Origin of the sequence: Streptosporangium heterodermiicola (genome assembly GCF_051390675.1) — a bacterium.
In the GTDB taxonomy this organism is placed as follows: domain Bacteria; phylum Actinomycetota; class Actinomycetes; order Streptosporangiales; family Streptosporangiaceae; genus Streptosporangium.
This window is the reverse complement of sequence record NZ_JBPJSR010000004.1, coordinates 115,344-171,072: the sequence shown is the minus strand read 5'-3', so window position 1 is coordinate 171,072 and position 55,729 is coordinate 115,344. Positions and strand designations below refer to the sequence as shown.

Below are 55,729 nucleotides of genomic sequence, written 5' to 3'. Positions count from 1 at the left end.
CTCGACAGTCCGAACCGTCCGACCGCGGCGATCGTGGCGATCGCCACCGCGGCCGTGCTGGTCACCGTCGTCGTCGACGGCTTCCGCATGGCCTACGTCCCGCTTGAGCCCGGTGGCGGCTCGGCCGGAGAGCTCGGTGCCAGCATCTTCCGTAACTGGGTGCTCCCGTTCGAGGCGCTCTCGGTCCTGCTGCTGGCGGCCCTGATCGGCGCCATCGTCCTGTCCCGCACGGACATCCGCGGGAGGGACTGACGTGCACGTCGTCTATCCCGCGGTCGTCTCGGCGCTGCTGTTCTCCATCGGCGTGTACGGAGTGCTCGCCCGCCGCAACACGATCCTCGTGCTGATGTCCGTCGAGCTCATGCTCAACGCCGTCAACCTCAACCTGGTCGCCTTCGACGTGTGGTTGCGCGACCGGCTGCACGGCGGGCAGGTCCTCACGCTGTTCGTCATCGTGATCGCCGCCGCCGAGGTCGGCCTCGGTCTCGCGATCATCCTCGCGCTCTACCGCAACCGCCAGACCGTCGACCTCGACCGCCTCCGCTCCCTGTCCGACCTCACCGACACGTCCGGCCCCACCGCCCCTGGCACCGACTCAACCGACACCGGCCCCACCGACACTGGCACCGGCCTCACCGACGCCGATCCCGGCGACACCGGTTCCCCCTCCCCACCTCGGAACCAGCCCCCGGCCGAGTCCCGGAGCCTGCCGCAGACGCTCACCCGGACCCAGTCACCTCCTCAGACCGAGACCGACACGCGCCGGTCCCGGCCCGAGACCGGCCCCGAGGCGGACACCAGGCCGGGTGACGCGCCATGATCACTATCGCCTCGCTCGTGATCCTGCTGCCCTTCCTCGCGGCGGCCACCGGCCTTCTCGGCTCCCGCTTCCCCCGGCGCCTCCACGGAGTGACGCCCCCGAAGACCGGTGACGGCGCCCCCCTCCAAGCCGACGCTCCCAAGGCCGGCGCTTTCAGGGCTGGTGCTCTCAAGGCCGACGCTCCAACGACTGGCGCTCTCAAGGCCGACATCTCCGACACCTCCAACACCGACGTCTCCAAGATCGACGTCTCCAAGGTCAAAGCCGACACCGCCGCCGGCCGCCGGGCCGCCTGGATCGCCGTGGTGCCCACCGCGATCTCCGCCGCCCTGGCGATCTGGCTGGCCTACGCCACCTGGGCCGCTACCGGCGGGGGCGGGGTCGAGCCGTCCGCCCCGGCCGGGCCAGGGGGGCAGGGGGCGATCGACGGTGTCACCGCGACGTTCACCGTCATCGAGACGGGTTCGGTGCCGATCTCGGTCGGGCTGCTGGTCGACGGCCTCGCCGCGTCGATCGCCGTGCTGGTCGTCGTGGTCGCGCTGGCGGTGCAGATCTACTCCGTCGGCTACATGCGCGGTGACCGGCGCTACCCGTCCTACAGCTCCTTCATCAGCCTGTTCACCAGTGCCATGCTGCTGGTCGTCTACGCGGCCGACCTCCTGGTCCTCTACGTGGGCTGGGAGATCATGGGCCTGTGCTCCTACCTGCTGGTCGGGCACTGGTGGGAAGACAGGGCCAACTCGCGGGCGGCGATCAAGGCGTTCCTCGTCACCCGGATCGGCGACGTCGGATTCCTGTTCGGCATCTTCGTCCTCGGCACGGCGGCGGGCAGCTTCAGGATCGCCGACGTCATCGCCGGGGTCCCCGAGATGTCGTCCGGCACGCTCATCGCCGCGACCATGCTGCTGCTGGCCGGGGTCGCGGGGAAGAGCGCCCAGGTGCCGCTGCACGTCTGGCTCCCCGACGCGATGGCCGGACCGACACCGATCAGCGCCCTCATCCACGCGGCCACCATGGTCGCAGCGGGCATCTTCGTCGTCGCCCGGCTCTACCCGGTCTTCCTCGGTGCCCGTCCCACCCTGGACGTCCTCGCGGTCCTGGCCGCCATCGGCATGCTCGGCGCGGCCCTCGCCGCCCTGGCCCAGGACGACCTCAAACGCGTCCTCGCGTACTCCACGATCAGCCAGCTCGCCTACATGGCCGGTGCCCTCGCCGCCGGGTCCCGGAGCGCCGCGGTCTTCCACCTGATCACCCACGGCGCTTTCAAGGCGCTCCTCTTCCTCTGCGCCGGAGCGGTGATCCACGCGGTCGGCTCCAACCTGATGAGCACGATGGGAGGCCTCAGGAAGGAGCTTCCCGTCACCTTCGCCGCGATGACGATCGGCTTCGCCGCGCTGATGGGCCTGCCCCCGGCCAGCGGCTTCTTCAGCAAGGACGAGGTGCTGGTGGCCATCGAGCACTCGCTGTCCTCGGGGCCGTTGACGGGCGCCTCGGCCCTGCTGCTCTACGGCTGCGCCCTCGCCACGGTCGCGGTGACCGGCGCCTACGCCACCCGCGCGTGGCTGCGGACCTTCTTCGGACAGCGCGCCCCCCAGCCCCAGTTCGAGCCCCAGCCCCAGTCCGAGCCTGAGCCCCAGTCCCTGCCGGGGCCTCATTCCCAGCCCGCGTCCGGTGCGTCGCACGCCGTCCGCACCGCTCACACCACCCACACCGCCGTTCACGAGGCTCCGGCCACCATGCGCTGGCCCATTCTCGTCCTGGCCGTTCCAGCCCTGCTCCTCGGCTTCGCCCGCGTCGGCGACGTCCACTGGGACGCCGCCCTCCTCAGCCTCGCGGTGGCGCTGCTGGGGGCGGGAGCGGTCTACGCCGCGTGGCGCTCCGACCCCCTGGCCGACCCGGCTCGCCTGCTCGGTCCTTTCAGGGGCCCCTGCGAGCGGGCCTTCCACGTCGACTCCGTCTACACCGGGCTTTTCGTCCGGCCCGTGCTGCTCATCGCACGCATCGTCGTCCGCGCCGACGGTCGCGTGGTGGACGGTGCCGTACGCGGCTCGGGCCGGGCGACCCTAGGCCTGGCGGGGCTGCTTCGCCTGGTACAGAACGGCAACGCCCAGCTCTACGTCACCGGCCTGTTGGCCGGAGTCCTCCTGATCGCGGCCGGGGCGGTGATCTTTAGATGATCTCTCTGCTGTTCTGGGGCATCGTGGCACTCGTCGTGCTGCTCCTCATCCGCCTGGCGGTGACACGCCGTTGACCTCCTCTCCGCGACCGAACACAGGACCAGACCCGTACCCGGACTCGGGCCTGGACCCGTACCCGACGCCGGACCCGAACCCGAGCCTTGCCCCGACGCCGGACCCGAACCCGACATCGAACCTGGACCTGGACCTGGACCTGACATCGAACCCGGACCAGGACTCGGCGTCGCATGCGAAGCCGGCCCCAGGGTCGGGCGCCGAGGCGAACTCAAGGCTGAAGCCGGGGCCGAACCTTGGTGAGGTGGTCACACCATGAGCTGGGTGCTGATCGCGCTTCTCGGCGTGCCACTCGCCGGAGCCGCCGCGCTGCTCGCACCGTTCGGGGCGGACGCCGCGGCCAGGGGGCGGCTGCTCAGGGTGCACGGCCTGGTCGTCTCCGGCCTCACGTTCGCGCTATCGGTGGTGCTGGTCGCCGCGTTCGACCACGGTGACGCCGCTCGAACGCAGTTCGTGACCGACCTCGCCTGGATCCCCGGTCTCGACCTCAGATTCCACCTCGGCGTGGACGGGATCTCGCTGCCGCTGGTCGCGCTGACCACGCTGCTGACCTTCCTCTGCTTCGTCTACCTGTGCCGGGGGCGCGCCGACGGCCCCGGACAGCTGCTGAGTCCCCGGCCCGGCGGCAACCGGCCGCGGGCGCTGGTGTTCACGCTGCTCGTCCTCGAAGTGGGCATGATCGGCACCTTCCTCGCGCTCGATCTGCTGCTGTTCTTCGTGTTCTTCGAGGTCGTCCTCATCCCGATGTACTTCGTGATCGCCATCTGGGGCGGGCGCGCCCGCCGGGCGGCGGCGATCAAGTTCATCCTCTACACCCTGCTCGGCTCGGTGGTCCTCCTGCTCGGCCTGCTGCTCATCTGGTCGCAGACCGGCACCCTGGACATGACCGCCCTCGCGCGGGCACGCGGAACGGGCATGTCCCCCGCGGTGCAGACCATCGCCTTCCTGGCCGTCGGCATCGGTTTCGCGGTGAAGACCCCGATGTGGCCGCTGCACACCTGGCTGCCCGACGCCCACACCGAGGCGCCGACCGTCGGCTCGGTGCTCCTGGCAGGGGTGCTGCTCAAGATGGGCACGTACGGCTTCGCCCGCGTCGCGATCCCGATCCTGCCCGACGGCGCCGCCGCGACGGCCCCGTGGCTCGGCGCCTTCGCGGTGGTCGGCATCGTCTACGGCTCGCTGGCCTGTCTCGCTCAGCGCGACCTCAAAAGGATGATCGCCTACTCCTCGGTCGGCCACATGGGGTTCGTGCTCCTGGGCTTCGCCACGCTCACTCCGGCCGGGATCAACGGCGCCCTGTTCGGCAACATCGCCCACGGTCTCATAACCGCCCTGCTGTTCTTCGTCGCCGGAGCGATCAAGGAGCGTTACGGCACCTCCGACATGCCGGCCCTCGGCGGTGGCATGCTGACCCGCCTTCCCCACCTCGCCTCCCTGCTCACCTTCGCCTGCGTAGCCTCGCTCGGGCTGCCGGGACTGGCGGGCTTCTGGGGCGAGATGCTGGCCCTCCTCGGTGCCTTCGAACCGGCCGCGGGTCTGTCCCGCCCCCTCTACCTGGTCTTCATGGCCCTCGGAGGTCTCGGTACGGTGCTGACCGCCGCCTACTTCCTGCTCATGCTCTCCCGCGTCACCCACGGCCGGGGCACCGAGACCATCCATGTCCCGCTCCTCGCCGCGGCCACCGCGGGCGGCCTTCCCTCCACGGGCCCGACCGAGGAGGAGAGCGACCACGAGGACGGCGCCCCTGCCGCCGAGGCGACGGAGAAGGAGGGGCCCTTCATGGCAACCGTCGGCGGGGGAGACGCTTCCCCTCCGGCGACTCCGGCGACTCCGGCGACTCCGGCGACTCCGGCGACTCCGGCGACTCCGGCGACTCCGGCGACTCCGGCGACTCCGGCGGCGTCGGGCACTTCGGGGGCCTCAGGGACGACTACACGAGTGGTTGTGGGAGCGACGAGTGCGGGCAGCACGGCCAGGTCGCGCATGCCCGACGTCACAGGCTACGAGCTGGCCGCCTGGGTGCCGCTGATCGCGCTGATCCTGCTGTTCGGGCTCTGGCCCAAGGCGCTCCTCCTCCTCACCGATCCGGTGGTCCGGACCCTGGTGGGCGCGCCGTGATCCAGTCGATCGACTACTACGCTGTCGCGCCGCCGCTGATCCTCGCCCTCACCGCCGGGCTCGTGCTGCTCCTGGACGCCTTCCTGCCTCACCGGCCGTACGTCCGGACGGCACTCGGCGCGGTCACGCTGGCCGGGGTGATCGGCGCCCTGGCGGTGGTGATCTCCCAGGCCGTACGCACCGGAGACCCGCTGAGAACCTTCTGCGTGCCCGAGGGGCTGCTCGGCTCCTCCCGCGCGGTGATCGGCGCCATCGTCCCCCCGGTCACCGAGCCGACCGCGTCCACGACCGCCGTGGCGCCGTGCTCGTTCGTGGTCGACGACTTCACACTCGTCTTCGCGGGGCTCGCGCTGGCCGCCGGGATCGTCGTGGTGCTGCTGTCGGCGGCCGAGCTCTCCTCCGGGGACATCCCCGTCGGAGAGTGGTACTTCCTGCTGCTCTGCACGCTGGCGGGTGCCGTCGCCCTGCCCGCCTCCCGCGACCTGATCATGCTGGTGGTCGCGCTGGAGCTCGTCTCGCTGCCGGTGTTCGCGCTCACCGCGCTCAAGCGTTACGACGGCCGCAGCTCCGAGGCGGCGGTCAAGCTCTTCCTGGTCTCCGTGGTCTCCACGGCGGTGATGCTCTTCGGGGTCTCCCTGCTGTACGGGACGACCGGCACCGTCTACCTCGACCGAATCGCCCACGTCCTGCGACAGGACGGCGCCGCCGGTCGGGGGTTGACCCCGGGCGGCGACGGCACCGCCTACAGCTCCTCGCTGCAGATCGGCTACGACCTGCCCGCCGTGGTCACCGTGGCCGTGGTCCTGGTCCTCGCCGGGTTCGCCTTCAAGATCGCGGTGGTGCCGTTCCACGCGTGGGCGGGCGACGTCTACCAGGGCGCGCCCATCCCCGTCGCGGCATTGCTCTCCGTCATCTCCAAGGCGGCGGGGTTCGCGGGGCTGATCCTCATCCTGGTCGTCGCCCTGGGCGGGCAGGGGGCCACCTGGGTCCCGTTGGTCGCGATCCTCGCCGCGCTGACCATGACCGTCGGCAACCTCCTGGCCATGCGCCAGCGCCACGCCGTACGGTTGCTCGCCTGGTCGTCCGTCGCCCAGTCGGGCTACATCCTCGCGCCCCTCGGCATCAGGAGCGACGAGGCGATGAACGCCTCGATCGCCTACCTGGTCTTCTACGCGGCGATGAACCTCGGGGCGTTCGCCGTTGTCACCCTGGTGTCGAGGAGGGCGGGCAGGGGAGAGCTGGACGACTACCGGGGCCTGGCGTTCCGGAGCCCGGCGGCCGGGCTGGCGATGGCCTTCTTCCTGATCTGCCTGGCGGGCCTGCCCCCGGGGCTGGCCGGGCTCTTCGCCAAGATCGTGGTGTTCCGGGAGCTCCTCGGCGGAGGTGAAGGCGGAGGCGGTGGCTGGCTCGCCGCCGTGATGGCGGTCAACACGGTCGTCGGTCTCTACTACTACGTCGCCTGGGTTGTGCGGATCTTCACTCCGGCCGCGGTGACCGGGGGCGCGGTGACCGGTGGCGCCATGGTGGGCAGCCCGGTGACCGGGAGCGTCGTGACCGGGACCCCTGCGACCGGGAGTGCCACGACGGGCGGTGCCGTGACCGGGAGTGCTGTGACAGGAAGCGCCACGACGGGCAGGGCTTTGCCCGGAAGCGTCACGACAGGCGGCGTCGTAACGGGAAGCGCGGAGACGGGCGGTCGCGGTGCCGGGTGGATACCCGCGAGTGTGGCGGTCGCGGCGGCCGGGATCGTCGCGATCGCGTTCTCGGTCGCCCCCCAGCTGGTCCTCGATCTCGTCCCCGCGGCACTCATCGCCGCGGGCTGAACCATCCGGACCATCCGGGAACGTTCGGCCTGGCCGGAGACGTTGTCACAGGTGAATCGGCATCAACCGAGAGGGGGGTGTAGTGCACCACAACGGTCTGCGTACCGCGGTCCTTCTCGGCGCGCTGTCCGCGGTGATCATCGTGGTGGGGGCGTGGTTCGGAGGCGGCGCGGGCGTGCAGATCGCGGTCCTGGTCGCGCTGGCGACCAGCGGCGTCGCCTACTTCTTCTCCGACCGCATCGCGCTGTCCGCCATGCGCGCCCGGCCGGTGGGCGAGGTCGAGCAGCCACTCCTCTACCGGATCGTGCGCGAGCTCTCCACCGAGGCCCGTCAGCCCATGCCCCGGCTCTACGTCTCGCCGACCATGCAGCCCAACGCCTTCGCGACGGGGCGCAACCCCCGCAACGCCGCGGTCTGCGTGACGTACGGGATCACCCAGCTCCTCGACGAGCGCGAGCTGCGCGGGGTCATCGGGCACGAGCTCTCCCACGTCTACAACCGTGACATCCTGATCTCCTCGGTGGCGGGCGCGCTCGCCACGATGATCACCTACCTCGGCTACGTCGGCCTGTTCTTCGGCGGCGGGGACGAGGACGAGGGACCCGGGTTCATCGGCGCGATCCTCATGATCGTGCTCGGCCCGGTCGCGGCCGGAATGATCCAGATGGCCATCTCCCGCTCCCGTGAATACCAGGCGGACGAGTCCGGTGCCCGGCTGACGGGCGATCCGCTCGCCCTCGCCTCGGCGCTGAGGAAGATCGAGATGGGCACCCGCCAGCTGCCCCTCCCGGAGAACGGCCGGATCGCCTCCGCCTCCCACCTGATGATCGCCAACCCCTTCCGCGGTGCCGGGATCGGCCGGATGTTCTCCACCCACCCGCCCACCGCCGAGCGCGTCGCCCGCCTGGAGCGCATGGCCGGCTACCGCCGCTGACCTCGGGCTCCGACAACCATCGCGCCCGTGGCGGGTCAGGGAGTCAGACCGGTGACGATCGGGTTGTGGACGGATCCGGGCACGACGAAGCCGCCCACCCGTTCCGTGCCGCCCCACTCCTGGTCGACCCGATACCAGGTGTAGCGGGTGCCGCCCCCCTTCCTGAGCCTGCGCGGGACGACCGTCTGCAGGTCGAGGTGGCCCACGCTGTTCCAGCGCATCCGGGTCGGGGTCCTGTCGACGGGCACGGCGATGGGGTCGCGCCGGGGAATGCCGCCGGTGGGCACATCCCACAGGCGGATCCCCGCGTCGCGCGCGGTGAAGTGGGCGACGACCTCGCCGTCCGGGCCGAGCGCGCCCCCCACCGGGACGCGCCCCCGCTCGGCGAAGGGCGATATCGAGTAGATCCCCGCCTGGAACGCGTCGTCCACCACGAGTACGAATCTCGCGTCAGGGCTGAAACTCCACGGTCGCAGGCCAAGGGGCACCGGGATGCTCTCCCCGCTGTACGTGTCCAGGATCCGATGCTCCCCGCCGACGCCCAGCACCGCGTACCGCCCGCCGGGAGAGAGTTCGACCCGCGCCGCGCGCATGGCGTTCGACCACGTCACTCCCGGCACCGCGCGCACCTCGCCGGTCGCCACCTCCAGCACCACCAGCGCCCCGTCCCCCAGCTGGAAGTACGCGACATGCCTGCCGTTCGGCGACAGGGCCAGCGGTGCTCGTCGCCTGCCCACGGAGAACACCCGGGCGTCGGGGAGGGCGACCACCCCGCCGCCGCGTATCCAGAGTTTCCACGGGGCGCAGACGCACCCGTCGAGTCCCGCGTACCGGACCGGAGGTCTCGCGCCCCCGGCCTCCGCGGGAACGCCCGCGCCCATGACCACGGCGACCGCGCCGACGCAAACGCTCACGCGGCAGAACAACTCCACTGAGGCCCCCCGTCTTCCGGACATACGGGGGGTGTCCGTCGAGTACGGGCTCACTGTACGCCTCGGGGAAGGCCGGTCGGCGGTGTCGCCGTGAGTGTCATCCGACCCGGGCACCTCCCTGGTACGGCCGTCCCAGGACCGGCCTCCCGTGGAGGCCGGTCCTGGGGAGGACGCGGGCCGGTCGGCTCAGGAGTGCTGCGTGACCGGGTCGGTCTCCTCCGCGGAAAGGCCGGGGACGCCGTCGATGCTCTCGCGGTTCTTCCGCGCCCGGTGAGTACGACGCTGCTGGACGTCCTTGCGTCCCGCCCACTCGTCCAGCAGCGTCCGGTCCTTGTCGAAGGACATGAACGGCACCGAGAAGCCGCAGGAGTCGGCGATGCGGTCGCAGTCGACGACGATGATCGACCGCACCCCCGGATGCGGGCCGAAATTCTTGATCAGCGTCGCGAAGTCGGGGCTCTCCGGTACGACGACCCGGCCGGTGCCGTACAGGCGGAGGATGTTGGGAGGGCCGGAGAAGGCGCAGAACATGACCGTGATGCGGCCGTTCTGGCGGAGGTGGGCGATGGTCTCCACCCCGCTGCCGTCCAGGTCCAGGTAGGCGACGGTGGTGTCATCGAGAACGGCGAAGGTGTCGGCGTACCCCTTGGGGGACATGTTGACGTGGCCGCCCTGCTCGGGAGCCGTCGCCACGAAGTAGACCGGCTGCGCTCCGATGAACTCACGCAGCCGGTCGTTGATCCTGTCATGAATTTTCCCCATGGACAGGACGATAATTCTTCGTCGTTCGCCGGTCGGCACCGCGTCCGGTATTACCTCCGTTCCACTGGAGCCGTACCGCCCGCTCGTTCGGGGGAGAACGTCAGGCGATCGCCGGTTCGCCCACGGGGCGCGGCGTGCTCACCGGAGCCTCGTCGAGCGGCTGCGGGGGAGCGTTGAGCACCTCCTCGTCGAGACGACCCTCGCTGCGGGCGACAAGGACCGGCACCACGATCTGTCCCGCGACGTTGGTCGCGGTGCGGATCATGTCGAGGATCGGGTCGATGGCCAGCAGCAGGCCGACGCCTTCGAGCGGCAGGCCCAGCGTGCTCAGTGTCAGCGTGAGCATCACGGTCGCGCCGGTCAGACCGGCCGTCGCGGCCGAGCCGACCACGGAGACGAACGCGATCAGCAGGTACTCGCCGACCCCCAGCTGGATGTTGAACACCTGCGCCACGAAGATCGCCGCCAGCGCCGGGTAGATCGAGGCGCAGCCGTCCATCTTGGTGGTCGCGCCGAAAGGTACGGCGAAGGAGGCGTAGTCGCGGTCGACGCCCAGACGCTCGATCGTCACCTTCTGCGTCAGCGGCAGTGTGCCGACCGAGGAACGGGAGACGAAGGCCAGCTCGATCGCGGGCCACGCGTTGCGGAAGAACGTGATCGGGTTGACCTTGCCGACCAGCGCGAGCAGCGTCGGGTAGACGGCCAGCAGGACGATGAAGCAGCCGACGTAGACGCCAAGGGTGAGCTTGGCCAGCGGGGCGAGCAGATCCCATCCGTACGTGGCGACCGACTTGCCGATCAGTCCGGCGGTCCCGATGGGGGCCAGGCGGATGACCCACCACAGCGCCTTCTGGACCAGTTCGAGGATCGAACGGCTGAAGCCGAGGAACGGCTCGGCCCTCTCGCCGATCGCGAGGGCCGCCGCGCCGAGGACGACTCCCAGGAAGACGATCTGGAGGACGTTGAGTTCGGTGAACGCCGTGACGATGTTCGTCGGGATGATGCCGGTGAGGAAGTCGACCCACGTGCCGACGTTCTCGGGCGCCTTCGCGCCCGCCGTGCTCAGGGTGACGCCCTGGCCGGGGTTGATGATCAGGCCGAGGCCGATGCCGACGATGACGGCGATCAGCGCGGTGGCCAGGAACCAGAACAGCGTCTTGCCCGCCAGCCTGGCCGCGCCGCTGACGTTGCGGAGATTGGCGACGCTGACCAGCACGGCGGTGAACACCAGCGGCGGTACCGCCAGCTTGAGCAGCTGGACGAAGGTTTTTCCGACTTCGGTGAGTGTGGTGGCCAGCCAGGCGAGGTCCCAGACGCGGGCGGCGAAGCCGAGGGCCACGCCCACGACCAGGCCCAGCAGCAACTGCAGGGAGAAAGAGAATCTCTTCACGATGAGGAAGGCTCCGGAAGACGGCATGCCTGAAGAGGGCATGCGAAAGAGAGGAGACGGCGAGAGGTGAGGGATCGAACGCTCGTCAGAGCGCGATCAGCGACAGAGGAAGCCGGTCGGGCGGCAGAGATCGATGTGCGGCCGCCCAACGAGCCACACAAACAGGACGCAAAACCTCACATGATCAGCAAGCGGCAGTGAACGGGACATCGTTACGACTGTAAGAGTGATCTACCTCTTAAATCAAGACTTTTCCGACTGGTAGTAAGGGAATTAAGTCATCGAAGGCCGGGAGGAGGATCGGTGAGGTTGCAACCGAGGAGCCGTGACCGAGGGGATCGGGCAGGTTCCGCTTGCCTGAGGTTCGGGGTTCTACGGCTTGGGCCGCGAGGATTCCGGAGGGTCTTAGAGGCTCGCAAGCGCCGGAGTCCCGGGGCTCTCGCTGTGCCGTGTCGAACCGTTCGTCGATCGGCCTCGGCGATGGCGGCGTGGATGGACAACGCTCACCGTCGCTGTCTCAGATCAAGGACGCCGGCCTCGGCCCGGCGTAATGATCGTTCCGGGGAGCACGGAACTACTTCGCGACCCTGTCGGGGGCGGGTCGCTCACCTTCGAACGATTCCCCCGAAACGGGGAGCGGCCGGGGCGCAAGAGAGCCCCTTGCCCCGGCCGTGTGCCCCGGATGTGCCCTCCCGGAGCGGTCAGGTCCTGAAACCACAGGTCAGAGCCTCGGTCTCCCCTCCGCTAGCGGTAGTTCGAGAACTGAAGCGCGATCTCCAGGTCCTTGCCCTTGAGCAGGGCGATGACCTCCTGCAGCTCGTCCCTCTTCTTCGAGCTCACCCGCAGCTCCTCACCCTGGATCTGGGCCTTGACGCCCTTGGGCCCCTCGTCGCGAATGATCTTCGAGATCTTCTTGGCGTGCTCCTGGTCGATGCCCTCCTTGAGGGTCACCAGGAGCCGGTACTCCTTGCCGGACAGCCTGGGCTCGTCCGCGTCCAGGATCTTGAGGGAGAGCCCCCGCTTGATCAGCTTGTCCTTGAAGACGTCGAGGACCGCGTTGGCGCGCTCCTCGCTGTTGGCCTTGATCTCAACGGCCTTCTGACCACCCGACCAGGCGATGGCCGCGCCGGTACCCTTGAAGTCGAATCGGTGCCCGACCTCCTTGACAGTCTGGTTCAGCGCGTTGTCGGCTTCCTGGTGGTCGATCTTGCTAACGATGTCGAACGATGAATCCGCCAAAGCACAATCCCCTCTGACCTGCTAGAACTATGAATCGCTGCCCGATTCCCGGAGGCCACGGACCTCGAATCGCGCCGGCGCCCGCGAACCGGTTCGGTAGACGCGTACGTAACGGATCAGCCTAGCCAGCATCTCCCGCCGATGCCGAGGCGACAGCCTGTCCCCGTCCCACCTTCAGCGGGTCCCGTCGCGTCTCGGCGTGCCTCGTCTCCACTCCCTCTCCTGCCCGCCCTGGCGCGCTCTCCCTCCCTCCGGCCTCCCACCCATGTCTCAGAACCCGCACCATCGAGCCCTGTCCCGCCCCGGCACCGCGACGCCTCTGGCGTCACTCCCTCCCCTGCTTCCCCGGGCGACACCATCGCAAGCGGCGACGTACGCACCAAAAGTCCTGATAGGAGCGGGTATCGGGAGGTGCCCGCCGTCGATGTCACGTCACACTCGGAAGTCCGCTATTCTTCTACCTGTCGCCGCCGCAAGCGGAGGACATGGCAGGTTGCCCGAGTGGTCAAAGGGAGCGGTCTGTAAAACCGTCGGCTCAGCCTACGCAGGTTCAAGTCCTGCACCTGCCACACCAGCAGAAACAGCCCTCTCACCAGCGAAAACGCGGTGCGGGGGCTGTTCTCGTATGTCCGGCTGTCCATGGTCGTCAACGGGCATCTACGGGGCGCTGTGCCGAATACGTGCCCAAGTTTTCAGGGCTTCGTGGCGTCCCAGATCCGGCGCATGGCTTCGCCCTGCTGACCATGGATGCACTTGGCGTAGACCCTCAGCAGGACGTCCACGCTGTGCCCCGCCCACTCGGCGACCTGGGGCGCGGGCACCCCGGCATTGAGCCACGTGGACACGGCAGCGTGCCGAAGGGTGTACGGCACATCCATCAGCGGTGAGGCTGCCTCTTCCGGGGTGAAGGCCGCCTTCCTGGCCTCGTGGAAGACCTTCAGGTAAGCCCGATCGGTCATCAGCCCGCCCCGGGTACCGATGAAAACGCGCCCCTCGGGGCCGGTGCCGAAGCGGTCGAGGTGCGCTCGCAGCAGCAAGACCAGCTCGGGGTGAATGGGCACCGGCCGCGTGTCCCCTTCCGCGCGGTGCTTGAGCCCGCGGCGCTCTCGCGGCTTCCCGCTGTTCGTCCAGCGGCTCCCGGCGCGCGGCTCGGCATTGGTGAGCCGCATCTCTCCCCATCCCTCCTCGGGCAGGCTGTGAAGGTGCACCCGGCGCAGGTCCACCACCTCTTCCGGCCGTAGGGCCGCGTAGTACATGCAGCCGAAGAACGCTTCCATCCGCTCACCGCGCTTGCTGTCCAGCCGAACGGCAGTGAGGAATCGTCGGGCCTGCTCGGAGTTGATGACGGCGCGAGGGTCCACCGTGCTCAGCGTTCGCGGCCTGGTCCACTTCACGGCCTTGAACGGGTTGGCCTTCAAGAGTCCGATCTCCTGGCCGTACTCCATCGCGCTGTTGAGGACCATGCGCTTGCGGTTGGCCGTGTTCGCGGCGGCAGGCTTCCCGTCCATGGTCTGGCTGATCCTGGTCAGGATGGCGCGAGCCAGAATCGCGCCCCTGCCCTGCTCGTCGAAGTCCACGAGGGCGATGGTGTTGTCTTCGAGCCAGCGGAGCGCTTTCTCCAGCTCGGCTGGCGCTTTCGCGTCATCGCGAATTCGGGTGCTGTAAGCCCATCGCAACGCGGTACGCCGGACGTCGCGCGAGGGAACCCCGCTTTCCGTACTCAGCAAAGCCTCGGTTGCGTCCACCAGTGCTTCCGCGATCCCGCGCCGGTGGTTCGGCGACGCATGCGGCCATTTCGCGTCCACGAACGCCAGCGTGAAGCCGTACCAGCTCAGCGAGGTCTCCTCACGCTTCCACGAAACGGGACGGCCCGTAGCCATGCTGAACGCTTCACCGCGGCGAGCCGCGGTCACCAGCTCGGAGCGGAAGACGTCGGCCTGGGCGGCGTTGCGATACGGCTCCTTCCAGGGCTTTCCGCCGGTGCTCCATCGCACGTAGTACGTGGTCACCTTCTTGCCCTTGTAGACCTCGGTCTTGTAGACCCGCGCGTCGTAAGTGATGTCTTTCATCAGGCGGCGTCCTCCAGGCTGGTCAGCCAGCGGTCATAGTCGGCACGGCGGACGCGGAGGTCCCCGTTGGGGAGCCTCATGCACTTGGGGGCGCGGCCCTTCTGGCGCCAGTCGTAGAAGGTGGATCGGCTGATGTCGAGGTCTTCGCAGATGTCGGCGATGGTGAGCTTTTCGGCCCTAGCCACGAGGGTCTCCTTGTGTGGTGATCTAGCAAGGGGAGAGCGAGAGATGCGGTTCTTGTCGGGAGGGCTGAAACATCTCCGCATCTCCGCATCTCCGCAAAAGTGCCTCTGAGCTGGGGTGATGTATGCGGAGATAGAGATTTCCCGATCGGGCCATCTCCGCAAATGGCCTCCATCTCCGCAGAAGTTGCGGAGATGCGGAGATGTGCGGAGATAACAGATCGGCATCTCCGCAAGAGTTTTTGCTGGTCAACGGCTGGTTGCGGAGATGCGGAGATGTTTCAGCGGTTTTGAGGGGTGGAGGAGGTGTGGCACTCGACCCAAAACGTGTTTCGGTCACCACGGTCGTTCTTGGCCGAGCGGATCACGTAGTCACCGCGCCATCGGCCGATCTGCCCGGTGAGAAGTCGGCCGAGGGCCAGGGCGTTGGGCGTGCGGCCGGTGGCGGTGGTGATGAACTGGCCGTCCCATCGGTCCTGCTCTTCGAATCCGATCCGGTCGGGTTCGCCGGAGCGGCGCAGGTCGGCGGCGGTCATGGGCTGAGAGCCGTGTTGGGTGTGCCAGCAGGACAGGAACGCCCGCCAGCGGCTTTCGTCTTCGTCGATGTCGCGGATGTCGGCGGCGTTGGCCAGGAACCCGTCAACGTGGTGATGGGCGAGGAATCCGCCGAGGGATTGCGCCCAGGGGGTGAACTGGCGCATCGACACCGTGGCCGCTCGGGGGGCGCCGTGGCCGGTCCAGTCCAGCACCAGGATCAGCAGGTGCCACAGGACGGTGAGTTGGTTGGCCGGGACGGTGATCCACTGGTCCAGGTGCGGGATACCGAACCGGGACTGGTCGCGCTGCTCGGGCCGAGGCATGTTCGGGTCGAGGTGGACGCGGACGGTGCGCGACGCCATGTCGCCGCCGACCTGGAGGTTGTTGCCGGTGGCCATCCACAGCCGGTCGTTGACGGTGGCGATGTTGCGCGAGGCGCCGAGCTGGCGATCCGACCAGACGCCGGCGGTCACCAGCAGGGCGAGGGTGGGTGAGTCGATGACGGTGCCTTCGGCGAGGTTGTCCCACACCACCACCCCGACCTGCTCGGCCAGAACAGCGGTGATGCTCTTGCGCAGCTCTTCCTCGGCGTAGGCCCAGGGCATGACGCGTTGTCCGTAGAGCATGCCGGGGCCGCCGGTGAGGATGCTTTTGCCGCTGGCGGGCATGGTGGCGTCGATGAGGGCGAACGGGGTGAGTGATCGGGTGAAGTGCCGCAGGATCGGCGTGGCCAGCAATGCGAGGTAGTTGGCCCGGTCGGCTTCGCTGGCCCAGGGAAAGTCACGCAGGAACCGATTGAGCAGGAAGTCCCGCGCGGTGTGCACCTGCTCGGCGCTCGGGGCATCGGGAACCGGCGGCAGCGCGACCTTCGCGGCCAGATACAGGCCGGTGGCCGGGTCGTAGCCGGGCCGTTGCAGCAGGGTGCCATCACGGCGTAGCACCGGGGCACCGATCACGCTGCGCAGCGTCGGCACGCCGGGCCAGGTCTTGCTGGCCAGGACGGAGGACAGGATTTCGCGGGGTGGGGTGACCTCCTCTTCGTAGAACTCCACCCCGCCAGCGCCGTCCTTGCGCGAGCGCATCCGGTAGACGTAGGCGTGCTCGGCCAGCAGCCCGGCCAGCGTGGCGGGGTTGAGCGGGCTGGCGGTGACCGGCAGTGGCGAGTCCTCATCGGCCGCGGGGCTGATCTGCCCGCCGGAGACGGTCTCCATGTGGACCAGGGCGCCGCCGGAGACGTAGGTGTCGGGCAGCAGCTCATCCACCAGAGCGGCTTTGAGCACGCGGATGGTGTCGGGTCCGGAGCCGACCTGTACGCGGTTCGTGGTGGTCATGCGGGCACGCTCCGGGGCCGGTTGGCGCCCTTGCGGAACCCGGACCGGATAGTGCGGCGGGCCGCGCCTTCCGGGTGGCCGGCGCGGACGGCGGCACCGGCCAGCAGGTCTTCAGTGCTGGCAGCGTCCAGGGCGCCGCCGGCCACGAGCTGGCCGAGGGAGACCGCCGCTCCCCACAAAGTGATGTTCAGGCTTCCCTCGGCGGCGGCGGCGATGGCCTCCAGGCTGGCGCGGGTCGCGGTGTCGAGGTAGGAGCCGCGGCGGCCAGGGTCGAGGGTGAGCACCACGGGTCGTTGTGGCGGCGCCGGGGCGGGGCGCAGCCGCTCGGCCAGCCAGCCGGGCAGCGGCGCGGGCTCAGCGGTGTGGATCGGCTCGTAGGGGCCGGTGCCGTCCGGCAGGTCCACGAAGCTGCCGGGGCCGACGACGTAGCCGGTTCCAGCGCGGGTGTCGATCCGCCAGCCGAGCCCGTTGCCCTGCTCGCCGGAGGTGTTGGTCAGGGGAATGTCGTCGGGGGCGGTGAAGTACAGGTGCAGGCCGCCGCGGCGGGTGCGGACCTGGAAGGTCTCCAGCGGCACCGGTTGCCCGGCTTCCTCGCACAGCAGGGCGAAGACGTCTGAACCGTCGTTGACGCCGGGCCGCTTCCACCGCTGGGGGATCTGCTCGCCGGGCTTGGGCAGGTCGAGGTCCACCACTACCAGGCGCGACGGGCCGCAGGAGATGCCGATGTTGAGCGGCGCTCGCGCCCAGATGCGGCGGATCACCTCGGGGTCGACGGTGGCGTGCTGCTTCCACCGAAACCCGGTCAGCGGCACCTTGTCGCCGCTCGTGACGGGGAAGACGCGCCAGCCGCGGGCGGCGGCGGCCAGCGCGTAGCGAAGCTGCGAGGTGGGGTTCATGATGCGATGACCTCCATGGCGGGTGCGGTGGCCAGGTCGTAGGCGGGCAGCAGGGCGTGCAGGGCGGCGATGGCCTGGGCGGGGACCACGCCGTTGCCCAGGGCGTGGAGCTGCTGGGTGCGGGTCAGGGCGGGCACGTCGGTGACGTGGCCGGCGTCGATTCCCTGCATCCACTCGACGAAGGCGGGCGCAAGGCGTCCTCGATCGTCAACTGGCCGAGGGGCAGGTCGTCCGAGGATGTGCTCCCAGCGGGCGACGGCCGGGGCGTAAGGCCCCCAGTCGATGCCTGGTGCGCCACCTCGGCCAGCAGCATCTCCTGCGAGCGGCTCCCGCCTCGGCGTGTTCGGCCCCGGGTCGCGTCGGTCGCCGCCGGGGTCGGCAGCAGCGCTGCCACCACTCCGGGCAACAACAGCTCGCCTCGGTTGTTGCGCTGATTGCCGTGCGCGTTCGTCGAGGTCGGCGTCGGAAGGAGCGAGATGACCGTGCGCAGGTCCGGGCCGCCGCTGCCGTGTGTTCCGACTCCGTTGGTGTCGGAGGTGCGCGGGGTCGGCAGAAGTTTGGCCGCGGTGTTCGGCGGGCCAGGTAATGAAGAAGAGCCGATCGCGGCGGTGGGGAGCGCCGACCTGCGATGCGCGAACAGTGCACCACTGCGCATCGAACCCGAGGCCGGCAAGGTCGGCAAGGACGGTGTCGAATCCTCGTCCAAGGTGCGCTGCGACGTTCTCAAAGATCGCGAGTCGGGGTCGTAGAACGCGAAGGGCGGCGGCGATGTTGGGCCAGAGGTGGCGCTCATCTTCGATTCCCTTTTGAAGGCCGGCGTTGCTGAACGGCTGGCAGGGGTAGCCGCCGCACACGATGTCCACGGGCTCCACATCGGCCCACTCGACGGTCTTGATGTCGCCGAGGTTCGGTGCGTCGGGGTAGCGGTGCAGGAGAATTTTCGAAGCGCCGGGAGCGTTGTCGGCGACCCAGGCCAGGCGGGCGCCGAGCACGGCGCAGACGGCGATGTCCAGCCCGCCGTAGCCGGTGCATACCGATCCGACGGTGAGCGGCGTGCTCATGCGCTTCTCCCCTCGGTCTCGGTGGGCTTGGGGAGTCGCAGGCCGCGGAAGGGGCGGACCACGAGGGAGCCGTCGTGTCGGCGGATCAGGACGTTGCGGGGGCCGGGGCCGCTCCAGCGGATGAGCACCAGCACGGGCTTTCCGCGCTCCAGGTAGGTGCGGCCGATCATCGGGTGCCGTCGCGGTGCAGGCGACGGAAGTGGACGAACAACTGCCAGCCGAGGCGGGGCCGCATGCCGGTGCCGTTGCAGGCGCGGCAGGTGCGGTTCTTGCCGCCGGGACGGCACCGGGTGCAGGTGCCCCACGGGGAGATCAGGCACCGAACAAGGTAGCAGAGAGTGACGGCGAGTAGGCAGAGTCCTAGCAGGACGATGGCGGTTGCCATATGGGCCTCCAGGGCCGTTTTCGGGGTTTTCGCAGGTGGCGCTCTAGGCGCTAGGTCGCTGGCAGATCAGCGAATGGGGGTCTAGCGGGGCCTCTAGGTCTAGAGGGGGAAGCCTCTAGACCTAGAGGCGAATCCGAGCTCAGGAGTTGGCGCCGAACCCCTTCTTTCCGTCACGCTCGGTGATGGCGGTGAGGATGTCGTCGCGGACGATGCCGATCCGGTTGGCGCCCTTACCGCCCCCGGACGGCGTGCCCCACACCTGACCCGACTTGATGCCGTAGGGCTTCAGGGCGTTGGTCAGTTGCGCGGTCTTGGCGCCGCCTTCCTGCTCGGCCCACGGCCCATACACATCGGGCCGCAGCTCGGCCAGGCGGTCCACCACGATCTCGTTCCACACCTTGGTCTCATCCGCGGCCAGCACGGCGGCGATGTCGGCCAGCAGGTCGTAGGCGGGGGCGGTGGCCTCAGGCTGCTCACCGGCGGCCTGGCCCGACAGGGTTCCGGCGGCCTTGCGCAGTGCGTACGCCCGATCGGCGATGAGCTGGGTGGCCGGGGTGTCGAGGTAGGCGCTCTTGACGACCTTGGGCATCGGGGTCGCCCCCACCAGGTAACCGGTACCGGCGTCGCCACCCTTCTCCGGCGGGCCGGGGACGAACAGCGTGGAGCGGATGCCGTTCTTGTAGGCCGACGTGCCCAGGATCATGTCGTTTTCGACCTGGCCGGCCACCCGCAGGCAGAACCGGATGGACACGTTCGCGCTGATACCGGTGGGCAGGCTGTCCTTGTCGGGGCGCTGGGTGGCCAGGATCAGCACCACGCCCAGGGCGCGGCCCAGTTTGATGACGAACTCGGCGTCTTCGCCGGCCTGCTTGCCGTACTTGGGGTGGGCGAACAGGTTCTGGCACTCGTCGATGATGCAGGCCAGCGGATGCAGGCCCAGGGAGCGCTTGTCGGCGATGGCGCGGGTGACCTTGCGGTCCGGGCACAGGTCCGGCGGCAGCGTCTTGAGCACCCCAGCTCGGCGCATGACCTCTTTGCGTAGCAGGGCCAGGGAGGTGGCGGCGTAGGCGATGGCTTCGTCTTCGATGCCGGAGATGTAGCGGTGGCAGACCTGCTCATACGGGTCCAGGTCGCCGGAGCCCTTGAGTTCGTGAAACCACGGCTCGGTGGTGACGTCGAGCACGAGGCCGGCGGCCAGCTCCCGCACGGAGGCGGTCTTGCCCTGGCCGGGCAGGGAGCCGATGAGCACGTTGTGCTCGATGATCGGCACCGTGATCAGCCGTCCGCGGGGGTCGTTGCCGAACGGGATGCCCTTGAACACATCATGCGAGGCGGCCTTGAGCAGGGGCGAGGTGACGATGGTCTTGGACAGGTCCTTATCCCCCACCCACAGAATCAGCCGTCCCTCGTGGACGGAGGAGTCGCCCTCAGGCCAGATACAGCCCAGCGGGCGACGCAGCGACCCTGAGAGCCGGTCGCGCTTGTCCATGACGTCGCCCACGGTCACCCCGTAGGGCAGGTCGATGTCCGCGCGCCAGCCGGGGCCGTCGCGGGTGATCGGGGCCACGAACCGGATCGCGTCGCCCGGATGCTTGGCCATCGCCTGGGTGATGCCAGCGATGCCCAGCGCGGACAGGGCGCGGATGACGATGTCGGAGGTGAGCTTTTCCACGCGGGTGGGCAGAACCGCGCGGTCGATCAGGGGACGGTCGGCGGGCCGTCCGATGACACCCAGCACCGCCAGCGCCACGGCCAGCGCCGACCACTGCGCGACGGTGGGAGCGGCAGCCACCAGGATGGCCGCGATCAGCAGGGTGACCAGCGCGGCACCGGTCACCCACACCCGCAACCGCACCCGGGAGTCCCGCTGCCGGGACAGCTTCAGGTACGCCTCGGGGTCGGCCTTCTGCACCGCGGTCAGCCGGACCGGCTCGCCTTCCAGGTCGAAGGTCCAGCGCACCATGCCGTAGATCAGTCGGGCCAGGCCGCGCGGGGAGCGGGCGGCCAGCCGCCCGGCGTACAGCGGGGTGCGGGACAGCTGGTAGCCGGCCACGTAAGCGCCGTACTGGCCCGCCCAGGTCAGGGTCTCGATCGCCTCGGTGCGCGAGCGCAGCCACAGCGGGACGACCGGGCGGCGGGTGCGGTTCTTCTCCTCCAGCTCGGCCCGCCAGTCACGGTCGACTCCGCCGGGCAGGTCCACCCGGATGACCTCGCCCTGCAACACCGGGGGGTCCTGCTCCGGGGCCGCGGGGGTGGGCGGGTAGGGGTGGCGGCGCTCACGGGCGGTGTCGAGGGACACCACCTCGGCCACGTCGATCACGTCGGCGCGCGGTCCGTTGTCGATGGGTCCGCCCTGCTCGGGGATGGCGGTGGTGAGGTCGAGAGCCCGTTCCGGGCGGTGGCCGTTGGTCTCGGTCGGGATGTCGGTCATGATGAGGTCACCTCGTGCGTGTTGGATCGGGCGGGGTTGCGGGGCGCGGCCACGTTCTTGGCGGAGTGGGGCCGCGTCCCGTACGGACGGTTGGTGGAAGCGTCGGTGCTGGGGTGGCGGGTCACGTCGCCTCCTTGACGAGGGCATCGCGGACGGCGCGGGCGGTGTCCATCGCGCACCGGGCCGCCCGGCGGATCGCCGCGGCGCTGGGGTAGGGGGGAAGCTGCCCGGCGGCGATCAGGGCGCGCACGTGCGCGGTCACGACGTCGATGCCGGGGCCGTCGGAGTGCTCGCCCGGGTCGGGATCGGCGGTGGCGTTCGCCCTGTACTCCAGGGGAGTAAGGGGGTTACCGGATCTTGCGTCTGTGCCGTGGTCGAGGCGGGTGAAGGCGGCCAGGATGATCGGCAGCGCGGTCACGATGGCCACCGCGACGACCGGGCCGAGGACGTGCAGCACCAACCGGGAGATGCTGAACGTCTCGGCGACGCCGGGCAGGTAGGGCCAGGCGTTCATCCCAAGGGTCAGCGCGAGGAACAGCCACTCGATCCGGACCAGGGTGGGTGAGTCGATGGGCTGGCCGCGGGTGCCCAGGTAGGCGCGGGCGCCGACGACGACCAGCAGAGCCAGGGACATGAACGGCTCGACCAGCCAGGCGAACACCCACGAGGGCGACCAGGCCGGGGCGCCGTCGGCGGCGAAGGTCTGCACACCGGCCGTTGACCACGCCAGCGCGAGGGTCAGCGAGACCATGGCGGCGGCCACCAGCAGGCGGCGCATCCGGGCGGCCTGCCAGGCACGCATCGCCGGATCCTGGCCCAGCTCGTGCAGCCGAGCCGCTTCCCGTGCCTGCTTGCGGCGCTTGCGCACCTTGGCCGTGTCCACCAGCAGTGGCGCGTCATCGCCCTGAAGGGCGGCGAGCTGGTGGGCCTCGGCCACCTCGGCGCGCAGCCGCAGCACGCGCCGGGTCTGGCCGTCGGCCTCGGCCGGGTGAGAGGGCGAGGGGGAGATGGCCGGAAGCGGGGGCGGGGCCTGCTGGCTGAGGTGGCGTTCCAGCTCGGCCAGGCCCCGGGCGACGTCGTCCGGGTCGGGCATCGGCGCCGGAGCGGGAGGCGTGATACTCATCGGCCACCCCACAGGGCCGCCAGGAACATCACGGCCAAGAAGACGCAGACGACGATCAGGGCGGTGGTGATGACGGTCTCGATGTTCATCGGCTGACCTTCCCGGTGGTGGGCTTGGTGATGAGGGCGCCGCCGGGCACGCGCACGGCCTTGGTGTTGGTGCTGGACTCCTCGTGGACGAGGTGGCGCCCGTCGCGGTCGCAGGTGAAGGACTCGCTGCCGTCGCGGGCGACGAACGCGGCCCCGCACTTCTTGTCGGACATGGCTGTCTCCTTCATGGCTGGTCAGGCGGTGATGATGAGGGCGGCGACGAACAGGAAACCGATGTGCCAGGACTGATCGAGGGCGTAGGCGCCGGTGCCCAGGTGCGGGGCGTCGGCGGTGCCGGGGCGGGGGGCGCCGAGGCGGTAGAAGTCACCCTTGCCGAGGGCCTCGGCCAGGCGGGCCAGCGTCACGCGTCGGTCGGCCCAGTAGTGCGAGAGGGCATCCACCGCCAGGCCGGTCAGCAGCGCGATCGGGTGCAGGGTCAGGCCGGTGACCAGGGCGAGGGCGGCCAGGGCGGCGGTTTTGGTGGCGGTGAGGGTGGCGACGTGCCGGAGGCAGGCCAGCCGTCCGGCGGCGGTGGGTGCTCCCTTGGCGCACGCCTGGTGGTGGGTCTGCACCCAGTGATCCCCCACCGAGTGGGCGGCGAACAGGGCGACGAAGACGGCGGCGAACACGGCCATCACGCACCTGCTCCGGTGGCGGAGGGCAGGACGGGCGTGCCGTTGTCGCGGTGGTGGACCCGCGCGGACCAGGGGTCGAACAGGTCGAGCAGGTCGCGCAGCATGGCCTCATGGGCGGCGAACACCTGCCCGGCGTAGGTCGTTTGCAGGTGAGCCTCCAACACGGGGTAGGTGTGGGCCGATACCCATGCGGCCCGCCGGGCGTCGTCGGCTCCGGTGACGGTGGGGAGTTCGTCGACGAGGCCCAGTTCGGCCACGGCGGGCGTGGTTACCATCCACGCCTCGTCCGTCGCCCTCGGGTCTGGCACCACCCGCACCGGGTACACCGTCCAGGACGCGCCGGGAAGGGTCAGGCCGGTTTCCTCTTCCAGTTCGCGGGTCGCGGCGGTCAGTGTGTCCTCGCCGGGGTCCAGGCAGCCGCCGGGGATCGCCCAGCCGTGGTCGTCGTCGCGTTCGACCATCAGCAGCCACCGGCCACCGCCGCAGGTGCGGGCGAAGACCAGGGCGTCGGCGGCCTGCTTCTCGCCCCAGTGGCCCAGCTCACCGCGGCCGTAGCGGATGCCGGTCGGCGCACCGGGGCAGACCGGGCGGCCGTCGACCACGCGGAACGGGATCGCGGCGCCGGCCTGGCGGGCGGTCCAGTCGATGCGGGTGGGGTCGGTCTCGGTCTCGGCCCATCCCTCGGCGATGCCCCGGGTGAGCACGTCGGGGTGGGTGTATGTCGTGCGCATGTCGATCTCCTGTAGATCAGATGGACTGAGAACGGGTGAGGGTGCGGCACTGCCGGCAGGCGGCTCGGCAGCGGGCGCCGTGGACGGGGCAGCGCTGGACCTGACGGCCGGTGGTGGTGCCGCAGCGGCGGCAACCGATGGCGCTGGCCGAGCGGGAGCGGCAGTCCAGGCAGAAGAAGCGGGCCATGTCAGGCCACCTCCTGTCCGTTGCCGGCCGGGGAGCGGCGGTATAGGGACAGGGTGCGGATCTCGTCGGCGGTCAGTCCCGCCCACACGCCCTCGGTGGGGCTGGTGAACAGGGCGTAGGCCAGGCACTCGGCGCGGGCCGGGCAGGTGGCGCAGATCTGCTTGGCCGCGGCCTCCCGCTCCTCGCGCACCGCATCCGGCTCGGGCTCGAAGACGTCGGGGGCGGTGAACAGGTCGGCGGCGGTGTCGTCGCAGGCCGGTCCGGCGGCGAACATCGCCACCCGCAACGCCTTCCGGTGCGCCTTCTGGGCGAGATAGACGCGACGCAGCGTGGACAGGGCGGTCATCGCCGGCACCTCTGGCACGTGGTCGAGGTGCGCGGGTTGATGCCGCCGCAGCGGCATACCCAGGTGCTCGCGGTGCCCGGCGGCAACCATGGAGAACCGCTGGCGGCCCTCTTCCTGGTGGACTGGTGGGTCATGATGGTGGTGCTCCTTTTCGGGGAGTTCGGGAGCGGCCCATGTCCTGGCAGATGGGGGCCGCTCCCTCTCGTTTGAGCAGGTCAGCCGAGAGCGCTGGCGAAGGTCACCAGCGAGTCGGTGACCGTCATCAAGCCGGTGAAAGCGCTCGTCGCGAACTCGGCGGCGTGGGTGGGCTCTCGGACGATGAAGAACAGGGCCACGATCACAAGCACGGCGGGGAGAAGACGACGGGGCTTCGGAGTTGGAAGCATGGTGATAACGCCTCTCTTAGGTGTCGGGCGAGCTGATTCGGCAGCTTGGATTGCCTCTGACCTGCCGTTTCTACCTGTCCAACTTTGCTAGGCAAGTTGGATAAGTGCAATGCTGTCTGGCTTGGCTAGGCATGTCAAGAGGCATGGCTAACTTGCTTAGAAATGTTGGGCAAGTAGCAGTAGTCTTGCCGTGTGGAACTAGATCCAGATGACCCGCGCCCGCCCTACCTGCAGGTGGCTCACCAGCTGAGGGCCGCCATCCTGACCAGGAAGTTCACGCCAGGCGAGAAGCTTCCCTCTGGTCCCGAGCTGGCCAAGCGCTTCGGTGTTGCCCGAATGACCGTGCAGCAGGCCATCCGCGAACTCCGGGACGAGGGGCTCGTGATCTCTCGTCAGGGGAGCGGAGTGTTCGTACGGGAGCGCACCGCGCGGCCGGTCGGGCTCCGCCCGCACATCGAGCAGGCGTTCAAGAAGCCTGATGTCTCGATCGAGTTTGCTGGGTTCTCCGGAGAGACATTGCACGGCGCGATTCAGGAACCACTCGACAGCATCCGTGCCGGCCGATTGGTTCCTGAGAGCATCACGATTCGAATGCTCGTACCGGACACGAGCCGTCCCTGGTCTCTACCTGTCAGAGCGGACAACCTTGAAGATGATCCGCTCATCCGGAAGCGCATGGAGCGGATCTCGTCACGACATGCCCAGGCCGTCGTCGATTCTGTCCAGGAGTTGCGAGACCTAGGTCTAGTCAAGGCTGCTTCAGCAGAGGTCCGGATCAACGGAGAGCCCCCGCGGTTCAAACTTTACGTCCTCAATGGCGAAGAGACATTTTTCGGCTTCTATCCGGTCTTCGAGCACACCATCACTCTCGGCGGAGAGCCACAAGCCATCTTTGACATGGGTGGCAAGGATGCGGAACTCTTCCACTTTGCTGTGAGCGACGGCGGGGATTCCACATCTGGGCAGTTCGTCAACCAGTCCCGCATGTGGTTCGACAACATGTGGATCACTGTGGCAAGAGAGATCCCGTGACAACCCGGACGGGGCCGCAGGCCGTACGGGACGTAATGCAGAGCGCCCGTTACATTCTTCTCGATTTCGACGGGCCAATTTGCGATGTCTTCGCCGGATTCCCCGCGCCGGAAGTAGCTGACAGGCTACGTGTGATGCTCAAGGCTGCTGGTGTGGAGCTGCCCCAGAGCGTGCAGGAGCAGGACGATCCAATGGAAGTCTTCCGCTTCAGCGCGGATCTCGGCAGAGATCTCAACCATGCAACACTCAATGCGCTGACTGAGCTGGAGGTTGCAGCAGCAGCGACCGCATGGCTGACGCCGGGCGCTGCCGATCTCATCCGGCGATCGGGGGAGGCAAACAAGTCAGTTGCAGTGGTCAGCAACAACTCGGTAGCCGCTGTCACTGCATTCTTGAAGGAACACGGCCTACTAGCGGCCGTTGAGCTTATCTCGGCCCGGGTGGACCCTGACCCGGGGCTCATGAAACCGAACCCTTATCTTGTCCGGCAAGCTCTCAACCAGCTTGGCGCGAATACAGCGCTCTCACTTCTGGTCGGTGATTCGGTGACCGACATGCAGGCGTCTAAGAGTGCGGGCATCACTGCCGTAGGCTATGCCAACAAAGCAGGTAAGGCGGATCGGCTCGTGGCGGCCGGTGCCGACTTGGTCGTGACGAGTATGGAAGAACTAGCCCTTGCTCTAGTTTTGTAGCACATCAAGCGACTATCGGCGCACTTAATGCTCGTCATCAAAAAGCGAGGGTTGGAGCGCCCTGCCAGTTAGTTTGTATCGCATATTCTTGCTGGACTTACCGCTTTCAGTAGAATCGATCTTTCCTTCTTTCTTAAGTGTTCGCAACCAGTGTTCCGCCGTCTTTGGGCTGATGCTTAAAATCTCGGCAAGCTGTGTTTTTGATAGCATTCCCTCCAGTCGGAGCGCCTCGATTATCTGCTGACGTCGATTTGGGCGAGGGCGGCGTGTTTCCCCTGTACCTGCTTGACGTGCGAAGCTAGAAAGCGTGTATCGCGCCCCACCACGATTTCCGGTCTGATCAACTAGCTCTCTAGCAACTAGGTCTTGAAGTTCGAAAGTTGCTATTCTGCTGTCGGAAACACCGGATGCTGCTCGATACTTGGCATTGTCAAGAATCTCGCCGCGGCGCATCATAGCGAGAGCAATACATTGTCCGTTCTTCAAACCTTCGCGCCCGATTGCGTTAAGCCAGAGGATAGTTTCTTCATCGAGTAGTGCATGATTGGGCATGATCACTTCAAACGAAGTCACCTTGTCGCGGAAGATGGGAGGGCTCATGCCTGCACGCCGCAACGATCCGATCATGTCGCGGATTCCTGATCCGCGATTCTCGCAAACGGTACGGTTATCTCCTGGAATAACAACATCTTCAAGAAGCCTCATAAGTACGGCATTACGAGCGGACGACCGGCCGTCCTCACCTAGACGGGTTATGTCCACTGATCCAAAAAGACCGCCGGGATTGAGGATGCGCAGTCGGTCTGGATACATCTCAATCTGGACCTGTGTGCCTCGCGAACCGGGCGAGAGGTCTCGATGAACCAAGGCATTGACGATCGCCTCCCTTAGGGCAATGGGAGGGTATTCCCATACATCGGTACGACCTTCTGCGGATATCAGAGATCGTCGACTCATATTGCGCTGGATAATGGCAAGAGCTTCGCGGACCATCAATGGAATGGACCCGTTTATGCTGGAATTATCTAGAAATCTGACGCCAGCTGTATTAGATTCTCCGGTCGTGGTTGGATAGTGAACAAAAGTGACATTTAGCTGGGGGAAGTACTGTTGAGGATATCGGCCTAGGGACAGTATTCCGGCCAAAGTTGGACGCAGTACCCCTGTGCTGTCCATGATTGTTACTCTTGTCATCCGAAGAATCGTTTCGTTGTCCTCGTTTTCCCATAGACGGCTATTTTCTTGGCGGAGCCGTTCTACATAGATGTTTGTTGCCGATGTGTCAAGATCGCTTATCTCGGCACCTGAAACTGGTTCAAAGTCAAAGGCTGGTTGTCCTCGCTCTGCAATGAGTTGATTAACTTCTTCGGAAGTGAGTAGACGGTCTGTATCTCCAACTCGAACATAACTTCCTTTATTGATTCCTAGGCTCTTTATGTAGCAAGGCTTTTGTTCCCGCGGCAATTCGTATACTCTCGCAGCTACAACCGGTTTTCCGTCAATTTCAGCTATTGTGATCTCGGGCTGCAAGGGGGGTACAAATAAATCGCGACAAATATCGGCGAGCTGAGACTGCAAGCCTCCAGGATTATCTAGTCCTACGGCTGCAAATGTCCCACCATCTTGCAGGCCGAGAATGAGCGTTCCGCCGCCGGGCGTATTAGAAAATGCCGAAATGCTCTCTCGTGCAGACTTCGGCATACCGTTTTCCGCAGATTTAGCTTCGATGCGTGTGGCTTCTGCCCCAAACTTGCGGAGCTCCTGAACCTGCGCTTCGACCCAGTCCTGAGCCATCAGCTTCCTCCTCGGTAGTGGCCACATCCTCCTAACTTAGGAGGATCATCCTCCTAAGTTAGGAGGATGCATTGAAATCTTAGGAGGTTGAGGGAGTGATGTCACCTTGCTTGCGAACAAGACAGCCTGTTGGTAGGGCAAATGATCTCCCGGGTACATCTGAGTCCCTAGGTCTGCCAGCAGGTGGTCCGTGCTACGAACGTTGAGGCCATACGGTCGCTCGCCCGCCCATCGACATCCATGGTTGAGACGATCGAGGCCAAGATCCTCCGCCAAGAGTTCGCACTAGGTGATCACGGCTGAGGTGACATCGGTAGCGACAGCAACACCCCAGGACCTAGTTGACCTGTGGTGTGGACCTCTTGCCGGCGGGTCAAGGGGCAGTCATCGACCAAACAGCTACGTTCAACTATCCTTGCCTGTGCAACTAACTGTGTGACAACCGTGGTGAACTTCGGTGAGCCTGCACGGCCCTCTGGGGGCCGCCTACGTAGGCGTTCGCACTGACGTGTGCCGGTCTCGATCACGCCCTGGTTGCGTTCGGGACGAAGAGGACGAGAGCGAAGCGTCGCTTGCCGTCCGGGAATAGGGGCGGCATGCATTTAGGGCCTCTGGTGAAGCAGCGCTGTGCCGAAGGCGTGCCGAGATCACTCCCCGAAAGTGCATTGCAGCTGGTCAGAGCGGTTTCGCGGCGGGTCTGTAAAACCGTCGGCTCAGCCTACGCAGGTTCAAGTCCTGCACCTGCCACCAGCCAAACAGGCAGCTCAGAGGCCCTCCGGGGCCTCTTTTGCGTTTCCGGGCCATGCCGCCGCAGGCAGCCGGAAGCGGCCGCATGTCACTGCTCCACCAAGATGCGTGCAATGATCTTGGTCGTGTTTTCCCAGGTCACGCCAGCTTTCTAGCGCCTTGTTAACCGATATCTGTTCCCCCCGCTTCGCGGGCGCCTGGTGGCCATGGTTGCCCAAGACGGGCATGCTGATCAGGTGATGGGCGCTGTCGTACCATGCACTGTTCGAACCGCCCGTCCAGAGGACCTGTTGGCGGTCCTGCGGGTCTACGCCGCCGAGCGGAGTCCCGAAGATGGCTCTCCCCGCGTAGCTTCGGATCTTGAGCAGCGGACCTGGGCGCGGATGATGCGATCCGACGATCTCACCGTCTACCTCGCTGAGGTCGATGATCAGGTGGTCGGGACGGCGACGTTGATGACGATGCCGAACCTGACCTACGGCTGTTCCCCCACCGCGTTCGTCGAAGCGGTCGTGGTCGCCGTCGGTCATCGCCGCACCGGCGTAGCCACCGCGATCATGCGCCGACTGCTCGGTGACGCTCGATCCGCGGGCTGCAACAAGGTCCAGCTCCTGTCCCACAAGCGCCATGCCGTCGATGGCGCCCACCGCCTCTACACCTCGCTGGGCTTCGAGCCGGAAGCGGAAGGATTCCGGCTCTATCTCCAAGAGGTTCCCACCGCCGTTCGGGCCGCCAGGGTGGCACAGCGCTGAGAACCGGTTTCCTGAAACGCAAAAGGACCCCGGAGAGTCTCCGAGGTCCTGGTCGTACGGCAGGCATGTCATGCGGTGAGCGCGTCACCGATCCGCTGGTTCGCCAGATCCTTGTGACCGTCGAGGCGCTTGGCGTAGACCCGCAGCAGGACATCCACACTGTGCCCGGCCCGCTCTGCCACATCGGGAGCCGAGACACCCGGGCCTTTCCCCTTGAACGTGGACACCTTGGAGACTGGATCTTGAGGTCCAGGGGGAAGAGATGTCCCTGATGGTGATGAAGAACTACCCGCCCGAGTTCAAGGCCGATGCGGTGGCGTTGGTGCTGTCGAGGCCGGACCGGACGATCACGTCGATCGCGCGGGATCTGGGAGTCAGCCGCGAGACGCTGCGGGTGTGGGTACGAGCCGCGCAGGCTCGGGGTGAGGGCGGGCGGCGAGCGGCCGGCGGGGTCAGCACTGGCAAGGACACCTCGGCCGGGCCCGTACCCTCGGACGACGTGCTGGAAGAGGAGAACAAGCAGCTCAAGGCGCGGATCCGGGAGCTGGAGCAAGAGCGGGACATTCTGCGCAAGGCGGCCAAACTTTTCGCGAACGAGACAAACTGGTGAACCGCTTCCAGTTCGTTGAGGATCACAAGGCGCTCTACGGGGTGAAGCGGTTGTGCCGGGTGCCGCAGGTGTCACGCTCAGGCTTCTACCGATGGTTGAAGGGGTTGGCCCGCCGCCAGGCCGACGAGCAGCTGGCCGGGCGGATGCGGCGGATCCATGCCGAGCATGAGGGCACCTACGGCTCGCCTCGGATGACGGCCGAGCTGCGCGCGGCCGGGATCGTGGTCAACCACAAGCGGGTGGAGCGGGTGATGCGCGAGCACGGCATCGCCGGGCTGCATCTCCGCAAGAAGGTCCGCACCACCGTCTCGGAACCGGACGCGGCACCCGTGCCGGACCTGATCCGGTGTGACTTCACCGCCGAGCAGCCGACCACCCGCTACGTCGGCGATATCACCTATCTGCCCGTCAGCGGCGGCCGGTTCCTCTACCTGGCCACGGTCGTGGATCTGTATTCGCGTCGGCTGGTGGGCTGGTCGATCGCCGATCACATGCGCACCGAGCTTGTTGTCGACGCGTTGCAGGCCGCGGCGCACACCCGAGGCGGCCCTCTGGACGGCGCGGTGTTTCACACCGACAACGGGGCGCGGTACTGCTCTCGGGGGTTCGCGCGGGCCTGCCGCCAGCTCGGCGTCACCCGCTCGCGCGGCGCGGTCGGCACCAGCGCCGACAACGCGGCGGCCGAGTCCTTCAACGCGAGTCTGAAACGCGAGACACTGCAGGGCGCACACCACTGGCCCGACGCAGCTCCCCCACCTCGGCGTACAGGGCGTCGTGGCGGGCCTTGAGGTCTTCTCGCTGGCCGCGCAGCTCGGCGAGCAGGTCCTGGGCGGCCTCGTGCGGTGTCCGCACCCGGACCAGCTCGGTGGCGCGGGCCTCGGCCTGCTGCCGGGCGGCCTCCAGCTCGGCGAGATCGCCGACGACACGGGCGCCGATCAGCTCGCCTTCGAGCTGATCGCTTTCCTGGAGGCCGCCAACGTCACCTCCTTGCCGCAGGTGCACCATGACGTCGACGCCCGGCTCTCCTCTCTCGGCTACGACGCCGGCCACCGGGTCATCGAACTGCCGGCCAAGGGACCGCAGGGCACGACGCCGCGCGCGGCGATCCCGCCGTACGCCAGCGCCGCTCTCGACCGCTGCCTCGAACTGCGCGGCCCCGAGCAGGGCCCGCTGTTTCGCACCGACACCGGCCGCCCGCTCGACCAGCCCGCCATCTTCCGCAAGCTCCGCGAGATCGCCCGCGAGGCACAGGCGGCCACCCGGGGTCAGCTATCGCCGCACTCCCCGCGCCACTCGGTCGCCACCTACCTGCTCGGCCAGGGCGAGCCCCCGCACTACGTACAAGAACTGCTCGGCCACGCCGACCCGCACCACCCGCCGCTACGACCTGGCCCACGCCACCCTGGAGCGCCCGCGCCGCCCATCCCGGGCGCGGGCCGCTCCACCCTCTACCGGCCCCCGACCAGGGCGATCACGGCTGAGCGCCGGATCCACCGCCAATGGTTCCCAAGGGCCGTCGCGTCACCTGAGCATCCGCGGAAGAAGCATGCCCGGCCACCGCGCGGCAGGCGTGTCACTATCCTCGCGGATATTGGCATTGCCGCCACTGGAGTGTGTGGATCGCGCGCGCGACGCTGGGAGAGAACCGCCCGTCCCGGCGCGTCGCGCATCCAGAACCACGATGAGGAACACCGATATGACTGATCCGATGAAGGCCGTTGTGCTCGCCCGTTTCGGAGGGGCCGATGCTTTCGAGCTGCGCGACGTCTCCGTACCGCAAGTCGGGCCCCGCCAGGTACGGGTGCGCGTCCACGCGACCGCCGTCAACCCGCTCGACTATCAGATCCGTCGCGGAGACTACGCGGATCATGTGCCGCTCCCGGCGATCATCGGGCACGACATCTCCGGCGTGATCGAGGAAGTCGGATCCCACGTGACCGAGTTCCGCGCCGGCGACGCGGTGTACTACACGCCCCGGATCTTCGGCGGCCCCGGCTCCTACGCCGAGCAGCACGTCGCCGACGTCGACCTCGTCGGCCGGAAGCCGGAGAACCTCAGCCACCTGGAGGCGGCGAGCCTGACTCTCGTCGGCGGAACGGTCTGGGAGGCCCTGGTGACGCGAGCTCAGCTCACCGTGGGGGAGACGATCCTCATCCATGGAGGCGCGGGCGGTGTCGGCACGATCGCGATCCAGATCGCGAAGGCGATCGGCGCACGAGTGATCACCACCGCGAAAGCCGGTGACCATGAGTTCGTGCGCTCTCTCGGAGCGGATACGGCGATCGACTTCACGTCGACGGACTACGTCGATGCCGTGGCCGAGATGACGCGAGGCAAGGGGGTCGAGGTCGTCTTCGACACGATCGGTGGCGACACGCTCACACGAAGCCCGCTGACGCTCGCCGACTTCGGACGCGTCGTCAGCATCGTCGACATCGCGCAGCCGCAGAACCTCATCGAGGCGTGGGACAGGAACGCCGCCTATCACTTCGTCTTCACACGACAGAACCGAGGAAAGCTGGACGCGCTCACCACGCTGGTCGAGCGCGGTCTCGTGAAGCCGGTCATCGGCGCGACCCTTCCGCTCGCCCGGATGGGCGAGGCTCATGAACTCCTGGAGAACAGGCGGTCGTACGCGCTCCGCGGCAAGGTCGCGATCGATGTGGCGGGCGAAACCGTCGCGCTCCCCCCTCGCGTCTCGTAGCGGAACGCTCCAGGCGCTCGGGCGATGATCGCGGTGGTCAGCTCCGCCCGGAGAAGGTGGCGCGGTACTCCGAGGGGGACACATCCAGGAGCCGGCGGAAATGCAGTCGGAGGTTCGATCCGGTTCCCAGGCCGACCTGGTCCGCGATGCGGTCGACCGACAGCCTCGTGCTCTCCAGGAGCTCGCGGGCGGTGTCGACCCGCGCCCGGAGGATCCACTGCAGCGGGGTGCTGCCGGTCTCTTCGGCGAAGCGGCGCAGGAACGTGCGGGGCGACATCCGCGCGTGTGCGGCGAGTCCGGCGATCGTGAGCTGCTGGTCGAGCCTCGTCATGGCCCATTCGCGCGTCGCGGCGAGGGTTTCGCCATGGGCTGCCGAGCTGGTCTTCGGCAGGTACTGGGCCTGCCCCCCGGTCCGGTAGGGCGCGGTGACGAGTCCTCGTGCGATCTCGTTCGCCGCGCTCACGCCGAGGTCGCGCCGAACGATGTGCAGGCACAGGTCGAGACCGGCGGCGGCCCCCGCCGAGGTGAGGATGGGCCCCTCGTCGACGAAGAGCACGTTCGGCTCGACCGTGATCTGCGGATGCCGCTCCGCGAGCCTCTCCGCCGCGTCCCAGTGCGTCGTCGCCCGCAGGCCGTCGAGCAGGCCGGCATCCGCGAGGGCGAACGCGCCGTAGCAGATCGACGCGACGCGTGCCCCGCGGGACGCGGCGCTCCGGAGCGCTTCGCGCACCTCCACCGGTATCGGCCGGCCCGCCGGAGCGTACCCCGGGACGACGATCGTGTCCGCGTCGGCCAGTGCGTCCAGGCCCCGCGGGACCGCGTAGCCGAAGCCCCCGTGGGAGGGCACCGTTCCGGCGGTGACCCCGCAGGCCGACACCTCGTAGGGAAACCCCGACTCCGGATGGAACACCTCCGCCGGGATCCCGACGTCCAGCGGGAGCGCCCCGTCGAGTACGAGGACCACCACCTGATGCGGTCGCTGCATCACCCGGCTCCGATCCGGCCGACGCGTGCCGGCCGCGTCATCATCCTCGCACGTATGCGCATTACCGCCATCCGTGCGCATCCGCCTCGGGGGAGGGCGCTGTAACGCGGGAGGAATGATTCGGCCGGGCGGGCCACCTCACCGTCACGGCCGGGGACGGCAGGGCTGGCGGGGAGAGGCCGCGGTCGTGGTACGGCTTCGAGCAAGGACCACGGGGGCCGGGCACGCCCATGGAGCAGAAGCCGGCCTTCCTGCCCCGCCGGATGATCCGCTCCCGCGCCAAGCCGATCACCCCGCGCCAGATCGCATACGCTTCGTCGCCCTCGTGGTAGACCGGTCGGGACAGAAGTTCCGACTCGGTCGTGGGAGTACGATGGCAAATCCGGAGACCCACATTGAAGATCATCGCGTGGGTCCCGTCGTCGGCCACCAGGCCCGGCCTGATTCGGAAGGGGCGGACGTGTCCTGGAGCACCCGGGAGCTCGCCGAACTCGCCGGCACCACGGTGAACACCGTCCGGCACTACCATCGGATCGGCCTCCTCGATGAGCCGGAGCGCCGGTACAACGGATACAAGCAGTACGGCGTCCGTGATCTGGTCTGTCTGCTGCGGATCCGGCGGCTCGTGGAGCTCGGGGTGCCGCTGTCTCAGATCGGTGCGGCCGGGTCAGACGGGGACATCCCCGCGGAGGTGCTGCGCCAAGTCGACGCCGATCTCTTGGCCGAGGTCGAGCGCCTACGCAGGACCCGCTCCGACATCGCCGCCATTCTGCGCGACGGCGCCCCGGCCGACGCGCCCGCGGGCTTCGAGTCCGTCGCACTCCGCCTGTCCGCGTCCGACAGCTCGCTCATCCACGTCTTCACCCAGTTGTACGACGTCGACGCGCTGAAGGACCTGCGACGCATGGTCGAAGCCGACACCGACCCCGTCAACGCTGACATGGACGCTCTACCGGCCGACGCCGACGAGGTGACCCGGCAGAACCTCGCCGAGAGGCTCGCACCGATCCTCGTAAGGTACCTCACCGACTATCCCTGGCTGAGCGACCCGGCCGGGCACCTGTCCAAGAGCGAGCACGTCACCCAGCAGGTCTTCGTCGATGCCGTGGTCGCGCTCTACAACCCCGCGCAGGTCGACGTGCTCGGCCGGGCCAGCGTCCTCGCCCAGCGGCAACTGCGCCTCGCGCGCGACTGAGGACGACGGCAGTCCCGTATTCGACTCCGGCCGGCGAGATCGCGTTCGGAGGGCCTTGCCGCCCTCGACGAGGTCGAAGAACCAGTCGGGCGGACCGGTGCGCTTGCGATGCTCCGCGGACGTCTCCCCCGGGTGCCCGAAGTACGGGCCGATCGACAGGATGACCGATGCGACGGTCGTGCGCTGACAGGGATTCACGCGAACGTTGTCGCCTCGATCACACTCATGAGCGTGCGGCCCAAGGCCCCCCGGTGACCGAATGCCTACGACAGCCGCTTCGTCCCAGCGGCATCGAAGGGGGACGGGCGGTCACGGCCTTGCGACGTACGAGCTCAAGGAGGTGACCGTCACGGCGAGCACCAGGGTGTTGAACATGAACGCCATGACGCCGTGCGCCAGGACCTGGCGGCGCACCCGGCTCTGCGTGACGTTGACGTCCGTCGTGCCGAACGTGGTGCCGACCGCGACCGAGAAGTACAGGAAATCGACGGTGTTCGGTTCCTCGTCCCCGGGGAAGTCCAGGCCGCCGCGCTCGGCGTACATCCGGAGGTAACTCATGCCGAAGCCGGCCTGCAGCACCAGCCAGCAGGTGAGCACCGCGACGGCACAGACGGCGAGCACCACCGGCAGCGGCGCGCCGAACTGCCGGGCCTGCGGGATCGCGACGGCGGTAGCCACCAGCGCGGTCGCCGCGGCCGCCTGCGAGAACTGTTCCGGCGCGGCGACCAGCAGACGGTCGGCCATGTTCCGACGGCGCTTGGCCAAGACCATCGTCCGCGATTCGCCCGGCGTGCGGCCGCGGAAGGCCAGCCAGGTAAGTAGCAGATACGTCGTGGCATAGAAATCCCAGGCGGCCAGCCATTTCACCACCACCTCGCCGGGGACGAGCAGGCCGAATACGATCGCCGGCACGGACAGGAGCTGTCGTGACGACTCGCGGGTCCACCAGTGCATTGTTCGCATCTTTCGGTTGAGCCTCAACAATCCGTTCACACGGCCGCCCGGCCTTCGCCGCATGTCCACGCGGATCAGTGAAAACCGTGTTCCGACAACATGGTCAACTCGCACATGCCGGGATCCAGAGACTCGCTCCAGGTGATCGAGGATCGGATCACTCCCGCTCCGCTTCGTCAAGGATCTTGGCGAGGCCGTCGTAACCGTAGGCGAGGGCGAGTTCTCCTGGTGTGCGGCCCGCGTGCGTTCGTAGGTCCAGCCGGGCTCCGGCGTCGATCAGTGCTCGCGCGGCGTCGATGTGCCCGCGCCAGACCGCGTCGTGCAGCGCGGTCAAGCCGTTGTAGGGGCCCTGCGCATCGATCTCGGGTGCCGGCGCACCGGCCCGCCCGGGATTCGCCATCAGTGCCCGTATGACATCGGCATGTCCGAAGTAGCTGGCCTCGTGCACTGGTGTGCCCCTCATCAGTCCAACCACTCGCTGGGGGTCCGCACCAGCGTCGAGCAGCACGCGCACGATATCGGCGTGTCCCTCGCGGCTGGCGAGGCCGAGCGGGGTGTAGTCGTCGTCGAAGTCACCGGTGATCGGTGTCCGCTCGTTGACCGGAGTTCCGGCGGCAATGAGCCGTTCGACCTCACTGATGTCGCCGGCCTTGACCGCGGTGATCAGGGCCAGAGCGCGGATCTGCTCGGCGTCGGCCTCGTTTCGCGCCTTGATCAGGCGCGCGATCGTATCGAGGCGGTCGTCGTGCGCGAGGCTGAGGGCCGTTTGCCGCCAGTGGTTCGTGATCGTCGTTCGTGCGCCTCGTTCCAGCAGGAGTCGCACCACGTCCTCGTGCTTGTTGAGGACCGCGTCCATGAGTGGCGTGTTCCCGAGCACGGGGGATTGCTGATCGATGAAGGATCCGTGGTCGAGCAGTAGCCCTACGACGTCACTGTTCCCCGACTGCACCGCCTTGTGAAGCGCCGTCGATCCCATGCGCGGCTCGATCGCGTGCACCGGCGCTCCGGCCGTCAGCAGAAGTTCCACCATCTGCGGCTGGCCGAGGCCGGAGGCGATCATCAGCGGTGAGAGGCCCCCGGGCCCGATGCGATTCACATCGGCGCCCGCGCGGAGGAGATCGATCGCGGCCGGGAGGTCGGCGGCTCGGATCGAGGCTTCGAGGTTCACTTTCGTTCCCCGTTCGACGGAGTGGGTGCGCTATGGCTGGGCGTTAGGCGGTGTGCCTGGCCGAACCGGGGCCCTCCGGCAACGTGAGGTCGCCAAGAAACTTGATCAGCTCTGCGTTGACGCGGTCAGCCGCCTCGTGCTGAGGCCAGTGGCCTACGTTCTCCAGTGCGATCACGTCGACCAGGCCGGGCGCGAGGGGTAGAAGTTCCTCGCGCGTGGGGGGTGTCGGATGGAACAATTGGCAAAGGCCGTCAGCGGCGCCCCAAATGTAGAGCGACGGCTGCTGGATTACCGCGCCCTTGAACGCCGGCATGAGATCGAACGTTATCTGCGCGCCACGGTAGTGATTGAGACCGCTGTCAAAACCGGTCTTCTCGAACGAGCGGATTGTGTGGTCGACGTAATCCGGGTCAGCCCATTCCGGGACGGTTACCGGGGCAGGCCGGAGCATGTGCAGGGCCGAATCGACGGGGTCCCACCTGGTGTCCGGCGACGGACTTCCCGAAAGCCAGTACAAGATGCTGGGAATTGTCTTCCTGGCGGGCGTGAAATTTGCGTCGGCGCCAGGCTCCATCATGCCGAACGCATAGTACTTCTCGCCTAGACCCCGCCGGCGGAGCCCGTCCCAGGTGCTGAGCTCACCGCGGGGCTGAAAAGGTATGCTCAGGCTGACGACCGCGCGGAAGCGGTCCGGCCGCATCACCATGGCGCGCTGAGCATGGTCCGCGCCCCAGTCATGGCCGACGAGAACGGCGGAACCGATGCCGAGGGCATCGAGCACGCCCACCAGATCGCCGACGATGTGGAGGGCGCTGTAGAGTTCCACCTCGGATGGGGCGTAGCTCGCCCCGAAGCCGCGCATATCGAGCGCGACTGCGCGGTAGCCCGCTTGTGCGACGGCGCGCATCTGGCTGCGCCAGGTTTCCGCGGTGTCGGGAAAGCCGTGGGAGAACAGGACGGCCGGCCCCTCGCCCTGTTCGAACACATGGAACGACGCTCCGTTCACCTCCATCTGTGTACGGCGGAGCGGGAACGGGCCGATCGGCGTCGTGGCCGCTGGGACCGGATTGTCACGCATCACACTCACTCCAATTTCGGGATATTTCGCTTACGCGCCAGCACGCCGGCGAGGCCGACGCCCCCCTGGTTCGCTCTCGCGCGCTCGCAGAGTGCGGGTTTTCGCCGAAGATGCCAGGAGCGGAAGCCCGCCGCTCGCGGGAGCCCGACGGTGGTGCGCCGTCATGGTTCGTGCCGTCGGCTTGATCGCCATGCCGCCGGGTTCAGTTGGAACAGGTGGGCATCTTGGCCGGCAGCTTGAGATCGATGAGGTAGTCCGCGGCGATCTGGTCGACGCAGGTGTTCTTCCCGGAGGAGACGATCGTGTGCCCCTCGCCCTTGACGGTCAGCAGGGAGCTGCCGAGGGTGTCGGCGAGGCTGATGGCGCCCTTGTGGGGGGTGGTGGGGTCCCCGGTGATCGAGACGACGAGAGTTTCGGGCAGGTCTTCGACATTCTGCGCGTACGGGATGCCGAGGGTCGGCGGGGCCGGCCAGAACTCGCACCCGTCGCGGGCGCCCTCCGTGACATCCCCGCCGGGATTCATGAAGGGGGCGATCTCGTAGGTCTTCGTGCGCAGCCGCGCGATGTCCTTCGGGGTGAGGCGTTGCTCGTCCATGCAGTTGATCGCGAACATCGCCTCGGTGACATTGCCGTTCACCAGGGTTTCGGCGTCGCCGCCCTCGGTGTCGGCCATCAACTCCAGCAGCTTGTCGCCACGCCCCCGCCGCACCTCCGCGAGACCGCTCACGACGGCGGGCCACTTCTCCGGGGCGTACAGACCCGCCATCACACCGCCGAGCGCCTTGTCGAAGTCGAGCTCCTGGTCGGCGGCGGGAACGGGCTTGTCCCGCAGCGGCTGGACGATCGCCTGGAACCTCGACGTCCACGCCTTCGGGTCGGTCCCCAGCGGGCACTTCGCGTCCTTGGCGCAGGTGGCCGCCATCGCCTCGAAGGTCTGCTGGAAGCCCCCGTACGCCGAGAGCCGCCGCTCGACCGTCCCCAGGCGAGGGTCGAAGGCGCCGTCGAGGATCATCGCCCGCACCCGCCGCGGGAACTGCTCCGCGTACACCGTTCCCAGGCGGGTGCCGTAGCTCTGGCCGAGGAAGTTCAGCTTCTCCTCACCGAGCGCCGTCCGCAGCACGTCCATGTCCCGGGCGGTCGTGCGCGAACCCATCTGCGTGAGCGCCTTCACGCCCCCGGACCCGTCGGCGCAGCGCTTGAGCACCGCGCGGGTGTCCTCCTGCGTCAGCGCGGCGTTCGTGGGGAGCAACGGGAACACCTTGTCTCCCCGGGTCGTGCCGTCCTCGGACCAGCAGTCGGCCGCGGGCTTGGTGGCGCCGACACCGCGCGGGTCGAAGCCGATCACGTCGAAGCTCTCGGTGATGCGGCTCCTCGCCAGCGCGCCGGTGACGGCCAGAGGGCCGAGGACACCGGAGCCGCCGGGACCGCCGGGGTTGAAGAGCAGTGAACCCCGCGACTCTCCGCGGGCGGCGACGCGCAGGACCGCGACGGACGTGGCGGCGCCCTGGGGATCGTCGTAGTCGAGTGGCACTTTCAGCCACGCGCACTTGGCCGGAGCCTCTTTGAGGATCTCCGCCTCGCGCTCGCTGGTGGCGAAGTCGGCGCATCCCGTCCATTCCAGCTTCTGGGCGTGGTACTGCTCCAGCGCGGCGGTGGCGGACGCGCTCTTGGTGGGAGCCGCCCCCTCCTTCTCTCCAGGCCCGCAGGCCACGACCGAAGCCGCGCAGGCCAGCAGGCCGAGACTCGCGATACCGAATCGTCGAAGGGGCGGATGGCCCGCGTTGTTCGTCGTTCTGCTCACGTTGAGGTCTTCTCTCGAACAAGTCGTGGAGGTATCGGATATGGATGGCCCGCGACGCCTCTTCGAAGTGATGGCCGTCTGACAGGAAAAACCATGTTCTCGGAACAAGGTCAACGCCTCGCCCTCATGGCGAGCTCATGAACGGAGCCGGGGTGTCGGGCCGGGGCGGACCGGGGCGCCCTGCCGTGATCACTCCCGGTGGGTTTCCCCGGGCCGCCCGCCGCACCCGGCATGCGCGTTTCCACGCGCCGGGCGCTCCACGTGCCTTGCCCGCTGGTCAGGTTCCTGCGGGTTCGGTGGTCCAGGGGGTCGGAATGTCGCCGACGCGGCACACGCCGCCGGTGTGCGGCACCTGGTCCACGCCTCGCTCGCCGGCGCGGGCCGCCACGACACCGGGAAACCGCCGGGCAACACGATCGACGAGGGGTGCCGTCAAGAACTCCGCGATGAGCCGTCACACCGCTGCTGAGCTGGATCTTTACGGTTGGCTGGACGTGCGCCTGTGGAGGGCATGGGGTGGCGCCGGCTTCGAGGCCGTCGAGCTCGACGCCCGGCAGGTGCGACGCCGCTGCACACCGACGGCCCGATGGAGCCCCGGCCGCGGGAGGGGCGTCCGGTTCGAGCTCCCTGCCGTCTTGAGGCGCCGGGAGCCCTCTCCCCTCTTGAGGCGTGGGCGCGGACCGTCGGAGCACGCTCGGCACGGGAGACGTCCACCGCCTGCGCCGGAGCCATCCGCCTCAGCGCACGGTGATGACCAGCTTGCCCGTGGTGCGGCCCGTCTCCCCCAGAACGTGGGCCCAGGCGCCTTCGGCGAGGGGGAAGGTGGCGGAGACGTGGGCGCGGAGCCTGCCCCGGTCGACGAGGTCGGCGATGGCACGCATCCCGGCCTGGTCGTGCTCGACGATCAGGGTGACGGCGCGGACCCGTGCCTTCTCGGCCGCGGCTCGGGTGTCCTCGGCGCCCGGCACCAGGGAGACGAGGACGCCGCCAGGGCGGAGCACGCCCACGGAGCGGGTGGCGGTCTCCCCGCCGAGGGCGTCGAGGACGACGTCGTAGCGCTCCTCGGTGTCGGTGAAGTCCTCGGAACGGTGGTCGACGCAGGCATCGGCGCCGAGCTCGCGCAGGAAGGCGTGTTTGGGGGCGCTCGCCGTCCCGGTGACGTGAGCCCGGCGTTCCTTGGCGATCTGTACGGCGAGGTGACCGACACCGCCGGCCGCGGCGTGGATCAGCACCCGCTGCCCGGCCCGCAGGCCCGCGGTCTCGACGAGGGCCTGCCAGGCGGTGAGTGCGGCCAGCGGCAGAGCGGCCGCCTGGATGTGGTCGATCCCGGTGGGCTTGGCGACGAAGGCGCGGGTGGGACCGGCCACGTACTCGGCGTGGGAGCCGGCCCCATACGGGTAGGGCAGCATGCCGAACACCTCGTCACCGGGCTGGAAGAGGGTGACGCCCAGGCCGGTCTCCACCACGGTGCCGGAGACGTCCCAACCGAGGATCAGCGGCGGGGGTGGCAGGAAAACACTCAGGGCGCGGTGCTTGACGTCCGTGGGGTTGAGTCCGGCCGCGTGCACGGCGACGAGGATCTCCCCGGGTCCGGGCGCGGGCCGCGGAAGCTCGGTCAAACGCAGAACCTCGGGGCCGCCGAGGGCCGTCTGGCGCAGGGCGAGCATCACAGGAACGCTGTGCGGGGCAGCGGGGCCCGGGGAGCTGAGGTTGTCAGGGGTGTCCGTCGGGGTCATACCTCGATCCTGGCCCCGCGGTCCAGCCCGGGACGATGGCAAGAAGGTCAGCCTCCGATACATTCCTGCCATGTCCATCGCCCCTGCCGCCCACCGCGTTCCCCGCGCCCTCCCAGCGTCCGTCGCGCCCGCTCGGGCCCGTGACCTCGCTGATCGCGCGGCCGAACTGGACCCGGCCCCGCGGCACGACGCGCACAAGGTCGTCGTTCTCGCCCTCAACGGCGTCTACCCCTTCGAACTCGGCATCCCACACCGGGTCCTGGGATCCGCCGACGGCCGCTACGAGGTGCTGTCCGCGAGCGTGGACGGGCAGCCCGTACGTACCGACGCGGACCTGACCGTCACCCCCGGGCACGGTCCCGAGGTGCTGGCCGAGGCGGACACCGTGATCATCCCTCCGTACGGGATCTCGCCGGCCTCGGCCGCCGCCCCGGACCCGCAGGCCCTGGCCGCCCTGTCCCGTGTCCGCCCCGGCACCCGCCTGGTGTCCATCTGCACCGGCGCTTTCCTGCTGGCCGCCGCCGGGCTCCTGGACGGACGCCGAGCCACCACCCACTGGGAGCTCACCGACATCTTCCAGGAACTGTTCCCCCGGGTCGAGCTGGATGCCGGCGTGCTCTTCGTCGACCACGGTGACGTACTGACCTCCGCGGGGGCGGCGAGCGGTGTCGACATCTGCCTGCACCTGGTGCGCCAGGACCACGGCAGCGAGGTCGCCAACCAGGTCGCCCGCCGCTGCGTCGTGCCGCCGTACCGGGACGGCGGGCAGGCGCAGTACATCGAGCGGCCGCTGCCGCCGGCGAGCGAAACCGGCACAGGACCGACCCGCGACTGGGCGCTGCGGCGGCTGGAACTGCCGCTGTCGCTGGAGGAGTTGGCCGCGCACGCGGCGATGAGCACCCGCACCTTCGCCCGACGCTTCCGGCAGGAGACCGGTCTGAGCCCCGGCCGCTGGCTGACCCAGCAGCGGCTGAGGCGGGCGCGGCACCTGTTGGAGTCCAGCGACCTGCCGGTGGAACGGGTCGCCCACGAGGTCGGCTTCGCCACCGCCACCTCGCTGCGGCGGCACCTGGCAGCGGAGACGGGGGTCGCCCCATCGGCGTACCGGCGCACCTTCCGCGTCTCGGATCCGGCCGCGGGCGACGTCAGGGAGGCATCGGGACCTGGGCGCTGAGAGGTTGTTCTCACGCAAGAGCGGGCCTGCCCTGCCGCTGAGACTCGCGTGGTGCGAGATGCGGCACTGTGACGGACTCGGGACCCCTCGCTGAGCGCCCCGGAGACATCGAACGCCACCCCCCGATCACGAGAAGCCGATGCCGCCCAGGCGGTGAGGCGGTGAGGCGGTGAGGCGGTGAGGATTTCCTCCAGTGTGAGCTGCGAGGCGTCCTACCTCGGCCGCGCTTGCCCTCACCCCCGGGGGGCGGCATGTCCACCCGCTGACCTCGTGGGACGGGCGTGAGGGTTTCCTGCCCGGCGAGACCCGGTCATGTGCGTGATGCCGGGCGAGCGGGGAACGCCCGGCGCGGCACGCCTCAGGGAACGCGGTCGTAAGTGTGGTCCGGTGGCTGGGGCGGCCAGGCGAGCGGGTCGTCCTTCGCCCAGATCTGCTGGCATGAGCCGGTGTTCGCGCACTGGGTCGCCCGGGTGCGCCAGCCGGCCATGTTCATCAGGCCGGCCTTGTCGCCGGGGGTCCACACGTCGTTCCAGCTGGAGACGTCGTCGGCGACGCGCACGGATGACATCAGCGTGTTGTCGCCGCGGAACGGGGTGTTGTAGTGGGCCAGGCCGAGCGTGTGGCCGATCTCGTGCATGACCGGGATCGCCATCGCGTACCGGGACCAGCGGTCGCCGTCCTCGCTGTCGTCGACCAGTCCGGTCCAGGCGTCGGAGGCGGTGAGGCGGATCAGCCCGCCGTCGTAGACCGCCCCCCGGTCGTCCAGGTGTGAGGACGGCGAGGCGATGCCCGTGGCGGGGATGTTGGCGAACACGATGGCGATCTCCCGGTCCCCGTGGCTACCGGGCCAGGTCTCGCCGTCGTAGCTGTCGTACTCCAGCCGGCCGCCGACCCACTTGTTGGTCTCCAGCACCATCGTGGACATGACGTCGTCGAGCCCCTGGATCCAGTGCCGCTCCTTGTCCTTCGTCGCGGAGTCGGTGGAGCCGCGGTAGTTGAAGTAAAGCCGCACGGTGTAGCTCTCCTGCAGCTCGTAGTAGGCCGGGTTGTTGAGACCCCCCACCCTTACCAGGTTGAACCCGTAGGAGTTGGCGGTGTTCCCCCCCGCGCCCGGGTTCACCAGCATGGGACCGGGCTGGTACGGCCTGCGGTCGATGCCGGGATCGAACGGGGGCTCGGCGGCGGCCGGCAGCGTTCCGGTCAGCAGGGTCGCCGTCAGCGCGGCCAGAACCGCGAAGCGGGCGCGCCAGCGGCGCCAGGTGGTGTCTGCAGAGGTGCTCATCCTTCTCCGTCCGCGAAGGCGCACGTCGCCACGGCGGGGGCGCGCGCCGGCCAGCAGTTCAGTGGAGCAATGGAGCAAAGAACACTGTAGACGTGACAGAACGGCGCAGACAGTGTGTCTGCCGTACTGGGCACCGCCCCGGACCGTCGGACCCGGGCAGGCTCACCCGCACCGGGGCGCCTTCACCGTCGGCGTCGCCGGCCGGTTGGCGGTGGCGGCGACGCCGGCCAGGACGGCCAGGACGGCCAGGACGAGGGCGCTGCGCTCGCGGGTGCCGGGCGCCAGGGCGGGGATCGGGTACCCCGCTCCTCGCACCTGGTGTGACCGCTTCAGTCGATGATCGCGGTGACTTCGGCCTCGATGAGGATGCCGGGCTCGAAAAGCACGTCCACCCCGATCAGCGCGGCCGGTGGCGTGGCGATGTCGAACTCGCGGGCCGCCTGCTCGACGCCCGCGTTGAAGGCGTCGTACATCTCTCTCTTCCAGCCCGCGGCGTACCACGTGACGCGGACGACGTCGTGAAACGTCGCTCCGGCCGCGTCCAGCGCTTTGGCGACGTTGCGGTAGACCTGGGTGACCTGCCCGGCGAGGTCGCCCGGTGCCACGAGTTCGCCGTTCTCGTTCCAGGCGACCTGTCCGGCGATGTGGACCTGCCCGCTTCCCCTCGCCACCGCGACGTGGTGGTAGAGCGGGACCTGGACGTGCCCGCCGGGGTTGATGAGTGAAACAGCCATGAGATCTCCTGATCGGTTGTGTGATCGAGACGCAAGAGGGCCCCCGTGCTCTCTTGCGGTTACTCGGAAACCATAGGAGAGTGTCCGCTGACATGGAAGAACGCACTTTTTAGAGACTGGGGAACCTCATGGTGACCAAGCAGTTCGCGGGCACGGCCGACGAAGCGGACCTCAGGCGCGCGGACTCCCTGGCGCGGGAGATCTTCTCGGACGTCGCCAACAAGTGGGCGCTGCTCATCATCGAGGCTCTCGGTGAGCGCACCCTGCGCTTCGGCGAGCTGCGCGACGAGGTCGAGGGCATCAGCCACAAGATGCTCACCCAGAACCTGCGCATGCTGGAGCGCAACGGCCTGGCCGAGCGGACGGTGTATCCCACCGTGCCGCCCCGGGTCGAGTACACCCTCACCGAGCCGGGCCAGGCCCTGCGCGCGACGGTCGATCTCATCTGCGGCTGGACCCACCACTACTTCGGCCACGTCGAGACCGCCCGCCGGCGCTTCGACGCCTGACGGCCCGGTTCAAGTGGACGGGGACGAGGAGCGTGCCCCGGAAGGTCGACGCCGAAGAGGATGCCGGAACGCTCCTGGGTGACCCGCCCAAGCGGCACGAGCGAGGCGGCGGCGGGAGCGTGAGGGAGGCACGTTCCGCATCGATCGCTGCGGAATGGGTAAACTGCGAAGATGGAGACCAGGCAGCGCCGCCCAACCGGCCGACCGCGGGGATTCGACGCCGACGCGGCACTTGAGCGCGCCCTGCTGGTGTTCTGGGAGCAGGGCTACGAGGGGGCCAGCCTGGCCACCCTGACCGGCGCGATGGGCATCTCCACCACCAGCATGTACGCCACCTTCGGCAACAAGGAGGAGCTCTTCCGTAAAGCCCTGGAGCGCTACACCGAGGGCCCGAGCGCCTATCTGGCCCGAGCCCTGGAGCGGCCGACCGCCCTCGGCGTCGTCACCGCGATCCTCGCCGGCACTGTCCGGACCACCACCCGCCCGACCGGCCCCAACGGGTGCCTGGGCGTTCAGGGCGCCCTGGCCACCGGCGACTCCGGCAGTGGGGCGCGCGACCTCCTCGTCGCGTGGCGCGACAGCGGCTACCGCCGCATCCGGGAACGGTTCGAGCGAGCCGTTGACGCCGGCGACCTGCCGCCGGACGCCGACCCGGCACTGCTCGCCCGCTACGTCACCGCCCTGGCCTACGGCATCGCCGTGCAGGCCGCCGGCGGCGTCGGCCGCGACGAACTCCAGGACATGGCCGACGCCGCCCTGCGCAGCTGGCCACCCCGCTGAGAATCGCCCGGTGTTCCGTGTGACGCCTCCCGGCGTTCACGAGCCGCCCCGGCCGGTTCCGCGTGACGGTTGACCACGGGTCCCCACGGGTCCGCATCATTCTGAAGTGATCGATGCGAAATGTGCTACGTTGGACTTTCGCATCGATCGATGCGGAAGTTGGCGCAGGTCGGCTTCCATGGGACTTCCGAAAAGCACCGGGATCGCCTTGTCCGGTGCCGTACGACCGCCACGCGGAAAGGGGCATCTGATGTCCGACAGTGATCTGCGCGGGTTCTACCTGCGCTACATCGGTGAGCTCAACGCCCACAGGTTCGATCAGATGGACGAGTTCATCGACGACCGGACCACGTTGAACGGTGAGCCCGCCACCCGTGACGACCTCCTCGCCGTGCAGAAGGCCGACGTGGACGCGGTTCCGGACCTGCACTGGGAGCTTAAGGAACTGCTCTTCGACGGCGACCGCCTGGCCGCGCGGCTGGTCAACACGGGCACGCCGGTCAAGGAGTGGCTCGGGGTGGCACCCACCGGCGCCTCGTTCGAGATCACCGAGTACGCCATCTACCAGGTGCGCGACGGGCGGTTCGTGCACATGACGGCCCTGCACGACGCCGGCGAACTCCTTCGGCAGCTCACCGGCTGACCCCTCGGCGCCGGCGACGTGCCCCTCGGCGTCGGCGACGTGGAGAGCAGTCGCCCCCAACGGTCCACTCGGGCCACACACTTCGAGAGGAAACGCATGACCGTCACACTGATCACCGGAGCCAACAAGGGCATCGGTTTCGAGACCGCCAGGCAACTTCTGGGACTGGGGCACACCGTCTACATCGGTGCGCGCGACATCGAGCGGGGCGAGAAGGCCGCGGCCGCCCTCGGCGCACGGTTCGTGCGGCTCGACGTGACCGACGACGCCTCGGTGGGCGACGCGCTGGCGACGATCGGCGCGGCCGAGGGACGGCTCGACGTCCTGGTGCACAACGCGGGCGTCCTCGGGAACGAACCCCTCGACGGTCCCGCGGCCCTGCGGGTGTTCGACACCAACGCGGTGGGAATCGTACGCGTCACAGAGGCGGCGCTCCCCTTGCTGCGCGAATCCTCGAACCCCACCGTGGTCACCGTATCGAGCAGCGCCGGATCGTTCTGGGCGGTCACCAACCCCGACCGGCCCGAGTTCCACCTGCCGCTGGCGCTCTACTCCGCGTCCAAGGCGGCGGCGACCATGCTGACGGTGCAGTACGCCAAGTCCCAGCCCGGCATCAAGTTCAACGCACTGGAGCCCGGCACCACGGCCACCGACATGACCGCGGCCTTCGGGATCGGAAGATCGCCGGAGGAGAGCGCCAGAGCCGTCGTACGCCTGGCCACTCTCGGCGTGGACGGCTCGACGGGGACCTTTCAGGACGAGAACGGAGAACTGCCCTGGTAGTCACCACGCGGGCGTGGTCCGGCGAGTGAACATGTGCTCGTCGGTGGTGCGCGTGCGAGGGGTGGCACGCCCGCGCACCGCTTCGGACGACGTTCACCTCGGCAGGATTCGGAGAGGCGGCGCGGCCATCCGTATCCGATACTTCCGTGACGTGGTCGGACACGGAAAGGCCGTCATCCGAAAAGACCGACCAGGCGGCCAACCGCAAGAACCGCGGCTCCCGTGGCGGCCGCCCGGTCAGCCATGATCCAGAGCTCTACGAGCAGCGCGACACGGCCGAACGCTGCGTCAACCGGATCAAGGAATGGCGCGGACTGGCCTTCCGCGCTCGGCGCGGGCCGGACGGCCGAGACGTGGCCGTACCCGCCGGTGTCCCGGCTGTACGGCCACGTTCGGCATCGTTCGAGAGCGGGTGGTGACCGGTCAGGGGCAGCCCAGGGCCCGGTACTCCCAGCCCGCCGCGCGCCAGACGGTCGCGTCGAGTGCGTGACGGCCGTCCACGATGCGGGTGTGTTTGACCACCTTCGCCAGAGCCGAGGGCTCGACCTCGCGGAATTCGGCCCACTCGGTGAGCAGGACCACCACGTCCGCGTCCTGGGCCACGTCCAGGGCGCTCGTGCCGTACCTGAGCTCCGGGTAGGTGCGGCGCGCGTTGTCCAGTGCGGCCGGGTCGTACACCCGGACGTTGGCGCCCAGACCGTGCATGGTCCGGGCCACGTCCAGGGCCGGGGCGTCCCTGATGTCGTCGGAGTTGGGCTTGAAGGCCGCTCCCAGGCAGGCGACCCTCTTGCCGGCGAGCTGGCCGCCGAGCAGTTCCCTGACCAGGTCGATGGTCCGGGAACGGCGGCGCCTGTTGATCGCGTCGACCTCGCGGAGGAAGGACACGGCCTGGCCGACGCCGATCTCCTCCGCCCGGTGCGCGAAGGCGCGGATGTCCTTGGGCAGGCAGCCGCCGCCGAAGCCCAGGCCGGGCTGGAGGAACCGGCCGCCGATCCGGTCGTCGTAGGCGAGGGCCTTGGCCAGGTCGCGGACGTCGGCGCCGGTGGCCTCGCAGACCTCGGCCATCGCGTTGATGTAGGAGATCTTGGTGGCCAGGAACGAGTTGGCGGCCACCTTGACGAGCTCCGCGGTGGCCAGGTCGGTGACCACCACCGGGGTGCCGAGGTCGAGGATCGGCTGGAACGCCGCGGCCAGCCGCTCGTGCGCCCATTCCGAGGTGACGCCGAACACGAGCCGGTCGGGCTTGAGCGTGTCGTCGACCGCGAAGCCCTCCCGCAGGAACTCCGGGTTCCAGGCCAGCTCCACCTCCTCTCCCGCCGGGGCCAGCTCGTGCAGCAGGCCGGCCAGGCGGGCGGCGGTGTTCACCGGGACGGTCGACTTGCCGACCACCAGACAGCGCCGGGTCAGGTGGGGTGCCAGGTTGCTGATCGCGGCGTCGACGTAGGTCAGGTCGCAGGCGTCGGAGCCCGGTTGCTGGGGGGTGCCGACGCAGACGAAGTGGATGTCGCCGTGCGCGGCGGCCTCCTCGTAGGAGGTGGTGAACCGGAGCCGGCCCGACTCCAGGGCCTTGCCCAGCAGCTCGGGCAGGCCGGGCTCGAAGAACGGGACCTCTCCGGCCTGCAGCCTTTCGATCTTCTTGCTGTCCACGTCGAGACCGACCACGTCGTACCCCAGTGACGCCATACAAACCGCGTGCGTCGCCCCGAGGTAGCCGGTTCCGATCACCGTCAGTCGTGGGAGCTCGGCTTCGCCCATGTCCGTCTTTCCTTATCTACTTGTCCTAGGGGTCGTGTTCAGGAGCAGACAGCGGTCTTGGAAAGCGCGCCGCCGGTGACCTTGTTGTCACAGGCGATCTTGTTTCCGCCGGCCGTGTCGTTGATACCGAAACCGCCTGAATTGCCAAGATCGATGATGTTGGCCCGGAACACGTTGCCGGTTCCCCAGCCGTTCACGATCTTGTGGGTCTGGAAGCCGTCCTCGTTGGTGCCGCTACCGGTGTTGCCCTGGATGAGGTAGCCGTTGCCCTTGACGTCGACCCAGGAGTCGTTGTGCTTGGAGCCGCCGAGGTTGGAACCGTCGAAGACGTTGCCGAGGATGTGGCCGCCGGAGGTGCCCTCCTTGATGTCGATCGCCTCGGCGGTGGCCCGGATGACGTTGCCGCGTACGGTGTTGCGATCGCTGCGGTCCATCTGCCCGCCGGAGTACTCCGCCCAGTTGCTCTCCGCGGTGCCGAGGTAGACGCCCTCCCCGAACTTCTCCCTGCGCAGGCCGGTCCCGTAGATCATGTTGTACTGGACGGTGTTGTCGGTGCTGAAGTTGCGCAGGTGGATCGCCTCGTCCCCGATGTGGTGGACGGCCAGCTGCTGGATGATCGTGTTGGTGGTGCGGTCGGCCATCACCCCCTTCTGGCTGTTGCGGACGGTGAAGCCGACCAGCCGCACGTGGCTGACCTCGTTGAGGTGGAGGGCGTAGCCCTCCTTGACCCCGCCGCCGTCGACGATCGCCTCGGGCGGGCCGCAGATGAAGATCGGTTCGTTCTCCGTCCCCGAGACCGCCGCGACGAACCGGCCGCTGTAGACGCCGGGCTCCAGCTTGATCACCGCGCCCGGCTCGGCCGACTCCAGGGCATCGGCGAGGCCGGCGGCGTCCTCGACGGTCACCGTGGCCTCGGGGCAGTCGATCACCCCTTTGCCGAGGGGGACGGCGATGTCGGGCGGCTCCTGCGTCGCGACGAACTCCTCCACGTCATCCCTATCCTCCACCCGCGAGGTGTCGTTCCCCGAGCCCGACGACTGCTCCGGCGGATCCTCCGACAGCTGCGAGGCCGGCGCGTCCGCGCTCTTCGGCCGGATGTCCTCGATCGGGGTGCCCGAGTTCTCCGTACCGCCGAAGATCCCGCGCAGCAGCACCACGACGATCACCGTGATGACCGCCCCGGCCAGCATCCCCACCAGGGTCTTCCTGTCGATGTCGATGGTCAGGCGCATCGCTCAGCTCCTCTCCGCCGGCGGCTGGGCGGCGGCTGACTCCAGGAGCCGGGCCGGTCGCTCTTCCAGCAGCGTCTGCTTCTCGTATGGGTGAACGAACCGGTGGCCGACCCGCGGGCCGTCGCCGCGCAGTGCCCGCAGCGCGGAGAGCACGATCAGGGAGATCACGCCCAGCCAGATCAGGTTCATCGGCTTGGCGATCCGCTTGACCGTCGTCCAGAAGCCGGCGGTGTCCTGCCAGCCGGTGGTGTTGTTCTGCGTGACGGTCGCGACCCCCTTCACCCTGCTCGTGTCGAGCGCGCTGCGGCCGGCGCCGCCCAGGGTGTTCCCGGTGACCCTGGTGCCCTGGGACGTGCCGAGCAGTGAGATCGCGTGCAGCGAGGCGGACTCGACGGTGTTGGCGGAGACGGTGGCCTCGGAGTTGCGCAGGTAGATCGCGGTCTGGGTGTCCCGGACGATGTTGCCGCTGATCCGGGCCCCCCGAACCCCGTCGCGGAGCGCGATTCCCTGGCTGCGCTGGCCGGTGAGGCGGTTGCCGGAGAGCCGGACCCCGGTGGCGTCCTGGCTCACCACGATGCCCATCTCCCCGCCGATCACCTCGGTGGTCTGCACGACGAGCTTGTCGCCGCCCTGGATCTCCACGCCGTAGCGGCCGTTGTCCCGCGCCGTGCTGCTGGTCACCGAGCTGCCGCCGAAACTGCGCAGCGACTCCCCGGACGCCGAGGGCCCCCGGGCCAGCGGCAGGCCGCTGATGGTGAAGCCGTTGCCCTCGTTGCCGGTGGCCTCCGAGCCGGTGATGGTGACGTTCTGCGTGCCCCTGGACAGGACGAAACCGTCGCCCCTGCTGTCGGTCACGGTGGTGTTCTCGATGGAGGCGTTGCGCGCGAACCGGTGCAGCAGGATCCCGTGGACCAGGCTCCCGGTGACCGAGACGTCGATGATCCGGGTCTCGTTGGAGGCCGTGATGAAGATCCCGTACGCGTTGCCGGTGATCTTGGTGTTGGTGATGTCACCGGTGACCAGGTTGGCCTCGGGCAGCCGGTAGGCGACCCTGCCCCGGCCCGCCCCGTTGGTGATCTCGATCTCGTTGTTGCCGCCCCTGCTCGGCACGAGGAGGCCGTTGGGCAGGAGCGCCCGCTGCTGGGAGCCGGTCGGCGTCGGCTTCGGGGTGGACGACGAGCGCGGGACCGCGGGGGTCGCGGTGGTGGCGGCGGCGGTGGTCACCAGGTCCGCGGTCCGGATCGGCCGGTCGCTGCCGGTCAGCGCGAGCCCGCCGGTCGGGCCGCTCCAGAATCCGAGGTGCTCCACCAGCGCGTGGCTCATCGTGAGCTCCCCGCCGACCACGCGCAGGTAGGCGCGCCCGTCGGAGACCTTGGTGTCGGCCGTCCGCGCGTGCGCGTCCCAGCTCGTTATCCGCACCGGGTTGCGTGCCGAGCCGTTGATCCGGATGTTCGCGCCGAAGCTCACGATCGAGACGAAGGCGCCCGGGTCGCTGCGCATCCGGATCACCAGCGGGCCGGTCGCGTTCTGGAGCACCAGCTTGGCTCCCGGGCCGGCGAACAGGTTGATGCCGAGCACGTAGGAGCCGTCCGACTGCTTCTGGAAGTGCTCCTGGCCGAGGCGTTCCAGGTCGGCGATCCGGTACGGGTCGCGGCGCTGCGGCAGCACGAGCGTCTGGCCGTTGGCCGAGCTGGAGATGTGCGGCACGCGGGATCGCGCGGCGGCGGGCCCGCCCCGTGCTATCGCCGAGGACAGCGTCGCGCGGGTCTGCATGATCCGCAGGTCTTCCTGGTCGACCAGGGCCGACTGCTGCTGGGCCTCCGCCGCGGACACCTCGTTGACACCCGGGGCCGGGGCGGGGCGGTCGAAGTAGGAGAGGTACGCCCAGGTGCCGGTCGCGGACAGGACCAGGACGAGGACCATGAGGAGGGTGCGGCCCCTCCGCCTGCGCGGGCGGCTCATCCCCTGCCTCCCACGGGGGCCGAGTCGGTGTGCATCGACGCCTGCCGGCGCCGCGAGGAAGGTCCGGCGGGCGCGAAGGGATCCGGCACGGTCTCGAAGGGGTCCGGCGGGGGCGGCGCGGCGCGGCGCAGCAGCTGGAACCGCCCCTCGGCGAGCAGCTTCTGCTGCGCGTAGGGGTTGCGGATCTCGGTGCGGCGTTGCCGCCGTTCGAGGACGCCGCGGGACCGGATCGCCGACACGACCACCAGGAGGATGACCGCGGCCCAGATCACGTTCATGGGCTTGACGTAGCGCTTGGCCTTGACCCAGAACGACGAGGTGTCGTTCCACTGGTCCTCGTCGTTGTTGTGCTTGTTCACCGTGTCGGCGGCCCGCGCGACGCTGATCGCGCTCGTCCCCGCACCGATGACGGTGTTGCGGGTGATCTCGGAACCGGTGGCGTCGCCGACCACGGTGATCCCGTGGGCCTTGGGGTTCGGCTTGGTCGTGATCTTGTTCCCGACGACCATGCCCGTGGAGTTGCGCAGGTAGATCCCGGTGACGGTCCCGGTGATCGTGTTGCCGGCCACGTGGGCGCCGGTCGCCCCGTCGCGCAGCGCGATCGCCTGGCGGCGCTGGTCCGTCAGTCTGTTGCCGGAGATCTGGACCCCGCTGGCGCCCTCGCGCACCACGATGCCCATGTCACCGCCGACGATCTCGCTGGTCTGCACGGCCAGCCTGCTGCCGCCGAGCACCTCGACGCCGTACCTCCCGTTGTCGCGGGCGGTGCTGTTGCTGACCGAGCTGTCGCCGTAGACGGCGAGCGACTCGCCGCTCGCGGACGGGCCGCTCGCGAGCGCCCGCCCGTTGAGCGTGAAGCCGTTGCGCTTGTTCCGGGCGGCGAGGCAGTCGACGACCTTCACCTTCTCGGTCGCCCGTGACAGCACGAAACCGTCGCCGCCGCTGCCGGTCACCTCGGTCGCCTCGATCGTCGCGTTCTTGGCGAACCGGTGCATGAACACGCCGTGCACCAGGCTGTTTCTGATCTTGTTGTTGATGATCTGCGTCTGGTTCGAGCCGGAGACGAAGATCCCGTAGGCGTCGCCGGTGATGACGCTGTTCTTGATCGACCCGGACACCAGCTCGTCGGCGAGCACGTGCGAGGCGGTGCCTGGGCCGATCGGGATGGTCTCCACGTCGCCGAAGTTGCTCCCACCCCGCTCGCCCCGCTTGGTGTTCGCCAGCCGTTCCTGCTTGTCCTGGTGGCGCTGGTCCTTCGTCCGGTGCCGGTAGACGCTGGCCGGACGCTCGGTGCCGGTGAGCGCGATGCCCCCGGTACGGCCGCTCCAGAATCCCAGGTGGGAGACCTGCGTGTGGGTCATCTCGAACTCGCCGCCGACCGCCCGGATGTAGGCGCGGCCGTCGGTCGTGGTCAGGTCGGGCTTCTGGGTGCGTACGTCCCAGCTGGTGATCCGCACCGGCCTCTTGGCGGTGCCCTTGATCTCGATGTCGCCGCCGAACGCGATGATCGAGCTGAACGAACCGGGCAGGCTGCCCATCCGCAGCGTCAGCGGGCCGCGCAACTGCAGACGCGCCCCGTCGGCCACGAAGACCTGGACGCCGAGCAGGTAGGAGCCGTCCTTCAGCCGCCGCAGGTACCGGCCCTTCTCCACGCCCGCGAGGTCCTTGAGGGTGTACGGGGTCTCGGTGTTGCGCGCGGGCAGCACCAGCGTCCTGCCGTGCGCCGACACGAAGACCTGGGGCTGCTTGCGCTGGGCGGCCATGATGCCGCCGGTCTGCAGCATGGCCGTGAGGGCGGCGCGGGTCTGGATGATCCGCTGGTCCTCGACGTCCACCAGGGTCGCCTGCGCCTCGGCGTCGCCCGCGGTGAGGGTGCCCGCCTCCAGGATCGCGTCGTCCGCCATGATCGCGTCTTCGACCAGGGCCGGGGATTCCTCCGTGGTCGGGTCCGCCGTCGGAGCCGGGCCGGTGGTCGGCTGCGAACCGCCTCTCGTGACCGGCCTGGCCGTCTGGCTCGGGCCGGTCGTCGGGGTCGGCTTGACGGTCCTGGTCGGGTCGGGCTTCGGAGGCGGGGTGTTCTTCGGAGGAGGTTCGTCCTCGGCGGGGGGCTCCTCCTCCTCTTCGGGGCGCGGGGTGTTCAGGAACGGGTTGTCGTCCGGAGCCGAGCTGCCCGTCGGAGACGGGTTGGGATTCGAGATCGGCTCGGAGTTACCCGGCTGGGGGGACGAGAGGGCGGCCGCGGGTCCGGCCGCGAGCCCGAGCGCCAGCACCGCGGCGCCCAGCAGGACAGGAGCGGAGCGCGCCATCTCAGGCCAGTCCCTTGAGCGTGGCGGCGCTCTGACCCGCCCCGCCCACCTGGTCGGAGGTACGGGTGAGCCAGCCCTGCTTGTTCATCGTCACGAACGCGTACAGCTTGATCGGCAGCGCGATCATGATGACCACCAGGCAGAGCAGCGGGAGCAGCAGGATCTCCGCGGGGTGGCGGCGCAGGTGGGACCAGCCGCGGACGCCCCGGCCGAGGAGCAGCCAGCCGACGGCGAGGCCGATGCCCATCGGGGTGAGCTCAAGCCTGCTGAAGAACAGGTAGGCGAGCGTGACGCCCATGGTCACCGGGGTGAGCAGGATCTGGAGCACGGTCACCTTGGTGACCAGCGGGGTCTTCCACAGCCAGCCCTTCCACAGCGCGGTCAGGTAGCAGCGGTAGGAGTTGCGGCTCCACCGGACGCGCTGCTTGACGAAGGCGCGGAAGGAGTCGGGGAACATCGAGATGGCGCGGGCCGAGGACTGGTGCACGGTCTTGTACCCGGAGGCGAGGACCAGCCAGGTGAGCCGGCCGTCGTCGCCGGCGATGCACCGGCGGCCGAGGAAGAACTCGTTCTCCAGGTGGGTGAGGACCGGGAGGATGGCCTCGCGCCGGTAGGCGGCGGTCCGGCCGGACAGGCAGGCCACCCCGCCCCTGCTGCCCATC

General features: G+C 68.7%; 52 protein-coding genes, 1 tRNA gene and 3 pseudogenes (2 of these 56 only partly in view). 19 read left to right on the top strand and 37 right to left on the bottom strand.

Annotated elements, in window-relative coordinates; genetic code table 11:
* From ACSC1Q_RS10680 to htpX, 6 genes and pseudogenes are all read left to right on the top strand, one after another.
* Positions 1-252, top strand: partial view of an NADH-quinone oxidoreductase subunit J family protein gene (locus ACSC1Q_RS10680; protein ID WP_350969080.1) — the 3' end only. Its footprint begins 285 nt before the window's first position; only the last 252 of its 537 coding nucleotides appear in the window; its start codon lies off the left edge, out of view; its stop codon occupies positions 250-252.
* 1 nt (position 253) lies between these two features.
* Positions 254-535: pseudogene (gene nuoK, locus ACSC1Q_RS10675) on the top strand (NADH-quinone oxidoreductase subunit NuoK); the annotation flags it as partial.
* Positions 536-816: 281 nt separating this feature from the next.
* Positions 817-2,997: an NADH-quinone oxidoreductase subunit 5 family protein gene (locus tag ACSC1Q_RS10670; RefSeq protein WP_436758502.1), complete on the top strand. Its 2,181-nt coding sequence runs from the start codon at positions 817-819 to the stop codon at positions 2,995-2,997.
* A gap of 330 nt (positions 2,998-3,327) precedes the next feature.
* The gene (locus tag ACSC1Q_RS10665) at positions 3,328-5,190 is read left to right on the top strand and encodes a complex I subunit 4 family protein (protein WP_436758501.1); all 1,863 of its coding nucleotides are present in this window, start codon (positions 3,328-3,330) and stop codon (positions 5,188-5,190) included.
* Positions 5,187-7,013, top strand: coding sequence for a proton-conducting transporter transmembrane domain-containing protein (locus ACSC1Q_RS10660; RefSeq protein WP_436758500.1), 1,827 nt, complete (start codon positions 5,187-5,189; stop codon positions 7,011-7,013). Before ACSC1Q_RS10665 ends, ACSC1Q_RS10660 begins: the two co-directional genes overlap by 4 nt.
* An 82-nt stretch (positions 7,014-7,095) precedes the next feature.
* Positions 7,096-7,947, top strand: a complete 852-nt coding sequence (gene htpX / locus ACSC1Q_RS10655) for a zinc metalloprotease HtpX (protein WP_362849734.1) — start codon at positions 7,096-7,098, stop codon at positions 7,945-7,947.
* A gap of 35 nt (positions 7,948-7,982) precedes the next feature.
* Here htpX and ACSC1Q_RS10650 read toward each other — a convergent pair whose 3' ends face one another.
* The 4 genes from ACSC1Q_RS10650 to ACSC1Q_RS10635 form a co-directional block, all read right to left on the bottom strand.
* Positions 7,983-8,861, bottom strand: a complete 879-nt coding sequence (locus ACSC1Q_RS10650) for a WD40 repeat domain-containing protein (protein WP_436758499.1) — start codon at positions 8,859-8,861, stop codon at positions 7,983-7,985.
* A 204-nt stretch (positions 8,862-9,065) separates the two neighbouring features.
* Complete coding sequence (locus ACSC1Q_RS10645) at positions 9,066-9,641, bottom strand: pyridoxamine 5'-phosphate oxidase family protein (protein WP_436758498.1); 576 nt, start codon at positions 9,639-9,641, stop codon at positions 9,066-9,068.
* Positions 9,642-9,741: 100 nt separating this feature from the next.
* Positions 9,742-11,031, bottom strand: a complete 1,290-nt coding sequence (locus tag ACSC1Q_RS10640; protein ID WP_436758497.1) for a dicarboxylate/amino acid:cation symporter — start codon at positions 11,029-11,031, stop codon at positions 9,742-9,744.
* Between the two features lie 744 nt (positions 11,032-11,775).
* Entirely contained in the window at positions 11,776-12,270 is a 495-nt protein-coding gene (locus ACSC1Q_RS10635) for a YajQ family cyclic di-GMP-binding protein (protein ID WP_436758496.1), read from the bottom strand.
* Between the two features lie 487 nt (positions 12,271-12,757).
* On the opposite strand from ACSC1Q_RS10635, the gene ACSC1Q_RS10630 reads away from it, so the two are divergent.
* Positions 12,758-12,839 (top strand) — tRNA-Tyr (locus ACSC1Q_RS10630).
* Positions 12,840-12,962: 123 nt separating this feature from the next.
* On the opposite strand, the gene ACSC1Q_RS10625 is transcribed toward ACSC1Q_RS10630, so the two are convergent.
* From ACSC1Q_RS10625 to ACSC1Q_RS10550, 16 genes and pseudogenes are all read right to left on the bottom strand, one after another.
* Entirely contained in the window at positions 12,963-14,339 is a 1,377-nt protein-coding gene (locus ACSC1Q_RS10625; protein WP_436758495.1) for a tyrosine-type recombinase/integrase, read from the bottom strand.
* Positions 14,339-14,524 carry a helix-turn-helix transcriptional regulator gene (locus tag ACSC1Q_RS10620; protein ID WP_436758494.1) on the bottom strand — a complete coding sequence of 62 codons (186 nt, stop codon included), beginning with the start codon at positions 14,522-14,524 and terminating at the stop codon, positions 14,339-14,341. Before ACSC1Q_RS10620 ends, ACSC1Q_RS10625 begins: the two co-directional genes overlap by 1 nt.
* 278 nt (positions 14,525-14,802) lie before the next feature.
* On the bottom strand, positions 14,803-16,389 hold the full coding sequence (locus ACSC1Q_RS10615) for a hypothetical protein (RefSeq protein ID WP_436758493.1): 1,587 nt from the start codon (positions 16,387-16,389) through the stop codon (positions 14,803-14,805).
* The gene (locus ACSC1Q_RS10610; RefSeq protein ID WP_436758492.1) at positions 16,386-17,285 is read right to left on the bottom strand and encodes a bifunctional DNA primase/polymerase; all 900 of its coding nucleotides are present in this window, start codon (positions 17,283-17,285) and stop codon (positions 16,386-16,388) included. The genes ACSC1Q_RS10615 and ACSC1Q_RS10610 overlap by 4 nt, the downstream gene beginning before the upstream one ends.
* Positions 17,282-17,455: a hypothetical protein gene (locus ACSC1Q_RS10605; RefSeq protein WP_436758823.1), complete on the bottom strand. Its 174-nt coding sequence runs from the start codon at positions 17,453-17,455 to the stop codon at positions 17,282-17,284. Before ACSC1Q_RS10605 ends, ACSC1Q_RS10610 begins: the two co-directional genes overlap by 4 nt.
* Before the next feature lie 453 nt (positions 17,456-17,908).
* Positions 17,909-18,346 (bottom strand): annotated as a pseudogene (locus tag ACSC1Q_RS10600) (DNA cytosine methyltransferase); the annotation flags it as partial.
* The gene (locus tag ACSC1Q_RS10595; RefSeq protein ID WP_436758491.1) at positions 18,343-18,516 is read right to left on the bottom strand and encodes a hypothetical protein; all 174 of its coding nucleotides are present in this window, start codon (positions 18,514-18,516) and stop codon (positions 18,343-18,345) included. The gene ACSC1Q_RS10595 and the pseudogene ACSC1Q_RS10600, both read right to left, overlap by 4 nt.
* The gene (locus tag ACSC1Q_RS10590) at positions 18,513-18,731 is read right to left on the bottom strand and encodes a hypothetical protein (protein WP_436758490.1); all 219 of its coding nucleotides are present in this window, start codon (positions 18,729-18,731) and stop codon (positions 18,513-18,515) included. The genes ACSC1Q_RS10595 and ACSC1Q_RS10590 overlap by 4 nt, the downstream gene beginning before the upstream one ends.
* 139 nt (positions 18,732-18,870) lie before the next feature.
* On the bottom strand, positions 18,871-21,162 hold the full coding sequence (locus ACSC1Q_RS10585) for a cell division protein FtsK (protein ID WP_436758489.1): 2,292 nt from the start codon (positions 21,160-21,162) through the stop codon (positions 18,871-18,873).
* Between the two features lie 121 nt (positions 21,163-21,283).
* Positions 21,284-22,285 (bottom strand): hypothetical protein, encoded by a 1,002-nt coding sequence (locus ACSC1Q_RS10580; protein ID WP_436758488.1) that lies wholly within the window; start codon positions 22,283-22,285, stop codon positions 21,284-21,286.
* Positions 22,286-22,370: 85 nt separating this feature from the next.
* Positions 22,371-22,547 (bottom strand): hypothetical protein, encoded by a 177-nt coding sequence (locus ACSC1Q_RS10575; RefSeq protein ID WP_436758487.1) that lies wholly within the window; start codon positions 22,545-22,547, stop codon positions 22,371-22,373.
* A gap of 21 nt (positions 22,548-22,568) precedes the next feature.
* The gene (locus ACSC1Q_RS10570) at positions 22,569-23,009 is read right to left on the bottom strand and encodes a DUF3307 domain-containing protein (RefSeq protein ID WP_436758486.1); all 441 of its coding nucleotides are present in this window, start codon (positions 23,007-23,009) and stop codon (positions 22,569-22,571) included.
* The gene (locus ACSC1Q_RS10565; protein WP_436758485.1) at positions 23,009-23,740 is read right to left on the bottom strand and encodes an NUDIX domain-containing protein; all 732 of its coding nucleotides are present in this window, start codon (positions 23,738-23,740) and stop codon (positions 23,009-23,011) included. The genes ACSC1Q_RS10570 and ACSC1Q_RS10565 overlap by 1 nt, the downstream gene beginning before the upstream one ends.
* 16 nt (positions 23,741-23,756) lie before the next feature.
* Complete coding sequence (locus ACSC1Q_RS10560; RefSeq protein WP_436758484.1) at positions 23,757-23,927, bottom strand: hypothetical protein; 171 nt, start codon at positions 23,925-23,927, stop codon at positions 23,757-23,759.
* Position 23,928: 1 nt separating this feature from the next.
* Positions 23,929-24,273 (bottom strand): WhiB family transcriptional regulator, encoded by a 345-nt coding sequence (locus tag ACSC1Q_RS10555; RefSeq protein WP_436758483.1) that lies wholly within the window; start codon positions 24,271-24,273, stop codon positions 23,929-23,931.
* Between the two features lie 215 nt (positions 24,274-24,488).
* On the bottom strand, positions 24,489-24,620 hold the full coding sequence (locus tag ACSC1Q_RS10550; RefSeq protein ID WP_436758482.1) for a hypothetical protein: 132 nt from the start codon (positions 24,618-24,620) through the stop codon (positions 24,489-24,491).
* A 231-nt stretch (positions 24,621-24,851) separates the two neighbouring features.
* On the opposite strand from ACSC1Q_RS10550, the gene ACSC1Q_RS10545 reads away from it, so the two are divergent.
* Both ACSC1Q_RS10545 and ACSC1Q_RS10540 read left to right on the top strand, forming a co-directional pair.
* Positions 24,852-25,691 carry a GntR family transcriptional regulator gene (locus tag ACSC1Q_RS10545; protein ID WP_436758481.1) on the top strand — a complete coding sequence of 280 codons (840 nt, stop codon included), beginning with the start codon at positions 24,852-24,854 and terminating at the stop codon, positions 25,689-25,691.
* A gap of 35 nt (positions 25,692-25,726) precedes the next feature.
* A complete protein-coding gene (locus ACSC1Q_RS10540) occupies positions 25,727-26,383 on the top strand; it encodes an HAD family hydrolase (RefSeq protein WP_436758480.1) in 657 nt (218 codons plus the stop codon).
* 24 nt (positions 26,384-26,407) lie between these two features.
* On the opposite strand, the gene ACSC1Q_RS10535 is transcribed toward ACSC1Q_RS10540, so the two are convergent.
* Positions 26,408-28,177: an ATP-binding protein gene (locus ACSC1Q_RS10535; protein WP_436758479.1), complete on the bottom strand. Its 1,770-nt coding sequence runs from the start codon at positions 28,175-28,177 to the stop codon at positions 26,408-26,410.
* A gap of 953 nt (positions 28,178-29,130) precedes the next feature.
* Between ACSC1Q_RS10535 and ACSC1Q_RS10530 the strand changes: the two genes are divergently transcribed.
* Entirely contained in the window at positions 29,131-29,676 is a 546-nt protein-coding gene (locus ACSC1Q_RS10530) for a GNAT family N-acetyltransferase (RefSeq protein ID WP_436758478.1), read from the top strand.
* 68 nt (positions 29,677-29,744) lie between these two features.
* On the opposite strand, the gene ACSC1Q_RS10525 is transcribed toward ACSC1Q_RS10530, so the two are convergent.
* On the bottom strand, positions 29,745-29,903 hold the full coding sequence (locus ACSC1Q_RS10525; RefSeq protein WP_436758477.1) for a hypothetical protein: 159 nt from the start codon (positions 29,901-29,903) through the stop codon (positions 29,745-29,747).
* 44 nt (positions 29,904-29,947) lie between these two features.
* Between ACSC1Q_RS10525 and ACSC1Q_RS10520 the strand changes: the two are divergent.
* From ACSC1Q_RS10520 to ACSC1Q_RS10510, 3 genes and pseudogenes are all read left to right on the top strand, one after another.
* Positions 29,948-31,032, top strand: a pseudogene (locus ACSC1Q_RS10520) (IS3 family transposase); the annotation flags it as partial.
* Positions 31,033-31,060: 28 nt separating this feature from the next.
* Positions 31,061-31,990, top strand: coding sequence for a tyrosine-type recombinase/integrase (locus ACSC1Q_RS10515; RefSeq protein ID WP_436758476.1), 930 nt, complete (start codon positions 31,061-31,063; stop codon positions 31,988-31,990).
* Positions 31,983-32,990: a zinc-dependent alcohol dehydrogenase family protein gene (locus ACSC1Q_RS10510; protein ID WP_436758475.1), complete on the top strand. Its 1,008-nt coding sequence runs from the start codon at positions 31,983-31,985 to the stop codon at positions 32,988-32,990. The genes ACSC1Q_RS10515 and ACSC1Q_RS10510 overlap by 8 nt, the downstream gene beginning before the upstream one ends.
* 37 nt (positions 32,991-33,027) lie before the next feature.
* Here the strand turns inward: ACSC1Q_RS10510 and ACSC1Q_RS10505 are convergent, their stop codons facing one another.
* Positions 33,028-33,975, bottom strand: a complete 948-nt coding sequence (locus ACSC1Q_RS10505; RefSeq protein ID WP_436758474.1) for a GlxA family transcriptional regulator — start codon at positions 33,973-33,975, stop codon at positions 33,028-33,030.
* 61 nt (positions 33,976-34,036) lie between these two features.
* Positions 34,037-34,381: an alanine--tRNA ligase-related protein gene (locus tag ACSC1Q_RS10500; protein ID WP_436758816.1), complete on the bottom strand. Its 345-nt coding sequence runs from the start codon at positions 34,379-34,381 to the stop codon at positions 34,037-34,039.
* 54 nt (positions 34,382-34,435) lie between these two features.
* Between ACSC1Q_RS10500 and ACSC1Q_RS10495 the strand changes: the two genes are divergently transcribed.
* Positions 34,436-35,170, top strand: coding sequence for a MerR family transcriptional regulator (locus tag ACSC1Q_RS10495; RefSeq protein ID WP_436758473.1), 735 nt, complete (start codon positions 34,436-34,438; stop codon positions 35,168-35,170).
* Positions 35,171-35,479: 309 nt separating this feature from the next.
* Here the strand turns inward: ACSC1Q_RS10495 and ACSC1Q_RS10490 are convergent, their stop codons facing one another.
* The 5 genes from ACSC1Q_RS10490 to ACSC1Q_RS10470 all read right to left on the bottom strand — a co-directional run bounded on the left by ACSC1Q_RS10490 (position 35,480) and on the right by ACSC1Q_RS10470 (position 41,838).
* On the bottom strand, positions 35,480-36,124 hold the full coding sequence (locus ACSC1Q_RS10490; RefSeq protein WP_436758472.1) for a DUF1345 domain-containing protein: 645 nt from the start codon (positions 36,122-36,124) through the stop codon (positions 35,480-35,482).
* A gap of 157 nt (positions 36,125-36,281) precedes the next feature.
* Positions 36,282-37,292 (bottom strand): ankyrin repeat domain-containing protein, encoded by a 1,011-nt coding sequence (locus ACSC1Q_RS10485; RefSeq protein ID WP_436758471.1) that lies wholly within the window; start codon positions 37,290-37,292, stop codon positions 36,282-36,284.
* Between the two features lie 43 nt (positions 37,293-37,335).
* Positions 37,336-38,370 (bottom strand): alpha/beta fold hydrolase, encoded by a 1,035-nt coding sequence (locus tag ACSC1Q_RS10480; protein WP_436758470.1) that lies wholly within the window; start codon positions 38,368-38,370, stop codon positions 37,336-37,338.
* 202 nt (positions 38,371-38,572) lie between these two features.
* A complete protein-coding gene (locus ACSC1Q_RS10475) occupies positions 38,573-40,171 on the bottom strand; it encodes an alpha/beta hydrolase (protein ID WP_436758469.1) in 1,599 nt (532 codons plus the stop codon).
* Positions 40,172-40,908: 737 nt separating this feature from the next.
* A complete protein-coding gene (locus ACSC1Q_RS10470) occupies positions 40,909-41,838 on the bottom strand; it encodes an NADP-dependent oxidoreductase (RefSeq protein WP_436758815.1) in 930 nt (309 codons plus the stop codon).
* Positions 41,839-41,977: 139 nt separating this feature from the next.
* On the opposite strand from ACSC1Q_RS10470, the gene ACSC1Q_RS10465 reads away from it, so the two are divergent.
* Positions 41,978-43,081, top strand: coding sequence for a GlxA family transcriptional regulator (locus ACSC1Q_RS10465; RefSeq protein WP_436758468.1), 1,104 nt, complete (start codon positions 41,978-41,980; stop codon positions 43,079-43,081).
* A gap of 358 nt (positions 43,082-43,439) precedes the next feature.
* Here ACSC1Q_RS10465 and ACSC1Q_RS10460 read toward each other — a convergent pair whose 3' ends face one another.
* The 3 genes from ACSC1Q_RS10460 to ACSC1Q_RS10450 all read right to left on the bottom strand — a co-directional run bounded on the left by ACSC1Q_RS10460 (position 43,440) and on the right by ACSC1Q_RS10450 (position 45,097).
* Positions 43,440-44,363, bottom strand: coding sequence for a hypothetical protein (locus ACSC1Q_RS10460; protein WP_436758467.1), 924 nt, complete (start codon positions 44,361-44,363; stop codon positions 43,440-43,442).
* Positions 44,364-44,525: 162 nt separating this feature from the next.
* Positions 44,526-44,678 carry a hypothetical protein gene (locus tag ACSC1Q_RS10455; RefSeq protein ID WP_436758466.1) on the bottom strand — a complete coding sequence of 51 codons (153 nt, stop codon included), beginning with the start codon at positions 44,676-44,678 and terminating at the stop codon, positions 44,526-44,528.
* Positions 44,679-44,692: 14 nt separating this feature from the next.
* A complete protein-coding gene (locus ACSC1Q_RS10450; protein ID WP_436758465.1) occupies positions 44,693-45,097 on the bottom strand; it encodes a RidA family protein in 405 nt (134 codons plus the stop codon).
* Between the two features lie 128 nt (positions 45,098-45,225).
* Here ACSC1Q_RS10450 and ACSC1Q_RS10445 point away from each other — a divergent pair, with 128 nt between their 5' ends.
* The 4 genes from ACSC1Q_RS10445 (at position 45,226) to ACSC1Q_RS10430 (ending at position 47,812) form a co-directional block, all read left to right on the top strand.
* A complete protein-coding gene (locus tag ACSC1Q_RS10445; protein WP_436758464.1) occupies positions 45,226-45,606 on the top strand; it encodes a winged helix-turn-helix transcriptional regulator in 381 nt (126 codons plus the stop codon).
* A gap of 171 nt (positions 45,607-45,777) precedes the next feature.
* The gene (locus ACSC1Q_RS10440) at positions 45,778-46,386 is read left to right on the top strand and encodes a TetR/AcrR family transcriptional regulator (protein ID WP_436758463.1); all 609 of its coding nucleotides are present in this window, start codon (positions 45,778-45,780) and stop codon (positions 46,384-46,386) included.
* A gap of 250 nt (positions 46,387-46,636) precedes the next feature.
* Entirely contained in the window at positions 46,637-47,029 is a 393-nt protein-coding gene (locus tag ACSC1Q_RS10435) for an ester cyclase (protein ID WP_436758462.1), read from the top strand.
* 96 nt (positions 47,030-47,125) lie between these two features.
* A complete protein-coding gene (locus ACSC1Q_RS10430) occupies positions 47,126-47,812 on the top strand; it encodes an SDR family NAD(P)-dependent oxidoreductase (protein ID WP_436758461.1) in 687 nt (228 codons plus the stop codon).
* Between the two features lie 423 nt (positions 47,813-48,235).
* Here the strand turns inward: ACSC1Q_RS10430 and ACSC1Q_RS10425 are convergent, their stop codons facing one another.
* The 5 genes in view from ACSC1Q_RS10425 to ACSC1Q_RS10405 are tightly spaced (at most 38 nt apart) and all read right to left on the bottom strand, a layout consistent with a single transcriptional unit that may run on beyond the window.
* Positions 48,236-49,567 carry a UDP-glucose dehydrogenase family protein gene (locus ACSC1Q_RS10425; RefSeq protein WP_436758460.1) on the bottom strand — a complete coding sequence of 444 codons (1,332 nt, stop codon included), beginning with the start codon at positions 49,565-49,567 and terminating at the stop codon, positions 48,236-48,238.
* A gap of 38 nt (positions 49,568-49,605) precedes the next feature.
* Positions 49,606-50,799, bottom strand: a complete 1,194-nt coding sequence (locus ACSC1Q_RS10420; RefSeq protein WP_436758459.1) for a NosD domain-containing protein — start codon at positions 50,797-50,799, stop codon at positions 49,606-49,608.
* Between the two features lie 3 nt (positions 50,800-50,802).
* Positions 50,803-52,761 carry a right-handed parallel beta-helix repeat-containing protein gene (locus tag ACSC1Q_RS10415; RefSeq protein ID WP_436758458.1) on the bottom strand — a complete coding sequence of 653 codons (1,959 nt, stop codon included), beginning with the start codon at positions 52,759-52,761 and terminating at the stop codon, positions 50,803-50,805.
* The gene (locus ACSC1Q_RS10410) at positions 52,758-55,067 is read right to left on the bottom strand and encodes a right-handed parallel beta-helix repeat-containing protein (protein ID WP_436758457.1); all 2,310 of its coding nucleotides are present in this window, start codon (positions 55,065-55,067) and stop codon (positions 52,758-52,760) included. Before ACSC1Q_RS10410 ends, ACSC1Q_RS10415 begins: the two co-directional genes overlap by 4 nt.
* 1 nt (position 55,068) lies before the next feature.
* A protein-coding gene (locus ACSC1Q_RS10405; protein WP_436758456.1) for a glycosyltransferase family 2 protein crosses the window boundary here: on the bottom strand, positions 55,069-55,729 show its 3' portion. The gene runs 602 nt beyond the window's last position; 661 of the gene's 1,263 nt are visible here — the last part of the coding sequence; its start codon lies beyond the right edge, outside the window — the gene reads right to left on this strand; the stop codon is at positions 55,069-55,071.

Bases quoted from the DNA above. Each gene is read 5' to 3' on its own strand.
- ACSC1Q_RS10670 (WP_436758502.1), top strand. From the start codon at position 817: ATGATCACTATCGCCTCGCTCGTGATCCTGCTGCCCTTCCTCGCGGCG.
- ACSC1Q_RS10665 (WP_436758501.1), top strand. From the start codon at position 3,328: ATGAGCTGGGTGCTGATCGCGCTTCTCGGCGTGCCACTCGCCGGAGCC.
- ACSC1Q_RS10645 (WP_436758498.1), bottom strand. From the start codon at position 9,641: ATGGGGAAAATTCATGACAGGATCAACGACCGGCTGCGTGAGTTCATC.
- ACSC1Q_RS10625 (WP_436758495.1), bottom strand. From the start codon at position 14,339: ATGAAAGACATCACTTACGACGCGCGGGTCTACAAGACCGAGGTCTAC.
- ACSC1Q_RS10615 (WP_436758493.1), bottom strand. From the start codon at position 16,389: ATGACCACCACGAACCGCGTACAGGTCGGCTCCGGACCCGACACCATC.
- ACSC1Q_RS10610 (WP_436758492.1), bottom strand. From the start codon at position 17,285: ATGAACCCCACCTCGCAGCTTCGCTACGCGCTGGCCGCCGCCGCCCGC.
- ACSC1Q_RS10605 (WP_436758823.1), bottom strand. From the start codon at position 17,455: ATGCAGGGAATCGACGCCGGCCACGTCACCGACGTGCCCGCCCTGACC.
- ACSC1Q_RS10595 (WP_436758491.1), bottom strand. From the start codon at position 18,516: ATGATCGGCCGCACCTACCTGGAGCGCGGAAAGCCCGTGCTGGTGCTC.
- ACSC1Q_RS10590 (WP_436758490.1), bottom strand. From the start codon at position 18,731: ATGGCAACCGCCATCGTCCTGCTAGGACTCTGCCTACTCGCCGTCACT.
- ACSC1Q_RS10585 (WP_436758489.1), bottom strand. From the start codon at position 21,162: ATGACCGACATCCCGACCGAGACCAACGGCCACCGCCCGGAACGGGCT.
- ACSC1Q_RS10580 (WP_436758488.1), bottom strand. From the start codon at position 22,285: ATGAGTATCACGCCTCCCGCTCCGGCGCCGATGCCCGACCCGGACGAC.
- ACSC1Q_RS10575 (WP_436758487.1), bottom strand. From the start codon at position 22,547: ATGTCCGACAAGAAGTGCGGGGCCGCGTTCGTCGCCCGCGACGGCAGC.
- ACSC1Q_RS10570 (WP_436758486.1), bottom strand. From the start codon at position 23,009: ATGGCCGTGTTCGCCGCCGTCTTCGTCGCCCTGTTCGCCGCCCACTCG.
- ACSC1Q_RS10565 (WP_436758485.1), bottom strand. From the start codon at position 23,740: ATGCGCACGACATACACCCACCCCGACGTGCTCACCCGGGGCATCGCC.
- ACSC1Q_RS10560 (WP_436758484.1), bottom strand. From the start codon at position 23,927: ATGGCCCGCTTCTTCTGCCTGGACTGCCGCTCCCGCTCGGCCAGCGCC.
- ACSC1Q_RS10555 (WP_436758483.1), bottom strand. From the start codon at position 24,273: ATGACCGCCCTGTCCACGCTGCGTCGCGTCTATCTCGCCCAGAAGGCG.
- ACSC1Q_RS10540 (WP_436758480.1), top strand. From the start codon at position 25,727: ATGCAGAGCGCCCGTTACATTCTTCTCGATTTCGACGGGCCAATTTGC.
- ACSC1Q_RS10535 (WP_436758479.1), bottom strand. From the start codon at position 28,177: ATGGCTCAGGACTGGGTCGAAGCGCAGGTTCAGGAGCTCCGCAAGTTT.
- ACSC1Q_RS10530 (WP_436758478.1), top strand. From the start codon at position 29,131: ATGGTTGCCCAAGACGGGCATGCTGATCAGGTGATGGGCGCTGTCGTA.
- ACSC1Q_RS10510 (WP_436758475.1), top strand. From the start codon at position 31,983: ATGACTGATCCGATGAAGGCCGTTGTGCTCGCCCGTTTCGGAGGGGCC.
- ACSC1Q_RS10505 (WP_436758474.1), bottom strand. From the start codon at position 33,975: ATGCAGCGACCGCATCAGGTGGTGGTCCTCGTACTCGACGGGGCGCTC.
- ACSC1Q_RS10500 (WP_436758816.1), bottom strand. From the start codon at position 34,381: ATGATCTTCAATGTGGGTCTCCGGATTTGCCATCGTACTCCCACGACC.
- ACSC1Q_RS10490 (WP_436758472.1), bottom strand. From the start codon at position 36,124: ATGCACTGGTGGACCCGCGAGTCGTCACGACAGCTCCTGTCCGTGCCG.
- ACSC1Q_RS10480 (WP_436758470.1), bottom strand. From the start codon at position 38,370: ATGCGTGACAATCCGGTCCCAGCGGCCACGACGCCGATCGGCCCGTTC.
- ACSC1Q_RS10470 (WP_436758815.1), bottom strand. From the start codon at position 41,838: ATGCTCGCCCTGCGCCAGACGGCCCTCGGCGGCCCCGAGGTTCTGCGT.
- ACSC1Q_RS10465 (WP_436758468.1), top strand. From the start codon at position 41,978: ATGTCCATCGCCCCTGCCGCCCACCGCGTTCCCCGCGCCCTCCCAGCG.
- ACSC1Q_RS10460 (WP_436758467.1), bottom strand. From the start codon at position 44,363: ATGAGCACCTCTGCAGACACCACCTGGCGCCGCTGGCGCGCCCGCTTC.
- ACSC1Q_RS10450 (WP_436758465.1), bottom strand. From the start codon at position 45,097: ATGGCTGTTTCACTCATCAACCCCGGCGGGCACGTCCAGGTCCCGCTC.
- ACSC1Q_RS10445 (WP_436758464.1), top strand. From the start codon at position 45,226: ATGGTGACCAAGCAGTTCGCGGGCACGGCCGACGAAGCGGACCTCAGG.
- ACSC1Q_RS10440 (WP_436758463.1), top strand. From the start codon at position 45,778: ATGGAGACCAGGCAGCGCCGCCCAACCGGCCGACCGCGGGGATTCGAC.
- ACSC1Q_RS10435 (WP_436758462.1), top strand. From the start codon at position 46,637: ATGTCCGACAGTGATCTGCGCGGGTTCTACCTGCGCTACATCGGTGAG.
- ACSC1Q_RS10430 (WP_436758461.1), top strand. From the start codon at position 47,126: ATGACCGTCACACTGATCACCGGAGCCAACAAGGGCATCGGTTTCGAG.
- ACSC1Q_RS10425 (WP_436758460.1), bottom strand. From the start codon at position 49,567: ATGGGCGAAGCCGAGCTCCCACGACTGACGGTGATCGGAACCGGCTAC.
- ACSC1Q_RS10420 (WP_436758459.1), bottom strand. From the start codon at position 50,799: ATGCGCCTGACCATCGACATCGACAGGAAGACCCTGGTGGGGATGCTG.
- ACSC1Q_RS10415 (WP_436758458.1), bottom strand. From the start codon at position 52,761: ATGAGCCGCCCGCGCAGGCGGAGGGGCCGCACCCTCCTCATGGTCCTC.
- ACSC1Q_RS10410 (WP_436758457.1), bottom strand. From the start codon at position 55,067: ATGGCGCGCTCCGCTCCTGTCCTGCTGGGCGCCGCGGTGCTGGCGCTC.